Source organism: Acinetobacter sp. S40, assembly GCF_016624705.1.
Classification (GTDB): domain Bacteria; phylum Pseudomonadota; class Gammaproteobacteria; order Pseudomonadales; family Moraxellaceae; genus Acinetobacter.
In genome coordinates this window covers 1-57,671 of record NZ_JACVTU010000001.1, presented here as the reverse complement: position 1 = coordinate 57,671, position 57,671 = coordinate 1, and the positions used below count along the sequence as shown (strand labels likewise).

Annotated in this window: 54 protein-coding genes; 27 read left to right on the top strand and 27 right to left on the bottom strand. The window is 41.5% G+C overall.

All coding sequences use genetic code 11. The features are described from left to right. Positions 1-366 precede the first annotated feature (366 nt). The gene (locus IAE19_RS00270) at positions 367-654 is read left to right on the top strand and encodes a GNAT family N-acetyltransferase (RefSeq protein WP_200458951.1); all 288 of its coding nucleotides are present in this window, start codon (positions 367-369) and stop codon (positions 652-654) included. 93 nt (positions 655-747) lie between these two features. Here IAE19_RS00270 and IAE19_RS00265 read toward each other — a convergent pair whose 3' ends face one another. Further along, positions 748-1,719 carry a bile acid:sodium symporter family protein gene (locus IAE19_RS00265; RefSeq protein WP_200458950.1) on the bottom strand — a complete coding sequence of 324 codons (972 nt, stop codon included), beginning with the start codon at positions 1,717-1,719 and terminating at the stop codon, positions 748-750. 43 nt (positions 1,720-1,762) lie between these two features. Further along, positions 1,763-2,395: a bifunctional nicotinamidase/pyrazinamidase gene (pncA, locus tag IAE19_RS00260; RefSeq protein ID WP_200458949.1), complete on the bottom strand. Its 633-nt coding sequence runs from the start codon at positions 2,393-2,395 to the stop codon at positions 1,763-1,765. A 347-nt stretch (positions 2,396-2,742) separates the two neighbouring features. Between pncA and dapA the strand changes: the two genes are divergently transcribed. The 4 genes from dapA to IAE19_RS00240 all read left to right on the top strand — a co-directional run bounded on the left by dapA (position 2,743) and on the right by IAE19_RS00240 (position 6,108). Next, the gene (gene dapA / locus IAE19_RS00255) at positions 2,743-3,639 is read left to right on the top strand and encodes a 4-hydroxy-tetrahydrodipicolinate synthase (RefSeq protein WP_200458948.1); all 897 of its coding nucleotides are present in this window, start codon (positions 2,743-2,745) and stop codon (positions 3,637-3,639) included. Positions 3,640-3,648: 9 nt separating this feature from the next. Beyond that, positions 3,649-4,254 carry a lipoprotein-34 precursor (NlpB) gene (locus IAE19_RS00250; RefSeq protein WP_200458947.1) on the top strand — a complete coding sequence of 202 codons (606 nt, stop codon included), beginning with the start codon at positions 3,649-3,651 and terminating at the stop codon, positions 4,252-4,254. Between the two features lie 39 nt (positions 4,255-4,293). After that, positions 4,294-5,013: a phosphoribosylaminoimidazolesuccinocarboxamide synthase gene (gene purC / locus IAE19_RS00245; RefSeq protein WP_200458946.1), complete on the top strand. Its 720-nt coding sequence runs from the start codon at positions 4,294-4,296 to the stop codon at positions 5,011-5,013. 267 nt (positions 5,014-5,280) lie between these two features. Then, positions 5,281-6,108 carry a formate/nitrite transporter family protein gene (locus tag IAE19_RS00240; RefSeq protein ID WP_200458945.1) on the top strand — a complete coding sequence of 276 codons (828 nt, stop codon included), beginning with the start codon at positions 5,281-5,283 and terminating at the stop codon, positions 6,106-6,108. A gap of 8 nt (positions 6,109-6,116) precedes the next feature. Here IAE19_RS00240 and IAE19_RS00235 read toward each other — a convergent pair whose 3' ends face one another. From IAE19_RS00235 to IAE19_RS00220, 4 genes are all read right to left on the bottom strand, one after another. Beyond that, positions 6,117-7,391 carry a replication-associated recombination protein A gene (locus IAE19_RS00235; protein WP_200458944.1) on the bottom strand — a complete coding sequence of 425 codons (1,275 nt, stop codon included), beginning with the start codon at positions 7,389-7,391 and terminating at the stop codon, positions 6,117-6,119. 91 nt (positions 7,392-7,482) lie between these two features. Beyond that, a complete protein-coding gene (gene ampC, locus IAE19_RS00230) occupies positions 7,483-8,613 on the bottom strand; it encodes a class C beta-lactamase (protein ID WP_227612166.1) in 1,131 nt (376 codons plus the stop codon). Positions 8,614-8,688: 75 nt separating this feature from the next. Next, entirely contained in the window at positions 8,689-9,861 is a 1,173-nt protein-coding gene (locus tag IAE19_RS00225; protein ID WP_200458943.1) for a PQQ-dependent sugar dehydrogenase, read from the bottom strand. 128 nt (positions 9,862-9,989) lie between these two features. Beyond that, positions 9,990-10,397 carry a Cd(II)/Pb(II)-responsive transcriptional regulator gene (locus IAE19_RS00220; protein WP_200458942.1) on the bottom strand — a complete coding sequence of 136 codons (408 nt, stop codon included), beginning with the start codon at positions 10,395-10,397 and terminating at the stop codon, positions 9,990-9,992. 65 nt (positions 10,398-10,462) lie between these two features. On the opposite strand from IAE19_RS00220, the gene IAE19_RS00215 reads away from it, so the two are divergent. Continuing rightward, the gene (locus IAE19_RS00215) at positions 10,463-11,104 is read left to right on the top strand and encodes a cation transporter (RefSeq protein WP_200458941.1); all 642 of its coding nucleotides are present in this window, start codon (positions 10,463-10,465) and stop codon (positions 11,102-11,104) included. Positions 11,105-11,116: 12 nt separating this feature from the next. Here IAE19_RS00215 and IAE19_RS00210 read toward each other — a convergent pair whose 3' ends face one another. Continuing rightward, the gene (locus tag IAE19_RS00210) at positions 11,117-11,569 is read right to left on the bottom strand and encodes a YcgN family cysteine cluster protein (RefSeq protein ID WP_200458940.1); all 453 of its coding nucleotides are present in this window, start codon (positions 11,567-11,569) and stop codon (positions 11,117-11,119) included. A 187-nt stretch (positions 11,570-11,756) separates the two neighbouring features. Between IAE19_RS00210 and IAE19_RS00205 the strand changes: the two genes are divergently transcribed. The 8 genes from IAE19_RS00205 (at position 11,757) to ahr (ending at position 16,970) form a co-directional block, all read left to right on the top strand. Further along, positions 11,757-11,915 carry a DUF1328 domain-containing protein gene (locus IAE19_RS00205; RefSeq protein ID WP_004986102.1) on the top strand — a complete coding sequence of 53 codons (159 nt, stop codon included), beginning with the start codon at positions 11,757-11,759 and terminating at the stop codon, positions 11,913-11,915. Between the two features lie 261 nt (positions 11,916-12,176). Continuing rightward, entirely contained in the window at positions 12,177-12,911 is a 735-nt protein-coding gene (locus tag IAE19_RS00200; RefSeq protein ID WP_200458939.1) for a dienelactone hydrolase family protein, read from the top strand. A gap of 64 nt (positions 12,912-12,975) precedes the next feature. Next, complete coding sequence (locus tag IAE19_RS00195; RefSeq protein WP_200458938.1) at positions 12,976-13,338, top strand: HIT family protein; 363 nt, start codon at positions 12,976-12,978, stop codon at positions 13,336-13,338. Positions 13,339-13,460: 122 nt separating this feature from the next. Continuing rightward, positions 13,461-14,495, top strand: coding sequence for an A/G-specific adenine glycosylase (gene mutY, locus IAE19_RS00190; RefSeq protein ID WP_200458937.1), 1,035 nt, complete (start codon positions 13,461-13,463; stop codon positions 14,493-14,495). A gap of 39 nt (positions 14,496-14,534) precedes the next feature. Beyond that, positions 14,535-15,071: a M23 family metallopeptidase gene (locus IAE19_RS00185; RefSeq protein WP_200458936.1), complete on the top strand. Its 537-nt coding sequence runs from the start codon at positions 14,535-14,537 to the stop codon at positions 15,069-15,071. Positions 15,072-15,081: 10 nt separating this feature from the next. Then, on the top strand, positions 15,082-15,327 hold the full coding sequence (locus IAE19_RS00180) for a hypothetical protein (RefSeq protein WP_200458935.1): 246 nt from the start codon (positions 15,082-15,084) through the stop codon (positions 15,325-15,327). A 38-nt stretch (positions 15,328-15,365) separates the two neighbouring features. Next, positions 15,366-15,923: a DNA-3-methyladenine glycosylase I gene (locus tag IAE19_RS00175; RefSeq protein WP_200458934.1), complete on the top strand. Its 558-nt coding sequence runs from the start codon at positions 15,366-15,368 to the stop codon at positions 15,921-15,923. Between the two features lie 24 nt (positions 15,924-15,947). Further along, positions 15,948-16,970 carry an NADPH-dependent aldehyde reductase Ahr gene (ahr, locus tag IAE19_RS00170; RefSeq protein WP_200458933.1) on the top strand — a complete coding sequence of 341 codons (1,023 nt, stop codon included), beginning with the start codon at positions 15,948-15,950 and terminating at the stop codon, positions 16,968-16,970. 182 nt (positions 16,971-17,152) lie between these two features. Here ahr and IAE19_RS00165 read toward each other — a convergent pair whose 3' ends face one another. The 4 genes from IAE19_RS00165 to IAE19_RS00150 all read right to left on the bottom strand — a co-directional run bounded on the left by IAE19_RS00165 (position 17,153) and on the right by IAE19_RS00150 (position 22,670). Continuing rightward, on the bottom strand, positions 17,153-19,666 hold the full coding sequence (locus IAE19_RS00165) for a TonB-dependent siderophore receptor (RefSeq protein WP_200458932.1): 2,514 nt from the start codon (positions 19,664-19,666) through the stop codon (positions 17,153-17,155). 77 nt (positions 19,667-19,743) lie between these two features. Then, positions 19,744-20,637 (bottom strand): FecR family protein, encoded by an 894-nt coding sequence (locus tag IAE19_RS00160; protein ID WP_200458931.1) that lies wholly within the window; start codon positions 20,635-20,637, stop codon positions 19,744-19,746. Further along, positions 20,630-21,154, bottom strand: coding sequence for an RNA polymerase sigma factor (locus IAE19_RS00155; protein ID WP_200458930.1), 525 nt, complete (start codon positions 21,152-21,154; stop codon positions 20,630-20,632). The genes IAE19_RS00160 and IAE19_RS00155 overlap by 8 nt, the downstream gene beginning before the upstream one ends. A gap of 85 nt (positions 21,155-21,239) precedes the next feature. After that, positions 21,240-22,670 (bottom strand): PLP-dependent aminotransferase family protein, encoded by a 1,431-nt coding sequence (locus tag IAE19_RS00150; protein WP_200458929.1) that lies wholly within the window; start codon positions 22,668-22,670, stop codon positions 21,240-21,242. Positions 22,671-22,760: 90 nt separating this feature from the next. Between IAE19_RS00150 and IAE19_RS00145 the strand changes: the two genes are divergently transcribed. Then, positions 22,761-23,102 (top strand): hypothetical protein, encoded by a 342-nt coding sequence (locus IAE19_RS00145; RefSeq protein WP_200458928.1) that lies wholly within the window; start codon positions 22,761-22,763, stop codon positions 23,100-23,102. Here the strand turns inward: IAE19_RS00145 and IAE19_RS00140 are convergent. Further along, entirely contained in the window at positions 23,097-24,005 is a 909-nt protein-coding gene (locus tag IAE19_RS00140) for a LysR family transcriptional regulator (RefSeq protein WP_200458927.1), read from the bottom strand. The genes IAE19_RS00145 and IAE19_RS00140 overlap by 6 nt on opposite strands. A 142-nt stretch (positions 24,006-24,147) precedes the next feature. Between IAE19_RS00140 and dkgB the strand changes: the two genes are divergently transcribed. Next, entirely contained in the window at positions 24,148-24,951 is an 804-nt protein-coding gene (gene dkgB, locus IAE19_RS00135; RefSeq protein WP_200458926.1) for a 2,5-didehydrogluconate reductase DkgB, read from the top strand. A gap of 10 nt (positions 24,952-24,961) precedes the next feature. Further along, entirely contained in the window at positions 24,962-26,137 is a 1,176-nt protein-coding gene (locus IAE19_RS00130; protein WP_200458925.1) for an MFS transporter, read from the top strand. Positions 26,138-26,192: 55 nt separating this feature from the next. On the opposite strand, the gene IAE19_RS00125 is transcribed toward IAE19_RS00130, so the two are convergent. From IAE19_RS00125 to IAE19_RS00100, 6 genes are all read right to left on the bottom strand, one after another. Beyond that, positions 26,193-26,846 carry an START domain-containing protein gene (locus tag IAE19_RS00125; RefSeq protein ID WP_200458924.1) on the bottom strand — a complete coding sequence of 218 codons (654 nt, stop codon included), beginning with the start codon at positions 26,844-26,846 and terminating at the stop codon, positions 26,193-26,195. A gap of 46 nt (positions 26,847-26,892) precedes the next feature. Continuing rightward, positions 26,893-27,714 (bottom strand): 4-hydroxy-tetrahydrodipicolinate reductase, encoded by an 822-nt coding sequence (gene dapB, locus IAE19_RS00120; protein ID WP_200458923.1) that lies wholly within the window; start codon positions 27,712-27,714, stop codon positions 26,893-26,895. A 125-nt stretch (positions 27,715-27,839) separates the two neighbouring features. Next, on the bottom strand, positions 27,840-28,955 hold the full coding sequence (gene dnaJ, locus IAE19_RS00115) for a molecular chaperone DnaJ (protein WP_200458922.1): 1,116 nt from the start codon (positions 28,953-28,955) through the stop codon (positions 27,840-27,842). A 105-nt stretch (positions 28,956-29,060) separates the two neighbouring features. After that, on the bottom strand, positions 29,061-29,438 hold the full coding sequence (locus IAE19_RS00110; protein WP_200458921.1) for a hypothetical protein: 378 nt from the start codon (positions 29,436-29,438) through the stop codon (positions 29,061-29,063). Positions 29,439-29,568: 130 nt separating this feature from the next. Then, the gene (locus IAE19_RS00105; RefSeq protein WP_200458920.1) at positions 29,569-32,703 is read right to left on the bottom strand and encodes an efflux RND transporter permease subunit; all 3,135 of its coding nucleotides are present in this window, start codon (positions 32,701-32,703) and stop codon (positions 29,569-29,571) included. Beyond that, positions 32,700-33,806 carry an efflux RND transporter periplasmic adaptor subunit gene (locus IAE19_RS00100; RefSeq protein ID WP_200458919.1) on the bottom strand — a complete coding sequence of 369 codons (1,107 nt, stop codon included), beginning with the start codon at positions 33,804-33,806 and terminating at the stop codon, positions 32,700-32,702. Before IAE19_RS00100 ends, IAE19_RS00105 begins: the two co-directional genes overlap by 4 nt. A gap of 150 nt (positions 33,807-33,956) precedes the next feature. Between IAE19_RS00100 and IAE19_RS00095 the strand changes: the two genes are divergently transcribed. The 4 genes from IAE19_RS00095 to IAE19_RS00080 all read left to right on the top strand — a co-directional run bounded on the left by IAE19_RS00095 (position 33,957) and on the right by IAE19_RS00080 (position 40,081). Beyond that, the gene (locus tag IAE19_RS00095; RefSeq protein WP_200458918.1) at positions 33,957-34,574 is read left to right on the top strand and encodes a TetR/AcrR family transcriptional regulator; all 618 of its coding nucleotides are present in this window, start codon (positions 33,957-33,959) and stop codon (positions 34,572-34,574) included. A gap of 160 nt (positions 34,575-34,734) precedes the next feature. Next, complete coding sequence (gene ppc, locus IAE19_RS00090; protein ID WP_200458917.1) at positions 34,735-37,419, top strand: phosphoenolpyruvate carboxylase; 2,685 nt, start codon at positions 34,735-34,737, stop codon at positions 37,417-37,419. Between the two features lie 319 nt (positions 37,420-37,738). Then, the gene (locus IAE19_RS00085; RefSeq protein ID WP_200458916.1) at positions 37,739-39,034 is read left to right on the top strand and encodes a solute carrier family 23 protein; all 1,296 of its coding nucleotides are present in this window, start codon (positions 37,739-37,741) and stop codon (positions 39,032-39,034) included. Between the two features lie 138 nt (positions 39,035-39,172). Continuing rightward, entirely contained in the window at positions 39,173-40,081 is a 909-nt protein-coding gene (locus tag IAE19_RS00080; RefSeq protein WP_200458915.1) for a LysR family transcriptional regulator, read from the top strand. Here the strand turns inward: IAE19_RS00080 and IAE19_RS00075 are convergent. From IAE19_RS00075 to ilvD, 4 genes are all read right to left on the bottom strand, one after another. After that, positions 40,078-40,809: a sulfite exporter TauE/SafE family protein gene (locus IAE19_RS00075; RefSeq protein ID WP_200459356.1), complete on the bottom strand. Its 732-nt coding sequence runs from the start codon at positions 40,807-40,809 to the stop codon at positions 40,078-40,080. The genes IAE19_RS00080 and IAE19_RS00075 overlap by 4 nt on opposite strands. Before the next feature lie 125 nt (positions 40,810-40,934). Beyond that, positions 40,935-42,254: an NAD(P)/FAD-dependent oxidoreductase gene (locus IAE19_RS00070; protein ID WP_200458914.1), complete on the bottom strand. Its 1,320-nt coding sequence runs from the start codon at positions 42,252-42,254 to the stop codon at positions 40,935-40,937. 243 nt (positions 42,255-42,497) lie between these two features. After that, positions 42,498-43,787 (bottom strand): hypothetical protein, encoded by a 1,290-nt coding sequence (locus tag IAE19_RS00065; RefSeq protein WP_200458913.1) that lies wholly within the window; start codon positions 43,785-43,787, stop codon positions 42,498-42,500. 145 nt (positions 43,788-43,932) lie between these two features. Continuing rightward, complete coding sequence (ilvD, locus tag IAE19_RS00060) at positions 43,933-45,762, bottom strand: dihydroxy-acid dehydratase (RefSeq protein WP_200458912.1); 1,830 nt, start codon at positions 45,760-45,762, stop codon at positions 43,933-43,935. Positions 45,763-46,163: 401 nt separating this feature from the next. Between ilvD and fmt the strand changes: the two genes are divergently transcribed. Next, positions 46,164-47,123 (top strand): methionyl-tRNA formyltransferase, encoded by a 960-nt coding sequence (gene fmt, locus IAE19_RS00055; RefSeq protein WP_200458911.1) that lies wholly within the window; start codon positions 46,164-46,166, stop codon positions 47,121-47,123. After that, positions 47,120-48,424 (top strand): 16S rRNA (cytosine(967)-C(5))-methyltransferase RsmB, encoded by a 1,305-nt coding sequence (gene rsmB / locus IAE19_RS00050; protein WP_200458910.1) that lies wholly within the window; start codon positions 47,120-47,122, stop codon positions 48,422-48,424. The genes fmt and rsmB overlap by 4 nt, the downstream gene beginning before the upstream one ends. Positions 48,425-48,460: 36 nt before the next feature. Here the strand turns inward: rsmB and zupT are convergent, their stop codons facing one another. From zupT to IAE19_RS00030, 4 genes are all read right to left on the bottom strand, one after another. Further along, entirely contained in the window at positions 48,461-49,267 is an 807-nt protein-coding gene (gene zupT / locus IAE19_RS00045; protein WP_200458909.1) for a zinc transporter ZupT, read from the bottom strand. Between the two features lie 86 nt (positions 49,268-49,353). Further along, positions 49,354-49,497, bottom strand: a complete 144-nt coding sequence (locus tag IAE19_RS00040) for a methionine/alanine import family NSS transporter small subunit (protein WP_200458908.1) — start codon at positions 49,495-49,497, stop codon at positions 49,354-49,356. A gap of 10 nt (positions 49,498-49,507) precedes the next feature. Then, on the bottom strand, positions 49,508-50,986 hold the full coding sequence (locus IAE19_RS00035) for a sodium-dependent transporter (RefSeq protein WP_200458907.1): 1,479 nt from the start codon (positions 50,984-50,986) through the stop codon (positions 49,508-49,510). A gap of 416 nt (positions 50,987-51,402) precedes the next feature. Then, a complete protein-coding gene (locus tag IAE19_RS00030) occupies positions 51,403-52,323 on the bottom strand; it encodes an ATP-binding protein (protein WP_200458906.1) in 921 nt (306 codons plus the stop codon). Between the two features lie 93 nt (positions 52,324-52,416). Between IAE19_RS00030 and IAE19_RS00025 the strand changes: the two genes are divergently transcribed. Continuing rightward, complete coding sequence (locus IAE19_RS00025; RefSeq protein ID WP_200458905.1) at positions 52,417-53,202, top strand: helix-turn-helix domain-containing protein; 786 nt, start codon at positions 52,417-52,419, stop codon at positions 53,200-53,202. A 13-nt stretch (positions 53,203-53,215) separates the two neighbouring features. Here IAE19_RS00025 and IAE19_RS00020 read toward each other — a convergent pair whose 3' ends face one another. Next, complete coding sequence (locus IAE19_RS00020) at positions 53,216-54,664, bottom strand: aldehyde dehydrogenase family protein (RefSeq protein WP_200458904.1); 1,449 nt, start codon at positions 54,662-54,664, stop codon at positions 53,216-53,218. A gap of 150 nt (positions 54,665-54,814) precedes the next feature. Here IAE19_RS00020 and IAE19_RS00015 point away from each other — a divergent pair, with 150 nt between their 5' ends. From IAE19_RS00015 to IAE19_RS00005, 3 genes are all read left to right on the top strand, one after another. Further along, positions 54,815-55,570: a TIGR04219 family outer membrane beta-barrel protein gene (locus IAE19_RS00015; RefSeq protein WP_200458903.1), complete on the top strand. Its 756-nt coding sequence runs from the start codon at positions 54,815-54,817 to the stop codon at positions 55,568-55,570. Positions 55,571-55,630: 60 nt separating this feature from the next. Further along, the gene (locus IAE19_RS00010; RefSeq protein ID WP_200458902.1) at positions 55,631-56,740 is read left to right on the top strand and encodes a putative zinc-binding metallopeptidase; all 1,110 of its coding nucleotides are present in this window, start codon (positions 55,631-55,633) and stop codon (positions 56,738-56,740) included. A gap of 337 nt (positions 56,741-57,077) precedes the next feature. Beyond that, complete coding sequence (locus tag IAE19_RS00005) at positions 57,078-57,623, top strand: type 1 glutamine amidotransferase domain-containing protein (protein WP_200458901.1); 546 nt, start codon at positions 57,078-57,080, stop codon at positions 57,621-57,623. The last annotated feature ends 48 nt before the right edge of the window (positions 57,624-57,671 follow it).

The window sequence follows — 57,671 nt, the reverse complement described above, 5'->3', positions numbered from 1 at the left end:
TACCTTTATTTTTTATTTTACGTGAAATGACAAAAAATTATGTGTTTAATGGCAAGCTTTAATGTTTCCTATTTCCTATAATGATTTCCGAAATGTGAGATCTTTATCGAGCGTTTCATAACCGCCAGTAGCATTTGCCCCAAACCCTTAGCAAATGCTACCTTTTATACCTATATACCACTTCTACTATGGTATATAGGTCTTTTTATTGTCTTTTTAAAAACTACAAAGCATTTCTTGTTGACCGCATATAGAGATAAATGAATAACAAATTCTTTATCTACTTTCCTTAAATTTACTGACACAATCAAGCCTCTAGTTAAAAACTCTATTACTAAAATATTAATTCCCAAGAGGAGTTCTCTTTTGAACATTCAACAAAAAGATGATGGCAAACACGGCGTATTTGAACTACACGATGGCGACAAGCTTGCAGGCGAAATGGTCTATACATGGGCGGGTGAAAAATTATTTATTATTGATCATACCGATGTCGCAGATGAGTATCGTGGACAAGGTGTTGGTCGTAAGCTTTTAGATGCTGTCGTTGATTTTGCCCGAAAAAATCAAGTTAAAATTATTCCGCTTTGCCCTTATGCAAAATCTGTGTTTGATAAAGATGCATCTATTCGTGATGTATTAAGAGACGCTTGATACTAATATTTTAAGGCATCATTCCACTGATGCCTTAATTGATAAAAAATGCGCTTCAAATTGATAAAAAATGCGCTTCAATAAATTCTGCACTTATTTTTCATCTAAACTTTGATGAGATAATTCTACTGTTTTATCGGCTTGACGTGCCCAGTATGTGGCCAGAGCAGCACCTGAAATGTTATGACATAAGCTAAAAATAGCGCTAGGCACAGCCGTAATTGGAGATGCAGCAAAATGCACAGCGGCCAGTGCTACGCCTAAGCCTGAATTTTGCATACCGACCTCAATAGAAATCGCCTTGCTGTCATAATGCGAAAGCTTTAAGCAGCGACTTGCCCAATACCCGATTAAAAAACCCAAGCCGTTATGGAGTATTACGACACCCAGTATCAATAATCCCGATTGTAAGATCGAGGTCTTACTGGCACCAATAATTGCAGCCACAATCAACACAATCGCAATCACGGATACTAAAGGCATCACACGAATATAGGTATTTACCTGCCGAGTAAAATAATGACGAACGATGATTCCTAAAATAATCGGAACAATGACCACCTGTAAAATTGAAATGAACATGGAACTAACATTAATCTGAATCCACTGACTGGCTAAAAGATAAAAAATCGACGGCGTTAAAATCGGTGCCAATAAAGTCGATACCGAAGTACAAGCAACCGAAAGCGCAGTATTACCTTTGGCCATATAAGTAATGACATTGGAAGCAGTTCCACCAGGACAACAACCTACCAGTATCACACCAATGGCAATCGCCGGGGTCAACTGAAAAAGTTGACATAAGATAAAGGCAAGACTTGGCATCACTACAAAGTGAGCCACCACGCCTATTAACACGGCTCTTGGGTATTGAAGCACAGCACGAAAATCAGCGATGCTAATCGTCATGCCCATACCCAACATAATAATGCCTAATATCCACGGAATATAAGCCGTAAGCCAGACGAAATATGTAGGTTGCCATAAGGCAATCGCTGAAAATACGATCACCCATAACGCAAAAGTTTTTTGCATAAATTGTGTCAATCGTAATAAAAATGCCATGGCAACATCCTGATCTTTAATTAAATATGGACTTTGAGATTATTTAATTGCCCAATAGCTGAGATGACGTCATTCTTTTGACGCCTTTACTTATCATTTGCTGCCATGCCTGTTGTAAGGAACCATTTAAATCAATAGCTTTACAGGCATCAACCACTACATAACTTTCAAATCCTGCTTGTTTAGCATCGATTGCGGTCCATGCCACACAGAAATCCGTCGCAATCCCCGTTATATAAACAGTATCAATACCACGCTCTTTTAAATACCCAGTAAGTCCTGTAGAAGTTGTGCGATCCGCTTCCATAAAAGCGGAGTAACTATCAATATCCGAATGAAAGCCCTTGCGAATAATCAACTGTGCTGAAGGAATATCCAGATCAGGATGCAAATCGGCATCATACGTTCCCTGCACACAATGCGATGGCCATAGCACCTGTGTACCATAAGGTAGCTCTATATCATCAAAAGGTCGTTTGCCTGCATGATTTTCAGCAAAGGAAATATGATCGGCAGGATGCCAGTCTTGTGTCAGTATAATATTATCAAAAACACGTGCTAACTGATTAATACAAGGAATAATCTGATCTGCATGCGCAACGGCAAGATGTCCTCCCGGGGTAAAGCCATTTTGAACATCTACCACAATTAAAGCGCTATTTTTTCCCTGTTTCACTGCTCTACTCCTTGATATAAATCATCATCATTTCTGCTGTGGTTTTGAGCATCTTATAAGAACTCACTGGCTAAAATAAAGCCTTCCCACACGTTGCACTCGACTTTCGGCATGATGCAGATCCAAATGGAGAACTCACATATTCCGCTTAAAATGCAAGGCGAGTACATAAAGTTTTGACTGCTTTGACTAAAGCATATTGTTCTTACGCTTCCGATCAGTCATAATTTGCATAATAGTCATTCAACAGAAATCATTTTTGTTGAGGCGCTAAATCAAAAGACTGCAAAACCATCCATATCTCGTTCTTTATCTCACTGGATGGCACAATAGGATATTTTTTTAAAATGACTCAGCAAGCACAGACCATTCAAGGCTCAATTGTCGCACTCGTCACCCCAATGTTTGAAGATGGTAGCGTAGATTGGAAGAGCCTGGAAAAGCTGGTTGAGTGGCATGTAAATCAGGGAACCAATGGTATTGTTGCCGTAGGTACAACCGGCGAACCATCGACATTAAGCATGGAAGAACACACGCAAGTGATCAAAGAAATCATTCGTGTGGCCAATAAACGCATTCCCATTATTGCGGGAACAGGTGCAAACTCAACCCGTGAAGCGATTGAACTGACTCAAGCTGCCAAAGAGCTTGGTGCAGATGCCGCTTTACTTGTGACTCCTTACTATAACAAACCGACTCAGGAAGGTTTATTCCAGCATTTTAAAGCAATTGCAGAAGCAGTTGAGCTACCTCAAATTTTGTATAATGTCCCAGGTCGTACTGGTGTCGATATGCTCAACGAAACTGTCGTTCGTCTAGCGGACATTACCAACATCGTTGGCGTTAAAGATGCGACAGGTGATATTCCTCGTGGTAGCGAATTAATTAAAGCTCTAAATGGTAAAATCGCAGTCTATTCAGGTGATGATGAAACTGCATGGCAACTCATGTTGGCAGGTGCAAAAGGCAATATTTCTGTCACCGCAAATGTTGCGCCAAACATTATGAGTGAACTTTGTGCCACCGCAGTGAGTGGTGATGCTGCCAAGGCTGAAGCAATTAACAATAAAGTTGCAAATGTACACAATAATCTATTTTGCGAATCGAACCCAATTCCTGTGAAATGGGCGGTACATGAAATGGGACTCATTGGCACTGGTATTCGTTTGCCATTGACACCTCTTGCACAGCAATATCGCGAACCACTCCGTAATGCCCTGAAAGCAGCGGGAATTATTCAATAAGAGCAGATTATGATGCAGTTACGACTTGGACTAACTTTTGCTATTGCCGCTATGGGTTTAGTAGGCTGTAGTAGTTTTAATAATCATTCTTTAGATTATAAGAATACCACTACGCTTGCTCCACTCCAGTTCCCGACAGATGCAACCGTGCGACCATTTACGCCACTGTATCCTGCGCCGACTGTCGATGAGCTTGCGATCGAACATGCACCCAAGCTTGAAAATAAGCAGGGAACACGTTTTGCACTACCTCGTCCTGATTCTGCCAAGTTAGATACCGATACTGCAACTCGTGCGGATAGCACTGTAGCGATGGGCCGTCCTCAGCTTGTTGTCGACGGTAATAAAAACCCATTGTTACAAATTAATGGGCCAACCTCAGACATCTGGCAATACACCGTTGCGACCCTTAGTAGTCTGAACTACAAAGTGTTAAATGAAAATAAAGCGGGTTATGAAGCGACCATCAAAGTCGGTGAACAAAGCTATGTATTGAAACTGACAGGTGTCGGCAATACCCACAATCTGGCTTTATTTAATCCAGATAACAGTTTTGCTGATCCAGCAAAAGCAACTGAATTGCTCAATCAGATTTATCAAAATTGGCCAGCCTAGGCTTTCTCTAGGCAAATTTTTCTTGGAAAAGGTTCCCCCATGTTAAAACAAACCTTGCTCTACACTGGTAAAGCCAAATCTGTTTATGAAACAGATGATGCAGACCATTTGGTTTTAGTCTTTCGTGATGATGCTTCTGCATTCAATGGCGAAAAAATCGAACAACTGGATCGTAAAGGCAAGGTCAACAACCGTTTTAACGCCTTTATTATGGAAAAACTGGCTGAAGCTGGGATCGAAACTCACTTTGAGAAGCTTCTGACACCCAATGAAGTGTTAGTTAAAAAACTTAAAATGATTCCTGTGGAATGTGTGATTCGTAACTATGCCGCAGGTTCACTTTGTCGCCGTCTAGGTGTTGAAGAAGGTAAGGAACTTACTCCGCCAACATTCGAGTTGTTCTATAAAGATGATGGTTTAGGCGATCCAATGGTTAACGAATCTCAGGCAATTGCACTGGGTTGGGCAACCGCTGAACAGCTTGAAAAAATGAAAGAGTTGACTTACAAAGTCAATGACGTGCTAAAAGCCCTGTTTGATGCAGGTAACATGATTCTGGTCGATTTCAAACTTGAATTTGGCGTGTTCCATGACCGTATTGTATTGGGTGATGAATTCTCTCCAGATGGCTGTCGCCTTTGGGACAAAGACACCAAGAAAAAACTGGATAAAGACCGTTTCCGTCAAGGTTTAGGCGGTGTGGTTGAAGCGTATGAAGAAGTTGCTGCACGTTTAGGTATTGATCTAGACAACATATAAGCCCATTTGCTTTTCTTAAAAAACGAGTCAGATCACTGACTCGTTTTTTTTATTTCAGAAATATTTAAGTCTTGTCTTATAAGAAAAATATGTTTTTTACTCAAAATTGAGTCGCTATGCCTCATAAAATGGCTCTTAAGTCGTTATAAAAAAATACATAAATGCTCAAGGAATCATCTGGATTCATATGCATTTATTTTTTAAAAAGACAATACAACGAATGATTAAAACAAAGACTGACGGCTTTAAAAAATAAGGAATTTAGTAATGAGTGAAGAACAACAAGATACAGATAGTACGCTCACTTGGCGTGAAAAAATGGCGATTGAAGAACATGAAAAGCTTTCGCCACGACTGGTTTATGAAATTATTCGTAAAGATGGTATAGAAGAACTGGAACGTCCTACCAAAGCCCTCATTTTCTCGGGGATTACTGCGGGTATTGTGATTAGTTTTTCCTTCGTCTTTAAAGCGCTTTTAAATGCATATCTCCCTGAAACAAAGGGCTCTTTCCTCATTGAAAATATGGGTTATACCGTCGGTTTTGTTCTCGTCATTTTAGGACATATGCAACTTTTTACTGAAAATACCATTGCCACAGTAGTTCCTTTATTTAAACCCTTTAGTGTTGATAAATTAAAAGGCGTATTGCGTTTATGGGGAATTGTGTTTATTTCCAATCTCGTTGGAACCGCGTTAGCTGCACTTTTTTTGCTTAATCCTCATTTGTTTGATGAAAATCTTATGCAATCATTTGACAAGTTGGCCCATCATGTAGCTACTTTTACGGTATCTGAAAATATTATTAAAGGCATTCCAGCGGGTATTTTGATTGCCTCGCTGGTCTGGATTCTGCCTTCAGCAAATAATAAGTTTTTACTGATTTTCTTCATTACTTATTTGATGGCGTTAGGTGGTTTTACTCATGTCATTGTCGGTTCTGCGGAAATGGCATATTGGGTGTTTAAAGGCCAAGCAACTTTTACAGAATATTTATTCCAGTTTTTACTACCCACAGCACTGGGCAATATTATTGGAGGTACGGGTGTATTTACTTTATTAATTTATGGGCAGGTCAATGAAGAGCTGGAATAAACCACAGTTTATTGCTGTTGTTGTTCCTGCTGCCAGCGACGTTGTTGCAATCGCTCACCTTCAACCTCACGTTTATTACGTGCCGATTCGTAGAGTTTTACCCCTTTCAACTCTGGCGGTAAATACTCCTGCAATACAAAATGCTCTGGATAATGATGCGGATAAAGATAATTTACACCATAACCTTGCTGTTTCATAAGTTTGGTTGGAGCATTTCTAAGATGTAATGGCACTGGTAAATTTGCAGTTTTTTCTGCTAAAGCTAACGCTCGATCCATTGCCAAATAAGTACTGTTACTTTTTGGACTAGTGGCTAAATATACCGCTGTTTGCCCTAAAATAATTCGCGCTTCAGGCATACCCACGGCCTGTACCGAACGAAAACATTCGCCAGCCAATAACAGGGCGTTCGGATTCGAGTTTCCAATATCTTCTGATGCTGCAATGAGCATACGTCGTGCAATAAAGACAGGATCCTCGCCTCCTTTAAGCATTCGTGCCATCCAGTATAAAGTCGCATCAGGGTCACTACCACGAATCGATTTTATAAACGCCGAGATAATATCGTAGTGCTGCTCGCCCGATTTGTCATAACGCGCAATATTCTGTTGTGCAACTTTGACTGTTACGGCATTCGTTATACTATTTTCTTGATCAGCTTCAAAGGTACTGGCAATCAGATCAATTAAATTCAATGCTTTGCGAGCATCTCCCGCAGCGAACTGAATCAGTGCATCATATTCCTCAATCTGAATATGTCGTTCTTTTAAAAAAGGATCGGTTTGAATAGCCTTTTGTAGCAAAGTTTGAATTGCATCTTGATCCAATGAATTGAGGGTATAGACCTGACAGCGTGACAATAAAGCACTATTTACCTCAAACGAAGGATTTTCTGTGGTCGCCCCAATTAAGGTAATTTTGCCTTTTTCAACGGCATTCAATAATGCGTCCTGCTGCGACTTATTAAAACGGTGAATTTCGTCGATAAAGACAACAGGCGTCAGTAAATCACCGCTTTCCGCGATGATTTCTCGCAGTTCTTTTACCCCAGTATTCAGTGCAGATAAACTCACAAAAGGACGATCTACTGCCTGTGCCAGTAACAGCGCAATGGTGGTTTTACCCACTCCAGGCGGCCCCCAGAAAATAATCGAAGGCAAATGCCCCTGATCAATCATTTGACGCAGCGGTGCGTGTTGGCCTAGCAAATGATCCTGCCCAATAATTTCGGATAAATCACGTGGACGTAAACGTTCAGGAAGTGGAATATGCGTATCTGACATCATCAATGGCTGTGTAATCTTTTACTGTAGTCTATTGTGTCTGGATCAAATCTACAATTTGAATCTGCACTGAGTGACCATTAGATACAACTTAATGCCGTTTCAAAAGCTCCTCAACCACCTGATAACTTGCACGAATGCGGGCCTCATTTGGAAAATTTGTATTGGCCAACATTACAATGCCTATTTTGTGCTGTGGAATAAACGCCGCATACGCCCCAAAACCATTGGTAGAACCTGTTTTATTAAATAAAGTTGAGGCTAACGCAATTTTGGGGGATCTAATGGCCGTAACTGGATGACTTTCGAGTGCCATTTGAGTGGAGTTTCCATCTAGCAAAGTTTCCAATTTTACTGGATAAGGGTATTGCTCCCACCCTAATCCTTGCGTCATTGTCCCCACTTTGAAATAGCCGACATGGGTATTCTCGATCGCTCTGCGTAATGGTTGTTTCAATTGTTGTGGATTAATTTGTGCATCCAGAAATTTCAACATATCTTCACTGCTGCTTTTCACTCCATAGGCTTGTGCATCAAACATACCTGCGGAAACACGCAAAGCCTGATTCTCTTTATATCCCCATGCATATTGGGACATCTGCCGTTCAGGTACATGAATAAAACTCTCGGATAAACCCAATGCTGGAAAAAGTGTTTTCTCAAGCAGTTCACTATAAGATATTTTCATCGCCAAAGCCGTCAGATACCCCATCAGCCCAATACTAGGATTGGAATATTGACGCTGAGTACCTATTTGATTTTTCGGCTGCCATGTTTGGAAGTAGTTCAACATATCCTGGTGTTGTACGATTTGATCTGGAAACTGAAGCGGGAAACCACCAGCAGTATACGTCCCCAGATTAAGTATCGTTGCACGATTAACCGCTGTATTTTTTAACTCTGGAAAATATTGGGCTGGATGATCTGCAAAAGAAAGTACTCCTTCTGCCTGTGCGTAGCCCGCTAAAGTTGCATTAAATGTCTTACTAACTGAACCCAATTCAAATAGTGTATGGGAACTCACTGCTTGCCGAGTTTGTTTAGATGACACACCATAGTTAACAAAATAATGTTGTCCATTCAGCGTTACACCAACAGCCAGCCCAGGGATATTATACTGGGTCAATAGTGGCTTAAACTGCTGATCAACAATCGTTTTGACCTCCTGTGGGGTTAGGTCTTTTGCATAAAGCGATGAACTACAAACAGAAAACCCAACCATCCATAATATTTTTCTTAAACCGAAAGATTTCTCTAGTAATGACAACATCATTATTTCTCTATATCACTTAAAATTTTATTCGGCACTGAGCTTAAGTAAATGCGCGTTCGTACCATCTTCAATCACCCAGATTGAGCCATCTTTTGCTTGTATCAGCCCACGAATACGCTGTTTCATGTTCAAACGCTGAACTTCCTGTACAGGTTGAGATTTCAAATCCACCACCGTTATAGACTCTGAGGATAAACCACCAATCAGGGCTTTGTCTTTCCATGCAGGAAATTGATCTCCCTGATAGATGATCATACTTGATGGCGAAATAACGGGAGTCCAACTGATTTCTGGCGCTTTAAATTCAGGTCGGGTCGCATGGTCAGGTATTGGCAAGCCTGAATAATGATCGCCATTGGAAACAACGGGATAGCCATAGTTCGCACCTTTCACGATACGATTAAGTTCATCGCCTCCTTTTGGCCCCATTTCCACGACCCAAAGCTGCCCATTTCCATCAAAGGCCATTCCTAAAGGGTTCCGATGACCTAAAGTCCAAATTTGCGCGGCAACGCCCCCTTGATCTGCAAATGGATTTCCTTCAGTAGGATGCCCATCCTCATTTAATCGCACGATTTTACCTAGATTAGATTGCATATTCTGCGCAGGATCAAATTTTTGCCGTTCGCCTGAGCTAATCCAGAGTTTACCCTCTCGATCAAAGGCCAAACGATGGCCATAATGTCCCTGACCTGAAACTTTAGGTATCTGCTGCCAAATTTTTTGTAGATCAATCAGTTTAGGTTGGTCAGGAGTGCTTAAATCTAGTCGAGCACGAGCGACCACAGCTCCTTGTCCACCTTGACCAGATTCTGCATAGCTCAAATAGATCCATTGATTTTGCGCAAATTGAGGATGCAGAATGACATCACCCAATCCACCTTGGCCTCCATAACGAACTTTTGGAATGCCAGATACATTGAGACTTTGTTTCGTTACTGGATTAAAAATTTTGAGTACGCCCTGACGTTCACTCACCAGTAAACGCCCATCAGGCAGTTCGGCTAATGCCCAAGGTTCCTTAAACTGCGCGACTTCCTGAGTTTTAAAGGTCTGATTAATCTGAATCGGCTGAGTTGCGGTTTGGGTATGATTCGATGTCTGTTGTAATTCCTGTGAATGACTATTATTGGAACCGCAAGCGGTCAATAAAATTAAACTGCTACAAAGTAGCGACGTGGCAAATGGCATCGTCATCTTGATGAACCTCACTTTATTGTATTTTCTATTTTTATCTTAAAGACCGATCAAGAAATAAATATTTGAAAAATGTATTTTTGTTTTAGTCTATATTTCAAATAATTACTTTATATTTCAAAAACACATTATGCATCATGTTGTTTGAGCGTTTGAATAATTTTGCAATTATCGATATTGCTGGTGGATTGGCAACGAGCGCGCAGTTGTTCGAGTTGTACTTTAAATTTTTCAAATTGCTGAATTTTATGATTAATATGCCCCAAATGTTGCTCAATAGCCTGATCCACCACTTTACATTGCTGCTGGGGTTGTTTGCGCAATTCATTTAACTCTTCAATTTCGTGTAAAGACATACCCAGTTCGCGACAATGCCGAATAAAAATCAATTGGTCTAACGCTTCATCATCATAGTAACGATAGTTGTTCTCCGCCCGTTTTGCTGCAAGGAGTAAACCTCGCTTTTCATAAAAACGAATAGTATCTACAGAAACCTGAGATTTTTTTGCAAGTTTACCAATCAAATATTTCATCATAAGACTTGACCCTAGAGTGACTCCAGACTTTCTAATGAGCTTATCCAAAGTGAAGGAAATTGCAAATGGCGTGCTGTAACTGTGATCATGAAGATATCCCTAAAGTCAAAAGCAATACGTTTAAAATTGCACTGTGGATTGCACTGATTTTAAATCTAGGTATGTTCCTCATTGAAATATTTGGAGGAATGCAGGCGGGCTCTGCTTCACTCTGGGCAGATGCACTGGATTTTTTTGGGGACTCGATTAATTATCTTATTTCATTGCTGGCATTGGGTTTGAGCCTCTATTGGCGTGCAACTGTAGCTCTATTTAAAGGGTTCACTATGAGTTTATTCGCGCTGATTATTTTAGGGAAAGTAATCTGGTCATATCTGCACAGTGTTCCACCTGAAGCAATCACTATGGGCGTTATTGGCGTTATGGCTTTACTCGCCAATATCATCAGTGCGGTGGTGCTATTTGCTTTTCGTGACGGCGATGCCAATATGCAATCAGTCTGGTTATGCAGCCGAAATGATGCGATCGGTAATATTGCGGTGATGATAGCTGCGCTCGGGGTCTTTGGAACCCAAAGTGTATTACCTGACTTGATTGTGGCTTTATTGATGGCAGGTTTAGGCTTGAGTGCAGGCTGGAGCATTATTAAACAGTCACAGCGGGAACGACGTGCTCAACAACAAAATCAATTGTCTCATTCGCATTAAATTTGCTTTTTTTTATCGAATCCAACGGACGATATAATCTTCAATATCGTCCTCTGAAACGTCCACTTCTGAAATACAGCGCCCTGCTGCCGATTTACGTGCTTTGATAGCACTTTGACGTGACCCAGTATTTAAATAATGCCATGACGGTAAATTTTTTCCTTCATTTAAACGTCGATAGGCACAACTTGAAGGTAACCAGCGAATCGTTTGTAATTTTTCGGGCGTAAGTTGAATACAGTCTGGAACGAACTGATGCCGATTGGAGTAATCTGAACAACGTGCCGTTTGACAGTCTAATAATTTACACGCCACTTTAGTATAGGCAATTTCTGCACTGTCTTCGTCTTCAAGTTTAATCAGACAACATAATCCACAACCATCACACAACGCTTCCCACTCTGCCTGATTGAGCTGTTCAAGCGAATAATGTTTCCAGAAAAATGGACGAGTTTCAGTGTTCATAAAGCAGGTGCCCCAACAGCGAATACACATTATAACACTGTTTCTAATGTGCATTCTTTACATAGTTTTTGTAACACAATTAATTGAATATTAAAGACAATATACAGATTGCACACATAAACAACACATAGCTTTTTAGTCTTAGGTTCTATATTTAAAGAACGATAAATATAAGGAGATTAGAACTATGTTTCGCTGGGCGATTATCTTTGCTGTGATTGCATTGATTGCAAGCTTGTTAGGTTTTGGTGGAGTTGCAGGCTTATCCAAAGACTTTGCAGTGATTTTATTGGTGGTTGCCGTGATTTTAGCCATTATTGGCTTTATTTCACGAGGTCGAGCTTAGGCTCCATCGACATCAATCATTTAGTTTAAGCTCTATTTAAAGAAGGATCAAAAATCCTTGTAAAATGATTAACAAACCCCGTTTAGATTCAGATTTAAACGGGGTTTTGTTTCGAGTATTTTAGGGTTACTGCATAGAGATTATGCATCCCTACATAAATTCTCACATTTATGACTAAATTGATTACATTGAATATGCATATCACCACGGTTTTTATGATTTAATCATTTTCAATTTCAGTTTGATATCAGGATTTAAGGTATGACATCTACCATCAAAACACGTGAAATTCACTATACCGCAAAAGATGGTTCAAGCCTGATTGGCTATTTTGCCGCACCTGCAAGTGAAACACCTGTGGCGGGGGTAATTGTTGCACCGGAATGGTGGGGAAGAACCGAATACACTGAACAGCGCGCACGTGAATTGGCTGAACATGGTTACGCAGCGTTAGCCATCGATATGTATGGTGACAAAAAAGTGACCAACACTGCTTCACAGGCCAATGAATGGATGACTCAAACTTTTCAAGATCCAGATACTATCATTACCCGTGCCTCTGCAGGTCTACAAACTTTAGCTGCGCAGCCAGAAGTCAATGCCGAACAACTGGCTGCTATTGGTTTCTGCTATGGCGGCAAAGTGGTGTTAGATCTGGCGCGTTCTGGCGAAAATTTAAAAGCCGTTGCTTCATTTCATGGAACATTAACACCTAAAGCCCCCGCCGAAGAAGGCAAAATTCAAGCTGAAATTTTAGTCTTGCATGGTGAACAGGACAGCATGGTTACCCTGAATGATGTCGCTAAATTTAAAGCTGAGATGGATCATGCGAATGTTAATTATGAAGTGATTATTTTAGAAAATGCCAAACATGGCTTTAGTAATCCTTTAGCTGATGAACGTGCTCAAACTAATGGCATCGATTTAGGTTACAATCCACAAGCAGAACAGCAAAGTCTAAATGCCATGTATGGCCTGCTTGAAAGAACCTTATAAAGTCTGCTGCACATAAGTGCCATATTCGTGTACATATATCAAGATGAGAAAAAGAGGATGAATCATGACTGAAAAACATTGCCCTTATTGCGAATTTGATGAATATGATGTCATCCATCAAAATGAATTTGGCGCCATCCTGCCCGAATCTCATCCTCTTTCTAAAGGACATTCGGTGATTATTCCTTTGCGTCATGTTAGCTCTTTTTTTGATGTGACAGATAAAGAAAGAAAAAGCCTGATTTCTTTAATCGAATTGGCGCGTAATGAACTTGATCTACGTCATCAACCCGATGGTTTTCATATCGCTTTTAATGATGGTGAAGTGTTTGGTAAAAGTGCTGAACATCTGCATATTCATATTATTCCCCGCTATAAGGGACAGGAACTTAAATTGGACAATCGCTGGGGCATTGTTCAGGGTTAGTACCTGATTTAATCGAAAAGATGATCTATGAATCATCTTTTTTTTATCCTAAAAATAAGCCGATATGACTTACTCAGGTCAATTTGGTTATACTGCTGTTCCGGTCTTTGCTCTTTGTTTTCATGTCTGATTTTTCTTTTGCCGATGCCCTACTAAACTGGTTCGATCATCACGGTCGTCATGACTTACCTTGGCAAATTGCCGATGATCCCTACAAAGTTTGGGTTTCTGAAATTATGCTACAGCAGACGCAAGTGAAAACCGTACTGCAATATTTTGATCGTTTTATTGCACGCTTTCCCACAGTGGATGAATTAGGTACGGCGACATGGGAAGACGTTGCTCCTTATTGGGCTGGGCTTGGCTATTACGCACGCGCACGTAATTTGCATAAAGCTGCGATACAAGTCCATCAAAATGGCGAATTTCCCCAGAACCTTGAACAATGGATGGCTTTATCTGGTATTGGCCGCTCAACTGGTGGAGCATTGATGTCACTGGGGTTGCGTCAATACGGCGTGATTCTGGATGGAAATGTTAAACGTGTATTAGCACGTTTTTTTGCAATAGAAGATGATTTGTCCAAACCCGTACATGAACGCGCATTATGGCAAATAGCCGAGCAACTTTGTCCCGTTGAACGCAATCATGATTACACGCAGGCAATTATGGATCTGGGTGCGACTATCTGCACACCAAAAAAACCGTTGTGTCTTTATTGCCCTATGCAGCAACGCTGTAAAGCACATCAACAAGGTCTGGAAAATGAATTGCCTTTTAAAAAGCCTAAAAAAACGGTTCCTGTTAAAACTGCGGATGTTATTTTGATCCAGTCAAATAAACAATGGTTTTGGCAACAGCGTGATTCACATGGCTTATGGGGTGGATTATGGTGTTTACCGATTATTGAAGATAAAAACCAATTATCACAATGGCGCTCACAATTTGACCTTACTCCTCTTTCTTGCCAGACGCAGATTTCGCATAGTTTTTCCCATTTTACATGGTTACTGAACATACAAATGTTTCACGTGGAACCAGAACAGCAAGAACATCTCCTTACCGAGTTAAAAGGCTGTTGGTTAAGCCCTGAGCAAGCAACTGCCCGAGGAATTCCCACGGCTATGAAAAAATTGATCTCAGCTATCAATTCATGACATAGTGCAGATCGTGATCATAAAAATAACGGAGAGCCTGTGCCTCGCCATCTCCCCTATTTCATTCTCGGTTTTGTTTTAAGCTTACTGGCAGCCTGTACCACAGCGCCCAAAAAATCTCAGCCGTTATCCGCCAATCGCGTGAGCCAATTACAGATACAAAGACTGGATACACGCTTACCTATTCCAGTCAAAGGAATAAAACGTACTGAACTGACGGATACATGGGGCGCAGCGCGTAGTCAGGGTCGACGTCATGAAGGGATCGACATTATGGCTCCACGTGGAACAAAAGTGTACAGTGCAACAGATGGATTAATTGCCGATTTACGCAATAATAATTTGGGTGGCAAAGTTATCTGGATTTTGGGACCATCGGGTTCATGGCATTATTATGCTCATCTGGATGGACATAAACGCGGTCTTGCCGTTGGAGACTATGTCAAAAAAGGTGATCTCATTGGCTATGTTGGCAATACGGGAAATGCACGATCTACTGCACCACATTTACATTATGGTATTTATCTGTCTGGAAAAGGGCGCGGTGCAATCAACCCTTATCCATATTTACGTTAGGAAATAAATTATGTCTGAAGCTCTGATCAATCGAATAGTTGAATTTGCCGAATCTGGTAATCAACAAAAAATCTATTTGAATCAGAAAAGCTATCAAGGCTGGATCATGGAAGTCTCTGAGGACGCCCTGCTCATTAGCACCGGTTACGCAGATAAATCTGGTCAAGATTTTTGGCTTAAATTTGAAGATTTAGCTCAGGCAGAGTTATATTATTGGGATACATCTTCAGATCAATGGATGCCTTTTACTTTATAACAATAACTTAAATTATCGCTAAAAATAAGGAACCGCGCATGACTGTGCAACGTTGTGGTTGGTGTTCAAGTGATCCACTTTACATGTCTTATCATGATGAAGAATGGGGAAAACCAGAATTTGAAGAAAGTAGATTATTTGAAATGCTCTGCCTTGAAGGACAACAAGCTGGACTTTCATGGATTACGGTACTCAAAAAACGCGAAGCTTACCGACAGCATTTTTTTCAATATTCTATTGAAGACATAGCCCAACTCACAGATGAGCAACTTGAGCATAAACTAAGTGATACAGGTTTAATTCGTCATCTTGGTAAACTTAAGGCCATTCGTGACAATGCCACTGCATGGCAGGCACTCAAAAGTCAGGGATACAATATGACCGAATGGCTTTGGGAAACGGTAAAACAACATCCCATAATCAATGATGTTACAGATTATCGTCAGGCACCCGCCCAAACTGAACAAAGTTTACAACTGTCTAAACGTTTAAAGAAACAAGGTTTTAAATTTGTGGGGCCAACCACCTGTTACGCATTTATGCAGGCAGTAGGCATGGTCAATGACCACGAAAATCACTGTTCCTTTCGCTCATAAAATTTAATATACAAGGACATAATGATGAACAGCAATACGATTCATGCCTACGCGGCAATGCAGGCAGGCGAAGCCTTAGTCCCCTTTTCTTTTGATGCTGGTGAATTACAACCTCATCAGGTAGAAGTCAAAGTTGAGTATTGTGGCCTGTGCCACTCTGATATTTCAGTCATCAATAACGATTGGCATTCTTCAGTTTATCCAGTAGTAGCTGGACATGAAGTTATTGGTACGATCACTCAACTCGGTGGTGAGGCCAAAGGCTTAAAAGTCGGACAACGTGTTGGTATTGGCTGGACGGCAGAAAGTTGTCAGTCGTGTGACCAATGTATAAGCGGACATCAAGTCTTATGTACGGGGGAACATACCGCAACGATCGTCGGTCACGCAGGTGGATTCGCTGATAAAGTTCGTGCTGGCTGGCAATGGGTCATTCCTTTGCCCGACGATCTGGACCCCACCAGTGCAGGCCCATTACTTTGCGGTGGGATTACGGTATTTGATCCCATTCTAAAACATCAGATTCAAGCGATTCACCATGTAGCAGTGATTGGGATTGGTGGCTTAGGTCATATGGCGATTAAACTGCTTAAAGCATGGGGCTGTGAAATTACCGCATTTACTTCAAATCCAGATAAGACCGAAGAGCTCAAAGCGATGGGTGCAGATCATGTGGTGAATAGCCGTGATGATGCCGCCCTTAAAGCTCAACGCGGAAAGTTTGATTTATTACTAAGTACCGTGAATGTGACACTCAACTGGAATGCTTATTTAAATACATTAGCTCCAAATGGCACATTCCATTTTCTGGGTTTGGTGTTAGAGCCAGTTCCTGTGCCTGTCGGTGCGTTAATTGGTGGTGCAAAATCAATTACAGGCTCACCAACGGGTTCACCAGCAGCTTTGCGTCAGTTACTACAATTCGCTGCACGTAAAAATATTGCACCACAAATTGAGCTTTATCCAATGTCAAAACTCAATGATGCGATAGAGCGTTTACATTCAGGTCAGGCTCGTTATCGGATTGTATTACAGGCCGATTTTTAAGCCTTTGTTATGAAATAAAGAAGGCTGCATCATGCAGCCTTCTTCTTTATAAAGAAACTAAAATCCATACCACACTGTTAAGCCAATATCATGGTGTGTCAGCATTATCGTAAAACTGATCCCGCTGCCTAATTTATGTTATGGCATCTGACTGGAAACTGTTATTAACGCCGGTGTTAAAGTCAGAAATTATATTTTGCTGACAGCGTTACATTGCGTGGTTCGCCATAGACATTACTAGGGAAACCCACAGTGCCAGACAAAGCATTATAGTACTTTTTGTCGAAAACATTATTGATATTGAGGCGTAGATCTAGCTTCGGTGTGGCTTGCCACCCTAAAATCAGATCGGCCACAGTGTAAGCACTTTGGCTGATATAGAATGGTACGCCGCTCGCCGTGCCCTTGTTGTAGATTGATCCCTGACGATAAACCGAGCCACCCACGCGCCAGTGCTGAAGTTCGCCGGGTAACCGATACATCGTCGACAGCTTGAACAGGTGCCGTGGAGTGTCAGTGTCAAAAACTGCTCCCACGTTAGCGGCCGTCGCATCCTTTCGGTAACGAGCAATCGCAACCGTGTAGCCTGCACCCACCTGCCAGTTAGGGCTAAGGGCGCCCTGCACCTCAAATTCTGCACCCTCGCTCCGCACCTCACCAGCAGCTGAATAACAGGTAACCGTTGGATATCCAGCACATTGAGTCTGGTCAGTGCTACGGAAGGCACGATTTTCCTGATCCATTCGGAACACGGCTGCCGATGCATTCAGTGCACCATCAAAATATTCACCCTTGATACCCATTTCATAGTTGTTGCCCGTCACCGGATCTAATAGCTTGCTGCTCGCATCCAGATAGTTTTGAGGCTTAAAGATATCGGTATAGCTCACATAGATCGAATGCTGATCATTCAGATCATAGACTAGTCCCGCATACTTCGTTAACTGGTGGCTAATGCTATAGTTGTTATGAGCACTGACAGATGGCGTGTTTGAGGCAAAGTTCGGATAGGTATTAACCGTATCGTTATAGTCGAACCAATCCAGACGTCCCCCTAATATGAGCTTTAGTCGATCAGCCAAATTGAGGCGTGTTGTAGCATATACACTTTGCTGGCTGATCTTTGCATCCATCCAGTCTCGTAAAGGAATATTAGGATTTGCAACGGCGCTCGAGTCAAAGTTGTATAGATTGAGGTTGCTGTTGAGAACCACACCTTGGCGGCTATTGCCATCAAAATCAATGTTACGGTAACTGGCACCTAGCACTAACTCGTGAGTACGGCCTAGCAGCTCAAAGGGGCCATTGGCATACAGATCTACGCTGCTTTGCTTTTCCTGATGAGAATTGCGTGCACCTAGCTGAGTATAATTACCCGTGGTAAAGCTATAACTGAGATAGTGACCCAGCATGTCAACATCGGCCTGCGCGTAATACGCTGAGAGGTGCATCCGCCAGTTGTTGTCAAATAGGTGGTTTAGACCCACAAAAGCCGAGCTGGTAGTCTTGTTCCAATGTTCCCAGTCATTGGCATAGGACGTAGACTGAGGCAGTCCCAGATCGCTACCGTCTCGCGCTACTGGAAGGCCCGTAAAGCCATTGCCATGCAAACGGCTCTCCTGATGTAGCGCGCTGAGCGTGAGTGTGGTGGATGCATTTAAATCTTTCTCTAAAATTCCGTAGAATGTCTGGCCATTACTGCTTTCACCACGCTTATAACTCTCATAATCCTGAGCAGCGATCACTGTACGACCTCGCAGACTGCCATCCTTCGATAAAGGACCAGAGGCATCTAATTCTGCTCGATAGCGATCCCAACTACCAGCGCTCAGGTCGACCGATATCTGTGGCACATCAGTCGGTCGCTTGCGTACCAGATTGATGGCAGCCGATGGGTTACCTGCGCCCTGCACTAGTCCAGTGGCACCGCGCACGATCTCCACGCGGTCGTAAATCGCCATGTCAGTGGCCAGCAAGTCTTGTGATAAATTAGAGCTATCTAGACTGACTGGCAGACCGTCGAACATCAGGTTGTCTACATACATCCCCCGCGCATAAAAGGAAGCTCGCTCTGGTCCGAAACGCCTGAAAGTCAGTCCGGGAGCAGCTTGCACTACATCGTTAACTGTCGCCAAGTTCTGATCCTGAATGCGTTGGTTAGTAATGACAGTGACTGCCTGTGGTGTTTCCCGCATGGACAGGTTCATTTTAGTGGCCGTACTCATACTTCGCGTAGTATAGGATTGTGTGCCATCGGTCGTACCGGCTTGCTGTGCCTGTAAACTAATCAGAGGCAAACTGGTCGCAGATTCGCCTTTTGCACCCGAAACCAGCTTTGGCATGGTGGTGACTGGTCGTGAATCATCCGATGATATTTTAACAATCGAATATCGTCCTTCTCCCAAAGGCTTTAACTGCAAATGTGTCTGTTGCAAAAGCCGTTCTGATGCTTGTTCAAGCGTTAACTGATCCTGTAATTTCGAGCTTTGCAGACCTTTGACCAAATCGCTAACAAATAAAATCTGTACGCCATTTTGCTGTGCCAGTTGTTGCAAAGCAGTATCCAGTGATTGGGCGGGTATATTAATTGAGGTAGCTGCTGTATCTGCCCATAATGAACCTGCGTAGAATGCCAGCGATACCAGCAGGGCGAGCTGGCGCTGTTTAAAATGATATATTGGCACTAGAGTCGCCATATTGTCCCCGGAAAATTTCTCTTTGTCCTTGCTATGTCGTTTGGGACGACGATTTTGTACACCTTGCGAGAAAATTTTTATTGACGTGACGCGATCACAAACCAGCCCTGATCCCGTACTGTCACATTTACAGGGGCAAATTTTTCTAAATCCTGCATAAATTGTTCGCGGTATTTTAATTTAACTTCACCTGTAATTCGCAGTTGTTCAACATGGCGATCATGAAACTCTACCGATAAATTGCCATAGCGATTTAATTCCTCAATCACCTCTACTAGAGGCTGATCCGTAAACTGGTAGGAACCCGTTTGCCAGCTGGTTAATTGCGCAATATTTGTATGTGTTGGCTTGAACCATTGATCATGCTGACGATACAGGCTTTGACCCTGATACAGGTCTATGTTTTGTTGCGCGCTCGATATCCGGATCTGTCCCTCACTGACACTAATCTGTAAATCAGTTCCATTCGGTTCACAGCGCACATTAAATACTGTCCCAATATCTTCAATCTTAACGTCCTTTGCCCAAACCACAAATGATCGTTTCAGCCACGGGGCCACACTGTGCCATGCCGTATGTTTGACCGTAAAACTTGCTTCTCCCTGTAGCAATTTAAGCTCACGTGAACGCAGATGAGTGGTGACGATGAGTTGTGTCTGAGTATTCAATTGAATACGGCTACCATCCGTCAACTCAAACTGTTTTTGCTCACCAATACCAGTCGAGAAAACTTTCTGATCATAGGAAGGATTCAGCCATAGCACTCCCAGCACACTGCCCAAACCTGCCAGCAACAACAAATGCTTATGCTGTCGTTTTTGTTTTTGTCGTGCTAATGCGCGATGAATAATTTGTTCTGCCGTGGGCAACTGTTCAATCAGGCTATCTTCAAACGGCGCCAGAGCGCGTTGCACACGTTGCTGATTCTGCTCGGTTGAATTCGTTTTTTTGGACTTATAGGAATCAACCATGTGATTCAGCCAATAAAACCGGTAGTAAATCTCGGTAAGCACGCGCTAAATGACGAGCCACCATCCCTCTTGAGATGTTCAATTGATTGGAAATCTGTTGTTGTGAGAAATGATAAAGCTGCGCCAGAATAAAAATATCCTGACAACAAGGTGGCAATTGATAAATTGCCTTGAGAATGATCTGCTCCCGCTGAGTTTTAGCCACTGCCAGCTCAGGCGAAGTCAACTCAGGTGCTAAAGGCTGCTCTATTTCTGTCAGAGTGACATCCGTATCTATAATTTTTTTTCTGATTTGCTCTTTGCGGTAAAAATCAATCGCAACATGCATACTCATCTTTTTTAAAAAAGCCAGCGGTAGATGAACTTCTTCTAGCGTATGCGCCTGTTGCAACACACGCAGGCTGGTTTCCTGTACCACCTCCTGAGCAAACTGACGGTCACCAAATCGATAGCTAATGTAATCGACTAATCGATCATTTTCGGCAACCAATACTTCAATAAGATGATGAACACGCATTGCACATTTTTCAGCAATAAATTAAATGAGAATTATATTCAATTGCATCTCAATACTCAATCTGCACATGGGGTTCGGTCGTTATTTAAGCAAATTCAGTGGTAGCCAAATATTGTTTCACCCAATTTGCCAGAAATTGAATGGCTTCTTGTAATTGCGGCGTTAAGCCATGTCCTGCATTGAGACGTACAAAATGTTGATAACGCCCATCTTCCCCAAATACCGCACCCGGTACAATATTAATCTGATTTTTTTGGGCGGCCAGATACAAAGCTAAACTATCGACCACTTGCGGAAGTTCTAGCCATAAGGCATACCCTCCCTGAGGTTGACTCAAACCGATATTCAACGGTGCAAATGCCTTTAAAATAAATCGACGATATTGCTCAACTTGTTGCATTAATTGAGGGTGTAAGCGGTTTAAATGATTACGATATTCACGACTATAAATAAAGTCTGCCAAACCCAATTGTAGTGGCGTATTCACACTGACGTTGGCAGAAAACAATTCAGGATAAATCGACTTTAACTGCGCCCCGATACAAAACCAGCCTAAACGATAAGCAGTAGATAATGATTTCGACACAGACCCGACCCAAACCACATAACCCTTTTCATCCCAATATTTGATGGGTAATGGTCGTTGGCCACGATAACTACATTCGGCGTAAATATCGTCCTCTAAAATAATACAGTGATACTGTGCTGCCAATTGAGCAATTTTTTGTTTATCTGCATCACTCAGACAATATCCCAAAGGATTTTGAAAGTTAGCCGTGAGTAAGCATAATTTTGGACGATGCTCTATCATAGCTTGTTCTAATCGAATTAGATCAATTCCCCTAGCATCCGCAGGTGTTTCAATAATACGGCGTTTTAAACCTGCAATTAGTTGTAATTGTCCATTAAACGTTGGAGTGGGAATTAAAATACTTTCACCTTGTAGGCTTAATTGCTGAATTAAAAGCGCTAGTGCAGGCATACAACCATTCGTAACAAAAATATCTTCAGGGGCAATATACATCCCATCTTCACGCCAATGTGCGGCCAGTGCCTCACGTAAATGCAAATGTCCTTGCCGATTACAATATAAAAAATCTTCGGGCTTACAGTGCTTTAACGCTCGTTGAATGGAACGACGTAAGGGTTCGACGGGAATGAGTTCAGGACTAAGTTGAATCGCTCCAAACGGAATCAAATGAGGCTGGATAGAAGCTTCCTGAATCTGATTTTGTAGCAATAGATTTGTGACTACCCGCGGTCTAGATTCAAAATCTGGACTGGTGGGTAAACGACTACTTAGTGGGACTGCTTTTACAAAGTAACCTGATTTAGCTTTAACTTCGATTAAACCTTGCGCTTCCAGCAATTCATAACATCGTTGGGCTGTGCTGATACTGATCTGATGCTGAAAAGCAAAATCACGTAATGAATTTAACTTTTGCTGGGGCAATAACTGTTGCTGATAAATTTTATGAGCAATCTGCTGGGCTAACCGCTGGTAGTGAAATTGCATATCTGTACTGCTTTTTTATAAAAATCTGTATCTGTAATGGTCTATACAATCGAATTATTCTCTAAAAAGCAATCACAATGAGATAAGCCCATGAAAAATTTATGCTTTATCGCAAGTATAGGTTTGCTGATCAGCGCCTGTCAGCCCTTACATCCAGAAAAACAGCAACAGGATTTTATCTGTCGTAGCATGATTCAGGGCTATCTGAAAATACAGCAGCATACTGAATATAAATTATGGTCAGTTGATATGCAGCGTCCGCAACAGATTCGATATACCTATCGTCCTATTAGCGAAAATGGAATGATGATCAGTACATTGAAAAATCAGGCATTCAATTTTGAGTGTCTGCAAAATAAGACGACTTTTCAGCTGCGTTTAAAATCACAGCAGCCTTTAATGGAATTTCAGTTACCTGAACAAAACTTATGAGGCCATTGCCGTTGAAAATTGCTGGCTCAGTTCATCTGCTAAAAATTCGATGAACAAACGTACCCGCTTAGGTAAGTGTTTTTGTTGATAATACACTGCATGAACATGCTGCAACTGGATTTCAATCTGATCTTCAAATAAAGCCACCAAACGCCCTGCCAATAAATCCTGCCAGATTTCATATTCGGATAACCGTGCAATACCATGACCACGGATGGTCAATTGCCTCACCGTTTCACCACTAGATGCCTTGATTTGGGGATGAACTGTAATATATTTATCCCCAATTTTTAACGGCCAGGTATTTAAATAGACGGGCTTACTGAACCCAACCAATTGATGTTGAAAAAGTTCTTCTGGATGAATAGGTGTGCCAACTCGTTTCAGATAGTCTGGACTTGCCACGATATATAAACGGCTCTTACAGACAAGTTTGGCATGCAAACTCGAATCATGTAATGCGCCAAAACGAATGGCAACATCAGTTTTATGCTGTAATAAATCAATCACCTGATCATGACTATTGAGTTCGATCTCAATTTTGGGATAAAGCTGCATAAATTTCTGCATCAAAGGGGCAAGCACATGCAGGACAAAAGGTGTTGCCGAATCGATCCGAATCAGTCCAGAAATGTCACTGTCAGATTTCAATAACGCATCTTCTGCCTCTGCAAGTTCCGCCAAAATAGAACGCGCTTTATCTAAAAATAAACGGCCTTCCTGAGTTAATTTTAACTTACGAGTGGTACGTTCTAGCAGAGTGACTTCAAGTTTTTTTTCTAGTCGATTTAAAGATCGACTTAAACCCGAGGGAGTTTGCTGGAGTTGCTCTGCCGCAGCCACAATCGAGCCTGTGTCGACAATGCTAATAAACGCAATCAGTTCTTCAATGGTAGATTTCATTAGTCGTGCCATTCATGACAAATAATCAAAGATATTTTGCTGATTCCTCTATTTTTCCACAACAATAATCGGATCACAATGATCAGCAATTGATAAATAAATATGTCCTTCTATAGAGCCAAATCAATATTAAGGTGATGCTATGATGATTCCAAAATTCGGCTTAGGCACATTCCGTTTAAAAGACCAAGTGGTCATCGATGCTGTTAAAACCGCACTGGATGTCGGTTATCGGGCGATTGATACTGCACAAATTTATGAAAATGAAGCTGAAGTTGGTCAGGCAATTCATGAAAGTGGTATAGCACGCGATCAACTTTTTCTTACCACCAAAATCTGGGTCGATCATCTTAATCCAGAACAACTGATTCCAAGCTTGAAGCAAAGTCTACAAAAATTGCGCACCGATGCAGTCAATTTAACGCTGGTACATTGGCCTGCACCGCAAAAAGGCATCGATATTGCTGAGGTCATGGGCTTACTTTTACACGCCCAACAGCAAGGTCTAACCCAACATATCGGGATCTCAAACTTTAATATCGCTCTCACACAAACTGCTATCGACAGCATTGGGCAATCTCATATTGCGACCAACCAGATTGAACTCAGTCCGTATTTACAGAATAGAAAGCTGGTTGATTTTTTAAAAGGACAGCACATTGATATCACATCCTATATGACACTTGCGTATGGCAAAGTGCTACAAGATCCAGTCCTTCAGGACATTGCTTCGCGGCATCAGGCTTCGACAGCTCAAATTGCACTGGCATGGGCATTACAAAATGGTTATGCCGTGATTCCCTCCTCAACCAAACGTGAACACCTAATCAGTAATTTAAAAGCCCAAGAGATTCAACTGAAAGAGGATGAAATGCAACTAATTGCAACATTGAATCGTAATGGGCGGGAAATCAATCCTATCGAACTGGCACCTGAATGGGATTAAAAGTAAGTCTATGAAAATTAATTTCCCATTACTGGCTTTAGCAATTGGTGCCTTTGCGATAGGTACTACAGAATTTTCGCCGATGGGATTACTGCCCAATATTGCACATGATCTCAATATCAGTATCCCTACCGCAGGTATGCTGATTACAGGTTATGCTTTAGGCGTGATGCTAGGCGCCCCTATCATGACGCTATGGTTCGGCCATTTTTCACGACGCAAGGCCCTGATCCTGCTTATGACTCTCTTTACAATAGGCAATATTTTGGCTGCCATCGCACCAAATTATTGGAGTCTAATGGCTGCACGACTGATCACCAGTCTGAATCATGGTGCATTTTTTGGAATTGGCTCTGTCGTAGCCGCCAGTCTAGTGCCTGTACATAAGCAAGCCAGTGCCGTTGCCAGCATGTTTATGGGACTCACGATTGCGAATATTGGCGGTGTACCTTTGGCTACTTGGCTGGGTCAAACAATTGGCTGGCGCATGTCTTTCTTTGCGATTTCAGCCTTGGGCTTGCTAACCATGTGGTCACTCTATCAAGCGTTACCCCCTAGTTCGCCCGGACAAAGCACAGACATTAAAGCGGAAGTCAAAGTATTATCTCGTATACCTGTAATCATGGCACTCTTGACCACAGTATTGGGTGCCAGTGCTATGTTTACATTGTATACCTACATTGCACCGAGCTTAAATGCTTTTACTCAAGCCTCACCGATGTTTATCACGCTTATGCTGGTGCTGATCGGCATCGGATTTTCAATTGGAAATCATTTTGGTGGAAAATTTGCTGATCTTTCCCTCAATAAAACTCTTATCGGATTTCTATCTTTATTAATTTTTATTATGTTGGCGTTTCCTTGGCTAGCACAAAGTCATCTAGGTGCTGCTATTGCGCTGGTAATCTGGGGTATTGCCACCTTTGGACTGGTTCCTCCTGTTCAAATGCGCGTCATGAAAATTGCACACCAAGCACCAGGTCTTGCTTCTTCCATTAATGTCGGTGCTTTTAATCTGGGTAATGCGGTTGGCGCTGCGGTGGGGGGACTGGTACTTAGTCTTCATCTCGGCTATGCGGCGGTATCTTTTGCTGGCGCAGGCTTGGCGGGATTAGGTCTTTTACTGGTATTGCTGCAAATACGTTTCAGCCGTTCAGTACCTAGCAAGCAGCAATATTGTAGTTAATCAACAAGCGCCTTCGGGCGCTTATTAAGCAATACTTTTCAAGAACATTTCAGAGTTATTTTAAAATTTCCGGTAATTTCATTGATGAATTTACCGGTTTTTGTAGTTCCATTTTCATTTTCATCAACATCTGATAAGGCTGCTGTTGTACAAACATATTAACGAAACTCAAGGGAATTGAACCCGCTGGATCAGCATAACCGGAGGTTGTAACTTTAACCTTATTGGTTCCAAGTTTTTGGAACGTCCAGTCCCCTTCATATTTATTTAAACGAAGCCGCTCTTTTTGTGCAGGGTAATAACCCGTAATAGCATTATTTTTAATACTAATGATTCCGTTATTGGCTTTGGACATTTTCCCTTTAATGACTACATCACGATCTTTAAGGGGAAAAGGAAAATCCAATACCATGTACAGAATAAACTCTCCCTTTTTATCATCGCGTGACAATACTTTAGTTTCGCTCACATAGGGCACCCACTTTGGTGCATGCTCTACATTCAAAATCAACCCGACAGCTTGATCAAGAGGAGCATCAAAAGTCGTTTCCGCCTTGTATTGGATGATCGGGTTATTTTCAGTCTGATAAGTCCAGACCTTAATGTTATTTTTCTCTAAACTCAGTTTAGCATCTGTTGCTGGTGCAGCATGCACCATCAGGCTATTAAAGCCCAAGGTACATACTAATATCCATGATTTATTATTCATTTTATTCTCAAATCAATTTTATTTTTTGGTGTGATTACTATTGCAATTACACCTGAATGTCATTAAATCCCAATACATCTTTCATATCGTATTTACGCGCTTCACGCCCGACCACCCATGCTGCAGCACGTACCGCACCTGTAGCAAAGTTCATACGGCTAGTGGCTTTATGGGTAATTTCAACCCGCTCACCTTCGCCAATAAACATGGCTGTATGTTCACCCACGATATCTCCACCGCGGATGGTTTGAAAACCAATGCTTTGACGCTCACGCGGCCCTGTATGACCCTCACGACAATACACGGCATCTTGCTTCAAATCACGGCCCAATGTATCTGCAATGGCTTCACCCATCATCAATGCAGTTCCTGATGGTGCATCTACTTTGTGACGATGATGCGCTTCAATAATTTCAATGTCGACACTATCACCAAATACTTTGGCTGCAAGCTCTAATAATTTAATTGAAACGTTTACACCCACTGAATAGTTGGCTGCATACACGACAGGCGTATGGGTTGCGCTATCATTTAAAAGCTGTTTTTGCTCGTCAGAAAAACCTGTAGTGCCAATGACCATAGCGACCCCAGCTTCAGCACATAGTTTCAAATGCTGTTCGGTGGCAACGGGTGCAGTAAAATCAATGACTACATCACAATCTTTTAAAATATCTGACAAATGACCCGCTACCTTGACGCCAATGCTACCAATCCCCGCCAATTCGCCCGCATCACTACCCACCAAACTACTTTCTGGGCGTTCGACTGCCGCAGCTAATTGGTAGCCTGCTTGTTGTACAGCTTGAATCAGGGTGCGTCCCATACGACCGCCTGCGCCCAATACACCAATGCGTGGAGATGCTGACATAATCTGTTCCTAAATCATTTAAAGCGTTGACAATGCGATCTACTATATCAAACTCTGACAGTTCACTAAAATTTAAGCATAAAAAAATCTGCCAAAGTGACAGATTTTTTTGCAATCGAATTGAATTAATCAAACAAACGATCAAAGAATGATTTTTTCTTGGATGACGCACTATGTTCATCACCTTCCAAGGTCGCCTGTAATTCCTTAAGCAATTCACGCTGACGGCTGGTAAGATTGACTGGTGTTTCTACCACGAGACGGCAGAGCAAATCACCCACCATACTACTACGCACTGGACGCACACCCTTGCCACGTAAACGGAACAGTTTACCTGTTTGCGTACCTTCTGGAATTTTTAGGCTAACACGACCTTCAAGCGTTGGAATTTCAATCTCTTTACCTAAAGCAGCATCGGCAATGCTAACAGGTACATCCATATAGAGATCTGCACCATCACGCTGGAAGATTTCATGCTCGCGCACGACCACTTCCACGTATAGATCACCCGCCTGTCCATCACGTACCGCTTCACCCTTACCACTCAAGCGAACGCGATCACCATTGTCCACACCTGCTGGAATGGTCACTTCCAGAGTTTGCTGACGATCTTTTACACCCGATCCATGACAGCTGTTACAAGGATTTTTGATAATTTTACCTTGGCCACGGCAGGTACTACAGGTCTGCTGAACTGAGAAAAAGCCCTGCTGCATACGTACTTGACCTGTACCATGACACGTCTTACAGGTTTCTACATCGTTCGGATTTTTAGAACCTTTACCATCACAGACATCACACGGTGCTGGTGCGGTAAAGGTAATCGTTTTTTTAACACCACGAACCGCTTCTTCCAGCGTTAATTCCATGACATAGCGTAGGTCGGAACCACGGCGCTGACGTTGTTGCTGACGACCGCCACCACCAAATGCACCCCCGAAAATATCGCCAAACTGGCTAAAAATATCTTCGGCACTAAAACCGCCAAAGCCACCACTACCGCCGCCATAGCCACCTTCAAAGGCATTATGACCCATACGGTCATACATACTGCGCTTTTCACTGTCAGACAGCACTTCATAAGCTTCAGAGGCTTCTTTAAACTTTTCTTCAGCTTCAGCGTTATCAGGGTTACGATCCGGATGATACTTCATCGCCAACTTACGATAGGCTTTTTTGATCTCATCATCACTCGCGGTTTTCGAAACGCCTAAAACCTCATAATAATCTCGTTTAGCCATATTTGGCGATGCTCCTCACGGAATTTAAAATATAGTTAACCTGCGACTAAGTTGGGGGTTTTAGTCGGATTTACAAGGGGGAAAACTGAAAAAATTTAGAAATTTCTAGAAAACAGCTTTATTCTTGCTGTATTTTGAAAGACCTTTAATCCAGGCATTCAATAAATATAACCAAGCGATTGCTGAAAAAATCACACCTGCTACAGTACAAGCTGTCACCCAAATTGCGCTATTCCAAACGAAGAAAAACAAAGGGATAAACCATAAAGCAGCAAAAATAGCTAACATCAAAAACATTACTATACTTCGCATCACCCAGAGAGCCTGCGCATGAATCCAGACCTCAGCACCTTCCACCATAGCAACCTTACGGGCAAGGAAATAAGCAATGACGGCAAAAAGAATCGTAAACAACCCCAGAAACATGCACACATAAGATGCTGCAATGTAACGACGATGTTGTACTAGATTGTCCTGCCCCATGTACTTTCAACCTCAACTTACAGTCTTCACGTTATATTATGCGGTGAAATGCTGCTGTTATTTTTGTCTTAACAATAAGATGCTACTATATTGAACTTTTCAATATTTCGCATCTTTTATTCGCAAAAAATTATGAAAAATTTGTTGCTCTTTTCACTTTAAACCAAGCTGCATAGAGTGCTGGTAAGAAAAACAGGGTGAGAAAAGTCGCTACAATCAAGCCACCCATAATCGCTACAGCCATTGGCCCAAAGAAAATACTGCGTGATAAAGGAATCATGGCTAGAACTGCTGCCAGTGCTGTCAACAAAATCGGACGAAAACGGCGCACTGTAGCGTCAATAATTGATGTCCATGGATCATGCCCTGCTGCAATATCCTGCTCAATCTGATCAATCAGAATCAGGGAGTTACGCATGATCATCCCCGACAGCGCAATCGTACCTAGCATTGCAACAAAACCAAAAGGTTTATTGAGTAACAATAAAAACAAGGTAACCCCGATCAGTCCAAGTGGCGCGGTTAAAAATACAATGATTGAACGAGAGATACTTTTCAATTGAATCATCAACAAAGTCATCACCACTGCTAAAAATAATGGCATTCCCGCATTGACTGAACTTTGTCCTTTGGCAGACTCTTCGACCGTCCCCCCCACTTCCACCAAATAACCATTCGGTAGTTGCGCGCGAAGTTGTTCCATCTTTCCTGAAAGTTGATCAACCACTGTAGCGGGCTGTAAATTGCTGCGAATATCGGCTCTAACGGTAATCGTAGGCAAACGATTACGATGCCAGATCAAACCATCTTCAAATTTGTATTCAATTTTGGCAATTTGAGCCAAAGGTACACTGTTGCCCTGACTCGTTGGAACAGCAAGACTGGATAAGGAAGCGACATCGACCCGCTCCTTTTGATCGCCACGCAAACGAATTTCAATCAATTCACGTTTTTCACGATATTGGTTAATCACTGCTCCTGTAATCGAGCTATTTAAGAAATTCGCCAAATCCTGACTGCTTATCTCCATTTGACGGGCACGATCCTGATCAATATTGAGCTGAATAATCTTACTTGGTTCTCCCCAGTCCAGATGTACATTGGTTGTATTTGGATTTTCCCCAATGATCTTTGCTACCTTTTGTGCCCACTCACGGACTAAAGTAATGTCTTCTCCAGAAACCCGATATTGTAGTGGATAACCCACTGGAGGGCCATTTTCTAACAATGACACCCGCGTTCTAACGTCTGGTAATAGTTTTTTAATTTGCGTATCGAGAGATTTACGAATTTCATCACGATCATCCAATGATGAGGCCAACACTACGAACTGGGCAAAACTGGCTTGCGGTAGTTGCTGGTCTAGCGGCAAATAAAAACGTGGTGAACCTGTACCAACATAAGCCACATAGTTATCAATACCTTTTTGCTTGGCAAGAAACTGTTCCACTTTCTTAACAGCTTGTTCAGTGGCGGTGAGAGAAGCACCCTCTTCCAATTTTAAGTCCACTAAAATTTCAGCACGGTTCGATGGCGGAAAAAACTGCTGTGGCACCAGTTTAAATAACAAGACTGAACCGACAAAAATTAAAACCGTCGTAATAATCACAGTTTTGCGATAATTAACACAAGTTTCTACCATTTTGCGAAAGCGCAGATAAAAAGCGCTTTGATAAGGATCATGGCTTCCACCCGTATGCTGCAACACAGGCCGAGGTGCAGGTTGGTGGCGTAATCTAGCCCAAAGACGCTGATACCACGGTGCATTTTGTTGTATCTTGCTAAAATCAGGGAGTAATTTTTCACCGAGATAAGGTACAAATAATACCGCTGCAAACCACGAGACAATCAGAGCAATAGTAACCACCTGAAAAATCGAACGGGTATATTCACCTGTACTTGAGTTAGCAGTAGCAATCGGTAAAAAGCCTGCTGCAGTAATCAATGTTCCAGTCAGCATGGGAAAAGCGGTTGTTTTCCATGTAAAGCCTGCGGCCTTGATACGGCTATAACCCTGTTCCATTTTAATCGCCATCATTTCAACTGCAATAATAGCGTCATCGACCAAAAGTCCTAAGGCAAGAATCAATGCACCCAGCGAGATTTTATGCAGCCCGACATCAAAAAGATTCATTCCAGCAAAGGTCATCGCCAACACCAATGGAATGGAAAAAGCCACCACCAACCCAGTACGAAAACCCAGCGAGAAAAAACTGACCAGTAGTACAATAATCACAGCTTCGGTTAAAACTTTGATAAATTCGTGAATACTGCGCTGCACGGCAACAGGTTGATCGGATACTTTTTTAAGCTGCATTCCTAGCGGTAAAGTTTTTTGTAAATGATTAAATTCACTTTCCAAATTTTTGCCGAGTGCAATGATATCGCCACCCTTGCGCATTGATACTGCAATGCCGATACCATTTTCCCCCATAAACCGCATTCGTGGCTGGGCAGGTTCGCTAAAGCCACGATAAATCTCAGCAACATCCCCCAGTTGAATGGTTCTATTGCCCACCAACAAAGGCATATGTTTAAGTTCATCCACACTTTGGAGTTGACCCGTGACCCGAATCTGAATACGGTCTGTCCCTGTTTCAAAAAAACCTGCGCTGTTGATACTGTTTTGTTTTTGCAATGCATCCTGAATAGCTGTGACAGGTATCCCAAGCTGAGCTGCCTTAGTGTTGGATAGTTCGATCCAGATTTTTTGATCTTGTAATCCCACCAATTCTACTTTGCCGACATCTTTGACCCGTTGCAGTTGTAATTGCAAACGATCTGCATATTCTTTTAGTACTGCATAATCGTAGTCTTTACCCGTCAGTACATAGATATTGCCAAAGGTATCGCCAAATTCATCATTAAAAAATGGCCCTTGTACACCTGCGGGCAATTGCTGTTTGATATCCCCCACTTTTTTGCGCACGTTATACCAGACATCCGGAATCTGATCAGATTTAAGCGAATCCTTAGCAACAAATGTCACCATTGACTCACCAGGTCGCGAATAGGCCATGATTTTTTCATACTGACCCGTGGTCATCAGCTCTTTTTCAATCCGATCTGTCACCTGCAACGATACTTCCTGTGCAGTGGCACCCGGCCAATAGGTCTGAACTACCATGACTTTAAACGTAAATGGAGGATCTTCGCTCTGAGAAAGTTTTGAGTAAGAAAAACCTCCTACGATCGCCAAAAGCAACATCAGATAGAGAATGATACCTTTATTGTTCAGTGCCCATTCTGATAAGTTAAACTTCATGGCTTAACTCCTGATGCAATTTGCACGGGACGATTATCCCGATCGATCGGATGAATTTTTTGTTGCTCATGCAATAGATGGACACCACCAACAACGATGTAATCATTTGCTTTTAGACCTGATAGGATGGGAACACTTTCACGTCCGTAGGCCCCTAAGGTCACAGCAACTTTACGAAGGGTTTGATTCGGGTTAACCACCCAGACATAAGCTTGTTGATCATGGGCAGAAACACTGGATAAAGGCACACTCAGAACATCATGTTGAGTGGTATTAAAAAACACACGGGCACTTTGCCCTAGCTGAATCGAAGGTTGTGCTTCACGCAATGCAACCTTGACGCTAAAAGTGCGGGACTGATCTGCCGCAGGCGAGATTTCGCGCACATAAGCTGCATATTTTTGTTCAGGTTGAGACCAGAGTGTGATCCATGCGGGCTGCCCCACCTTTATTTCAGAAATAGCCTGTTCAGGTGCACCAATGACCACTTCACGATCTCCATCAATCGCTAGTTGATAGGCGGCTTGTCCCGCAGCCACGACCTGTCCGATTTCAATATCACGCTGGGTAATTACCCCGTTTTTGTTGGCAATCAATTGATTATAGCCTGTCTGATTAGCGGCAACTTCATAGTTAGAACGCGCCTGCTGTAAACTGGCCTGCGCCGCATCATTTTGATTTTTAATGCTATCGAATTGGGAACGACTGACCGCATTTAAAGGTAAAAGCTGTTGAAAACGTTTTAATTCTTCATGAGCAATTTTTGCCGAAGATTGTGCACTTTCCAGTTGTGCTTTAGCGGCATTCATTTGTAACTGGGCGTCTTTTACATCCAGTCGGGCCAATACCTGTCCGACCTTAACCCGATCACCTACATCTGCATAGCGCTGAGTAATCTGTCCTCCGACCCGAAAAGCCAGTGCAGTTTGTTGACGTGCCTGCACCTCGCCTGCATAGCTTTTTTGTTCATTCATGCGAGTCGAAGACTGTATCACCATGACATAAGGAATTTGTTCTACTTCAGGAGCCTGTTTACTACATCCACCCAATGTGACCAGACACATCACCCATAAACCCAAGCTTGTCAGTTTTATCGCTGTCATAACCCTTCGCTCTTATTCAAATTTGTTTTTTAAGGCACAATATCAGCAGTATCTTAGTTTGTTTATTTTTTAATTAATATACCCTGTGGTATATTAATTAAGTGAATTGATATAAGTTTTTGTTTTTTAAATTTATTTAAGAGAGTCTCTGTGCAAAATAACATTGGTCGACCAAAAGATCTTGAAAAAAGAGCGCGCATACTAAAGGCAGCCAAAGCAATTTTTTTAAAATGGGGCTATCATGGTTCCAGTATGAATCAGATTGCCACAGATGCTGGGGTGACCAAGCTCACGGTCTATAATCATTTTCAAGACAAGCAAAGCCTGTTTACCTGCGCCATTCAGGAAACCTGTGCCGAATGCATTTCTCAGCAACAGTTTTGCTTAAGCCCACAGAGCCAATTTTTAGACGTTTTTTTTGATGCCTGTGAATGTGCTTTAAACATGATTTATTTGCCCGAAGCACTAAAACTTGAACATGTGTTACTCGAACTGGCAACTGAAAAAAGTCCATTGGCACAACATTTTTTTGAGGCGTCTCATCAACCACTTTGTGATGCGCTGTGCGAATTTTTTACTCAGGCAGCAAGTTTGGGTTTTATTCGTAATGGATTACCTTTACAGCAAACAGAACTCATCTTATCGCTCTTATTAGGGATCAGACATCATCAAGTCTTACTTGGTATTAGCGACATTCCTTCGGCACAAGAAATCCGAGAGACCGTTCACTTTGCTCTGGACATCTTTATGCTGAAATATGGTGTATAGACCTTTGGCGTATTGTGAAAGATAGACTTTTTTGCATATGCATACTCCTACGCATAAGTGTTAATTTTTTAAACAATAATTCATATATTTTTACGCTCTAGACTTGGAATGTCATTGAATCGGGGTATAGTCAAAAGAACAAAAACAGGAGAGCCACACCATGATTCAACAAATTGATGCTCCTTTACGCGAGGACGTGCGTCTACTGGGTAATTTACTGGGAGAAACCCTTAAACAGCACGCTGGACAAGATTTGTTTAATCAGGTAGAGCAAATTCGCGCCTTAGCCAAAGGTGCACGTGACGGACATGCTGAAGCAGAAAAAAAGCTGGAACAACTTTTTTTGGGTTTAAAGGATGAAGAAATCCTCCCCCTAACTCGGGCATTTTCTCAATTTCTCAATTTTGCCAATATTGCTGAACAATATAATGTAGTGCGTAGTCGTCGCCGCAGTGAATTTGATGAACAGGCGCCCTCTCCAAATCCATTGGTGCATTTATTTGCAAAATTTAAAGAACGCCAGATTTCATCTCAGCAACTCTTTGAACAGATTTGTCAGCTTAAAATTGAACTCGTATTAACCGCGCATCCGACCGAAGTCAGCCGTCGTACCCTGATTCAAAAATATGATGATATTAATGAAGATCTGGTACGGTTAGATCAGCAAAAATTGACACCACGTGAACATCAGTCCGTCCTAAACAATCTTAAAGAATTAATCTGTTCCGTTTGGCAAACTGATGAAATTCGTCACAATCGACCAACACCGGTGGATGAAGCGAAATGGGGCTTTACCACAATCGAACAAACCTTATGGAATGCTGTCCCCAAATTTGTACGTGAATTGAATGATTTAGTTGAAGAACATTGTGATACGTCACTACCGCTAGAAATTTCACCGATCCGTTTTGCCTCGTGGATGGGTGGTGATCGTGATGGTAACCCGAATGTAACCCATAACATCACTCAGGAAGTTTTATGGTTATCACGTTGGCAAGCCGCAGATTTATATCTACGTGATATCGAAGATTTACGTTGGGAGTTGTCGATTCAAGCTTGTTCGGATGAACTCAAACAAGCGTTGGGCTATGAGCATCCCGAACCCTACCGTGAATATTTGCGTGAGACTCGCCAACGTCTAAAAGCCACTCGTCACTGGTTGGCACAGCGATTACAAGGTTTTGAAGCAGATGATAGCCAGATTATCCATACCAAGAGTGAGTTGCTTGAGCCATTATTACTCTGCTATCGCTCCCTCATGGATTCCAACTTAGCTGAAATTGCCAATGGTAAATTGCTGGACTTTATCTATCGAGTCAATTGCTTTGGGATTGAATTACTAAAACTAGATATTCGTCAGGAATCGGGTCGGCACCGTCAGGCCATTTCAGCCATTACCGAATATTTAGGATTAGGTAATTTTGAGTCATGGACAGAGCAGGCGCGTCAGAACTTTTTGATTCAGGAGTTACAAAGTAAACGGCCACTTTTGCCTCGTCATCTGGATGAACCATTGGATAGCTTGATTCAACATCCAGATGTCAAGGAAGTGTTTGCTACCATGCGAACTCTGGCATCACAACCACCCGAGAGTTTGGGTGCCTATATTATTTCGATGGCGGAATATGCCAGCGATGTGTTAGCGGTATTATTACTACAAAAAGAAGCAGGTATTTTACATCCGCTACGCGTTGTGCCGTTATTTGAAACTTTAAAAGATTTGGATGGTGCGGCCACGACGATGAATACCCTGTTCAGTATGCCGTGGTATAAACAGCATATTCGGGGCAAACATGAAGTAATGATCGGTTATTCAGACTCGGCAAAAGATGCCGGTTTTATGTCTGCAAACTGGGCACAATATCGCGCACAAGAGGAACTCACTGCCGTTGCGCAACAGTATGGCATCCAACTCACGCTATTTCATGGCCGCGGTGGGTCTATTAGTCGTGGTGGCGCGCCCACTCAGCAAGCTTTATTTTCACAGCCACCAGGCTCGATCTCAGGCGCAATTCGGGTTACTGAACAAGGTGAAATGATTCGTTTTAAATTTGGTTTAGAAGAAGTCGCCTTACAAAATCTGGAAATTTATACTGCAGCCACACTTGAGGCAACTTTATTGCCACCTCCTGTCCCAAAACAGGAATGGCGTGAGTTGATGCATCAAATGACCGATATCTCGGTACAGGTGTATCGTGAAACTGTGCGTGAAAATCCATATTTTGTACAATATCTGCGTACCGTCACGCCAGAGCTTGAGTTACAAATGTTGCCTCTAGGTTCACGTCCAGCTAAACGCAAAGTTAGTGGTGGTATTGAATCTCTACGTGCAATTCCGTGGGTATTTGCATGGACACAAATTCGTCTGATGCTCCCTGCATGGTTAGGTACAGGAGCCGCGATTAACCAAATTATTGATGCAGGTCAAAAAGAAACACTGGATGAAATGCTACAACAATGGCCTTATTTCCAGACTTTGATTGATATGCTGGAAATGGTTCTCTCTAAATCGGATGGCAGTATAGCTCTGTATTATGAATCGCATCTGACTCAGGATGAAAATTTGAAGGCACTCGGTACAGAGTTACGTCAGCGCTTAAAAGATGCTGTTCAAACTTTACTCGCCATGAAAGGTGAATCCAAATTGCTGAGTAATAACGAAGTACTGGATCAGGCCATGCGGGTTCGTAAAACTTATTTATTGCCTCTGCATTTGTTACAAGCGGAATTAATGAAACGACGTAGACGCTATTTAAAAGTTGAACAAGCTGAACATACCCCTGTTGATCATGCACTGATGGTCAGTATCGCAGGCATTGCAGCGGGTCTACGCAATACGGGCTAAATCTTATTTTAAACTTATTCAGACCCTCATTTTCAAAATAAAATGGGGGTCTGAAAATGGCTATTATCCAGACTGGCTTTACAATTTTTTTGACCTACCATTGGGACGTTTTATTTAGCTCTTTTCATTCTCTATCCTATAATCTTATCCGCTCAACTTGCTGATATCTCTTTTATTTAATTTTTCCTAAAATTTACCATTTGGTAAAAATAAATCAAAAAATCAATTCTTTTGTTTTACCGCTTGCCGACAAAGCAATTAAATCCTCATTCAAGAAAGAGTATGATGTGCGCCAGCTAAAAAGATTAGAGTTTATTTTATGTCCAGCTGGTTTCCAAAATGGCGCCCCTATCAGGGTCAGGCTGATCATCGTCCTGTCGCAACTGATGAATATCTCCCACCTGCACAAAGCGCCGTCTTAGGCATTCAACACGCATTTGCCATGTTCGGTTCGACCGTATTGGCTCCATTACTTATGGGCTTTGATCCCAATCTTGCCATTCTAATGTCAGGAATTTGTACCATTCTGTTTTTTCTTATGACAGGAGGGCGTGTTCCAAGTTATCTAGGTTCAAGCTTTGCGTTTATTGGCGTTGTGGCGGCTGCAACTGGACATATCACAGGGTCAGGCGCAAATCCTAACATTAGCGTTGCACTTGGCGGTATTGTTGCGTGTGGTCTAATTTATGCCTTTATTGGTTTTATGGTCATGCTAACAGGGACTCGCTGGATTGAAAAATTAATGCCCCCTGTGGTCACAGGTGCCGTGGTGATGATTATCGGTTTAAATCTCGCGCCAGTGACTGTCAAATCAGTTGCTGGGCATCCGTTTGATATGTGGATGGCACTGCTTACTGTATTGTGTATGGGGGTGATTGCTGTATTTACCCGCGGTTTGTTACAACGCTTATTGCTTTTAATCGGGCTGCTCATCGCTTATCTGATTTATGCAATAGCCACCAATGGACTTGGACTGGGTACACCCATTGACTTTTCACAGATTTCAGCCGCACCGTGGTTTGGCTTGCCGAGTTTAACTGCACCAACGTTCCAGACGAATGCGATGCTAATTATTGCGCCTGTTGCCTTGATTTTAGTTGCTGAAAATTTGGGACATATTAAAGCTGTAGGTGCCATGACAGGAGAAGACTTGACTCCTTATCTAGGTAAGGCTTTCGTTGCGGATGGTGTTGCCACTACATTGTCAGGTAGTGTTGGTGCGCCAGGTATGACCACGTATGGTGAAAATATCGGGGTTATGGCAGTCACCCGTGTGTACTCCACGATTGTATTTGTGATTGCAGGTGTGTTTGCTATTTTTCTAGGGCTGTCTCCAAAATTTGGTGCAGTAATTAGTACCATTCCTACAGCTGTGCTCACAGGGGCTTCAATTGTAGTATTTGGTTTAATTACTATTGCAGGGGCAAAAATTTGGCTTGAAAACAAAGTCGATTTTTCTAACAACAAAAATCTGGTGGTTGCTGCCGTTACTATTATTTTGGGGGCAGGTAACTTTGAGCTGATGTTTGGCAACTTTAATTTAGGTGGAATCGGGACGGCAACCTTTGCCGCAATTTTACTGAATTGGCTATTTGGACTAAAAGATAAAGCCTAACTCAGGACATTCTACCTTGATATTGAATAGCATTTTTTTAAGCAGCCTTCAGGCTGCTTTTTTTATGCATTTAAACGTTTAGTGGATCATTTTTTGGTTATCATAACTTTGTTTGTTTAACAGTTCATTGAATGGCTTATGCGCTTTGATTTTTTTGATCTCCAGCTTTTTTTACATGTGGTGGATACAGGCAGTCTTACCAAAGGAGCTGAACGTTCCGCTGTTTCTTTACAAGCAGCCAGCGAGCGTATTAAAAAGCTGGAGCGGCATTTCCAAAGTGCTTTATTTATCCGTCATGCTACAGGAGTCGAACTCACCATCGCGGGGCAAACCCTATTACAACACGCACAACATCTGATGGACGGATTATATGCACTGGAGCAGGAAATGCAGACTTTCCAACGTCAGACCTCTCAACATCTGACTTTATGGTGTAACTCTTCGGCTCAGAGTGAGTATTTACCCATGTTGTTACCCAAATATCTAATCGAACACCCACAGCTTCAGATCGAATTGCATGAGGCGGAAAGTAATGACATTATCGTTGCATTACAAAAAGGTCAGGCTGAACTGGGTCTGATTTCCAGTTTTTTTGCTCCTAATGATACATTGGAAACACAGATCTTCGCCGAAGATCCATTAGTATTTATTTGTGCGCCAGACCATCCTTTCGCCAAACAGCAGCAACTCGATTTTGCGGATATTTTACGGCAAGATTTTATTGGTCTTTTGGCGCATCACTCTTTACAGCAATCGATTGAAACACAGGCCAAAAGCTTACATCATCAACTTCATTATCGTTTACGCTTACCTAGCTTTAGTGCCATTGCCCAAGTCGTCGCCAACGGCGTAGGTGTCGCGATCATGCCTTTACGCGCGGCATCGTATCTACAAAAAATTTATACTTTTTCTACCATTGCTTTGACGGGAGCATGGGCTAATCGCAAATTATTACTGGCTTCGCGTGAATTTGCCAACCTTTCACCAAACTATCAGGATTTTGCCCTATTTTTAATCGCCAACAAACCCCAATCGATTGAACCTTAATGTCCAATCATATAAGCACCCAATAAGATTAAACCTATAAAGAAAAAACGGCGAAAACGCTGTTCAGGTATACGATAACGTAATTTTTGCCCAAACCACATGCCTAAAAGTGCAGGAAGCACAGCGATCCATGCCAATCGATAATCAATGTGCATATTCGCAGTCGTATGCAGCTGTAAATAAATGGCGAGACAAATGGTCGATAAAGTAAAAACTAAACCTAATGATTGGACCAGATCATCTCGTTTTAAACGCAAAGATTGTAAATAAGGAACCGCAGGAATAATAATTACACCAGTAGATACAATTAATGCGCCCCCCAGATAGCCTATAATAGGCGATAACCATTTTTCATAAGGTGCAAGATTAGGAAGTTGTTTAACACATAAGCCATACAGACCATACGCGATCAGCATCCCCCCCAATAGGATTTCACTGGTTTTGCCTGTTGCCTGACTCAAGGTGGGTAAAAAACTAAATGCTGTACCGATGATAATACCGAGTAATAACAACCAGAAGCGTTGAATCAATGCCCAAACTCGACCTTCAGCAAATAACTGCCAAATATTGGTGATCATGGAGGGAATGATAAGTAATGAAGCAGCTTGAAACGGAGCAATCACAATAGTGAGCAGCCCCATTGCTACAGTGGGTAATCCCAAACCCAGTGCGCCTTTTACCATGCCTGCAAACATAAAAACCACAATGACTAAAGCCACCATTTCCATTGTCAACGATTCCATAGCTTGAACATGTTTATGCTAATGGAGACAGAGCAGAGATCCTATTCATGTTTTTGGTAGATAGCCTCAAGCAAAGATTGAGGCTCAGCATAAAGCGATTCAAGATGAAATTAGTGCATTTTGAGTTTCGGAGAGGCCGTCTTAGATAATAAATCCGTCATCATCATTAAGGCCGTTTTAAATACTCCATGTAAGGCCACTTGATGAAAACGATAGAGTGACACATACATCATCCGCGCCATAAACCCTTCCACATTAATATTATTAAAAATGCTTCCCACGCTACTGTGTTCACTTAAGGAAACCAGCGAACCTTTATCTTTGAATTGGAATTGTCCCAAGGATTTTTGATTCAAACGATTTTCCAGCGCCTTTGCCAGAAATATAGCTTCTTGATTAGCCACTTGCGCACGTGGCGGAACAGGTCGCTCCTGCCCCTCTGGGATATAGCAGGCACAGTCACCCATCGCAAAAATATCATCATCCCGTGTGGTTTGTAAGCTTGGACGTACCACTAATTGATGAATGCGATTCGTTTCCAAACCCGCAATGTCTTTGAGAAAATCTGGCGCTTTAATCCCCGCTGACCAAACTTTGAGGGTCGCAGCAATTTGTAAGTCTCCTTCACAAAAAACGGTATCGGCATCGATATGCGTCACTCGACAATGGGTTAGAACTTTTACTCCGATCTGTTCCAACTCTTTTTGAGCACGTTCCGATACACGCTCATTCAATGCTGGAAGAATCCGCGGTGCTGCTTCTATTAAACTAATATTGACGTCTTTAGGGTCGATACTATTGAGTCCATATTTAGAAAACTCATTTGCTGCATGGTGTAATTCGGCAGCCAATTCCACGCCCGTTGCGCCTGCTCCGATAATTGCAATATTTAAATCATTCTGATGACGATGCATCAAATGATTGGCCTGAGCTTCCAAATACATACTTAAAAATTCACGTTGAAACCGGTCTGCCTGTGGCCTTGAATCCAGAAAAATACAATGTTCTTTAGCACCTGATGTACCAAAGTCATTTGAAGTGGAACCAATCGCCATCACCAACGTGTCATAGCCAATGCGTCGTTCAGGCGCAATGTCTTTACCCTCTTCATCACGCAACACGTCCAGCACAATTTCTTTTGTCTGACGCTTAATATCTTTTAAACGACCCAGAAAAAATTCAAAATGATGTTGATTGGCATGTGCAAAATAATTCAACTCATCTTCATAAGAATTTAACGTCCCCGCTGCCACCTCATGGAGCAAAGGTTTCCAGATATGAGTGAGTGCAGCATCAACCAGAATTATCTCTGCTTTTTGATGTTTACCTAGTCTATTGCCTAAACGTGTCGCGAGTTCAAGTCCTCCAGCTCCTCCACCGACGATCACGATACGATGTAATTTTAAATCACGATTTGATGTAGTCATCATAAGACAGCTCCAATTTTCTTATGAATACCAACTATTTCAATTTGTATTTATAAGAAAAATGTTACCTATTATCTACACAAATATTTAGCATAAAGAACATACCTTTTTCCAACGTTTAGTTCTTTTTTTGTTAAACAATTCATCAAGGAAAACAAAAACTGCGTTCCAGCTCCGGCGAAACGCAGTTTTTTTAAAAGTAAATGGACTGAAATAGGAGTGAGGACAAATTAAAAGAAAGCTGAATTAGCTTTCCAGACTTTCGCTTTTATATTTTTCTTCTAGCACATTATTGAAAATACTTTCAATCATCCAGACTCGGTACAAACTATTAAATACATAACGTTGTCCGTCTATACGCAGTTCCAGTACTGGAAAGTCTGGTTGATGTTTATCCTGACATAAACGATCATTTTGCGCCAATAACGTTGTAATTTCTTCTTGATTAATGGACTCGATACCGAGTTGCTGCTGCAATGCCTGAAAATGAGGTTTATAAGATGGATCCTTGCCTTTGGTCCAGACAGCTTGCAAAATGTCATAGATAGCATCGACTCGTTGTTCCTCAGACGCACTATAATACAAACGAGCCATTTCCAGTGTGGCTTCCTGAGTGGGACGACAAAAAGGAGTAAATGCGACATCTGTACGTTTGGATAATCGTGTTGCCAAACTCCAGTCAAATAAATCACGCCGCTGATAACTCAGCGGATAGACATTGAGCTGAATATTATAATAATTGGCCAATTCTTCCCGAATATAAGCCAATAATAACCAGCTAATCGGGTCTTCCAGTGCAATAAATAAATCTAGTTCAGGATGCATGGCCTGAATATCTGCCAACTCTTCAGCATCACTGAGTAAATGTTCACGCCATTCAATGTGATTAATTAAGAAAATCGGATTACCCGTTAATAATTTTTGTTGTTTTAAACGGCGGGTCAAGCGAAGCAAATCATCAACCGCATGATATTTACGTCCACCAAACTCAAAGAAACTGGCAGGAACAGGAACATTATTAAAGATACGTTCTGGAAAATTCTGGGGACTTTGCTGCTGGCTAGCCATCGTATACAAAGTGCGTAATTTGCCATATTGCTGTTGCCACAGCATATGAAAGACATCTTCAAGCAAATACAGGAAATTTTTCCCTTGTAAGGGTGTGTTTTTAAGGATGACTTCGGCTTGATGGAGTGCTTCTGTGATCGGCGATTCAGGGGTTTCATCAAAACTAAAACGATGTTGTCTGGCTAAAATCTGGGCGTCATTTAAACAATAATTTTGCCATTCCAGTTCTGTCATACCATTGGGAGGTTCTGCGGACTGATGTGAAATAATGACTTTGAGCGGTTTTAACTCATCACTGAGGATTTCATCCAATTGTGTCAGTTGCTGTACAGCCAAATAGCTATAAACATCATCCAGTCTCAGATAAATACTTAATCCCTGCTCCGTTGATAACACCGCCTGACGAGAGGGCTTTTGGTAAAACCAACTCGATCGAATAGGATCAAACCAACGGCGTAACAGTGACATGAAGCAAGCCTCTAATAAATTTTTATCGGACAATGGGTTAAACAGAATAAAAAAGCATAACGCATTATACTTTAACATTGAAATGACCATTTTCCATAAAAAAACACCCACAAAAGTGAGTGTTTTATAGACTCAGATCAAACGATTAGAGTTCGCGTACCGCGCCTCGGGCAGCACTCGTGGTATGCATGGCATAAGCTTTTAAAGCTTTTGACACTTTACGCTTGCGCTCTTCCACTGGATGCCAGCCTTTTTCTTCCTGTACCGTACGACGATGTGCCAATGTCGCATCATCAACATTTAAGTGGATAGTACGGTTTGGAATATCAATTTCAATGGTATCGCCATCATGAACCAGTCCAATCGCACCCCCTTCCGCGGCTTCGGGAGATACGTGACCAATTGAAAGACCAGATGAACCGCCTGAGAAACGACCATCGGTAATCAAAGCACAGTCTTTACCCAAACCTTTAGACTTCAGATAACTGGTCGGGTAAAGCATTTCTTGCATACCCGGGCCGCCACGTGGGCCTTCATAACGAATGACCACGACATCGCCCGCTTTAATATCTCCACCCAAAATCGCGTCTACGGCTGAATCCTGACTTTCAAAAACTCGCGCTGTTCCCGTAAATTTTAAAATTGATTCATCTACACCTGCGGTTTTGACAATGCAACCATCCAGCGCAATGTTACCGTAAAGAACAGCCAGACCACCGTCTTGAGAGAATGCATGTTCAGCATTACGAATCACCCCCTTTTCACGATCACCATCCAGAGTTGAATAATAGCGATTTTGTGAAAATGCCACCTGAGTCGGTACGCCACCCGGTGAAGAGCGATAAAACTCATAGACCTCTGGTGCTTCAGTGCGAATAATATCCCATTTATCTAAAGCGTCTTTTAAGGTTTTTTCATGCACTGTAGGAATAGAAGTTTCCAATAATCCCGCACGATCTAACTCACCTAAAATTGCCATGATCCCACCAGCACGATGAACATCTTCCATATGCACATCTTGTTTAGCAGGGGCAACTTTAGACAACACAGGCACTTTACGTGACAGATTATCAATGTCATCCATTGTGAAATCTACTTCAGCTTCATGTGCCGCTGCCAATAAATGCAATACAGTATTGGTTGAACCACCCATTGCAATATCAAGCGTCATGGCATTTTCAAAAGCTTTTTTAGTGGCAATCGAACGGGGCAAAATGCTGTAGTCATCCTGCTCATAATGACGTTTCGCCAATTCAACAATCAACTGTCCTGCACGTTCAAATAATTTTTTACGATTAGCGTGTGTTGCCACAATCGAACCATTACCTGGTAAAGATAACCCCAACGCTTCAGTTAAACAGTTCATCGAGTTTGCTGTGAACATGCCTGAACATGAACCACAAGTGGGACAAGCAGAACGTTCAAAAGCCTGAACTTCTTCATCGGTGTAGCTGTCATCGGCAGCTACTACCATGGCATCGACCAGATCGATGGCCTTTTCATTTCCACGAATTTTTACTTTACCTGCTTCCATCGGCCCACCAGACACGAAGACGACTGGAATATTCAGGCGCATAGATGCCATCAACATACCCGGGGTGATTTTGTCACAGTTTGAGATACAAACCATGGCATCGGCACAGTGTGCATTGACCATATATTCGACAGAATCGGCAATCAAATCACGAGAAGGCAATGAATACAGCATTCCATCATGCCCCATCGCGATACCGTCATCGACTGCAATGGTATTAAATTCTTTTGCTACACCACCTGCTGCCTGAATCTGTTCAGCCACCAGTTGACCCAGATCTTTCAGGTGCACGTGACCTGGAACAAATTGAGTGAACGAGTTGACCACCGCAATAATCGGCTTACCAAAGTCTTCATCTTTCATTCCTGTTGCGCGCCATAAGCCACGCGCACCAGCCATATTTCTTCCGTGCGTAGATGTTTTTGAACGATAATCAGGCATTTGCGTTTCCAACAAGTTGTGCTTGAGACAAATCTAAATGGGTCTCTGGCTAAATTAGGCTATTTCAGCAGATTCTTACATCATACTACAGCTTAGTGTTTAAGCGATGAGCAAAAATGACTTTCATTTTAAGCTGCATTCAAGATGCAAGCTCATCACAAAACCATAAAATTTGGAGAATAGAAGATCCAATATAAACTGATCTGTTTAAAATTGAATACAAAACTTTCATGAATAATTTTTTAATTTTGCATTACCTTTAGTTATCAATAAATATAATCTGCCTCAAATATATTTAATCTGCTCATTAAGCCATTGTAATTATAGAAATAACCATGTGATTTTAGGCTTAAACGCTGTTTTGCCTTATAATAGCGACAAGTTTTTATGGAAGTGAATGTGTGAAAGTTATTTTTGCAGGAACACCTGAATTTGCCTCTACGGCTTTGGCTGCCTTACTTCAAACAGAACATGAGATTGTTGCTGTTTATACCCAGCCAGATCGTAAAGCAGGTCGTGGCCAAAAACTCACACCTTCTCCAGTTAAACAACTGGCGCTTGAACATCATTTACCTGTCTATCAGCCCCTACATTTTAAGGCCTCTACAGAAGAAGGATTGGCTGCTCAGCAACAACTGGCTGAATTAGGTGCAGATGTCATGGTGGTTGCGGCTTATGGCTTGATTTTGCCACAAGCGGTTCTGGATACGCCTAAATACGGTTGTCTAAATATTCACGGTTCGCTATTACCACGTTGGCGTGGTGCTGCTCCTATTCAACGTGCGATTGCTGCAGGAGATCCGCAAACTGGTGTGACTATTATGCAAATGGCAGCAGGTTTAGACACTGGCGATATGCTTTATAAAACCTTTTACGATATTCAAACTACTGACACTTCTGCTAGTGTGTATGAAAAATTGGCAACTCAGGGCGCAGAAGCAATTTGCAAAGTGTTGGAGTCAGAACAAAGCCTACAAAGCTACATACATACACGTCAGGTTCAGGATGAAAGCCAGACGATTTATGCACAAAAGCTAACAAAAAACGAAGCACAAATTGACTGGTCACTAGATGCCATCCAAATTGACCGTAATATTCGTGCCTTCAATCCGTGGCCTGTAGCATTTATTGCTTTGGATGAGAGTAATAATTTACGTGTATGGAACTCTAGCCTTTCCCCGCTAAACAACGATCATGCTCAAATTGGTGAAATTCTTGCCATTGATAAATTTGGTGTTCATGTGGCGTGTCATACAGGCACAGTATGCTTGAGTTCTTTGCAATGGCCGGGTGGCAAAGCTTTAAACCCTATACAAATTTTACAAACTCAAAAACTTAATGTTGGACAAGTATTGGCATGAAACAGTTTCCACGTCCAAGTACCGAACTTAATTTACGGGCCCAAGTCGTTTCGACACTCTTACAGGTACAGCAAGGTCAATCCTTAGCAGGTTTATTGCATCATCAACTTAATGAAATTCCAGAACGTGATCGTGCTTTATTTCATGAGCTGGTGTTGGGAACACTTCGCCAGTGGTATGCCCTTAAAGCGATTACATTGCCCTTATTGGCAAAGCCACTTCATAATGAAACAGTGGAGACCTGTCTATACGTTGGGTTATACCAAGTATTGTGTACTCGTATCCCTGCACATGCCGCTATTTCAGAAACGGTTACTGCCAGTAAACAATTAGGTTTTCATGCTTTAAGTGGGATTGTAAATGCGATTTTACGTCGCGCCACACGTGAAACAGAAGAGTTTCAACATCATTTACAACAAGCGCATGGCCTTCCTAGTTGGCTCTATAAACGTCTAAAAAAAGACTGGCCTTTGCAAGTCGATGATTTATGTCAGCAACTCAAGCAAACTGCGCCGCTAACTTTACGAATTAACCAGCGCTATATCGGCCGGGATGCTTATCTCACTAAACTTCAGGCACAGGATATTCAGGCGCACGCCTGCACCTTGTCAGAAGTTGGTATCGTAATGGAACAATCCGTACAAATCACAGCTTTACCAGGTTTTGAACAAGGTTGGTTTTCGGTACAGGATGAACATGCCCAGCTTTGTGCTACGCTTGTACCCGATCTAAATGAACACCTCGTATTAGATGCTTGTGCTGCACCTGGTGGTAAAACCGCGCATTTATTGGAAAAATTTAAACCCCAGTCCTTGATTGCTTTGGATCAGGATACACAGCGTTTGCTTCGCGTCAGTGAAAATTTACAGCGGTTAAAATTACCACAGAACAATGTTGAAATTATCACTGCGGATGCAACCACGTGGCAAACAAATCAGGCATTGGATTGTATTGTTCTGGACGCTCCTTGTTCAGCCACAGGTGTGATACGCCGTCATCCTGATATTCGCTTGTTGCGTCAATCTAGCGATATTGCCCAAACTGTCGCTTTACAAAAGCAAATTTTGCAAAATTTATGGAAGCAACTTAACGTAGGTGGCACACTGCTCTATGTTACCTGTTCAATTTTAAAAGTTGAGAATGAACAGCAAATGATCGATTTTCTTGCTGAACATTCAAATGCTGAAGAAATTAAAATTGAGGCAACATGGGGAATTGAACAAATTCATGGTCGCCAGTTACTACCAGCATCTGGACAGGGCGATGGTTTTTATTATTGCCGAATTAAAAAAGTCGCTTAATGCGACTTTTTTTATACTTCATGGATCGATATAAACCTATACAAACTTAAATAACACTAGACTCAAGGCCAGCGCTGCCATACCTGAAACTAAACCATAAACTGTTTCATGCCCACGGGCATAACGTTTGGCCGTTGGCAATAATTCGTCCAGAGATAAATACACCATCACCCCTGCAATCAAACCAAATACAATGCCATAAACCATTGGCCCCAAAAAAGGCGCCAACAGGAAGTATCCTAGAGCTGCACCAAAAGGCTCTGCTAAACCCGATAATAAGCTTGCCACAATCGCAATCGACTTTTTCTGAGTAGCAATATAAACGGGTACAGCAATCGCAATGCCCTCAGGAATATTATGAATCGCAATGGCAACTGCCAAAGGCGCACCCAACGTTGGGCTATCTAAAGTCGCAAAAAAGGTTGCCAAACCCTCGGGGAAATTATGTGCTGTAATCGCCAATAAAGTCAGTAAAGCGGTACGACGAATTTGCGCCTGATCCAATTGTAAATTTGCGCTTTTTTCGACCATTGCATGTGGATTGGGTACAAAGCGATCGAGTAATAAAACTAAAATCACGCCTGCTAAAAAAGCAAAAGTGGCATAGGTATATGCAACTTTATCCTGAAAAATTTCAGAAAATGAATGCCATGACTTATTTAAAATCTCAGTCAACGAAACATAGACCATGGCCCCACCAGAAAATGCAAGACCAAAAGATAGAAGACGGAAACTAGGTTGTTTAAAAAACAAGACTATCGCACCACCGACCAATGTCGCCAGACCCGCTAAAAAAGTGACTGCAAAGGCAGTCCAGACTTCTGGGCTAAACAATGACGACATTGAGATTGCTCCTAAAAAGAAAGCCATCATCATAATTGATAATGACTTTCATTTGCAATAAATCAATATAGAGGAATACTTAAAAATCAAAGTGTATGTTGATCTTTAACCTCATCAAGTACTTCGTCCAGTTCTTCAGGATGTTTGCTTAAATGCAGAATGGACAATGCCAGTCCTCCCCATAAAAACACCATCGAGATCACCATCATGACAATAGCTGAAGTATTCATTCTGGCTCTCCTAACGATCTTGCATTTTAGATAAAATCAACGCAATCACTGCACAGAAAATAATGCAGCCCCAACCAAATATCCACTGCATACTGATACTATAATCACCATAGCCTTTTAATAACAAGTGATAAACTGTCATCGATAATGTAACAAGCAAGATCATTGACGTAATCACGGTAAGGGTGAAATTCCAGCCTTTGCCCAATTGAATCGTTGAAATTGCATTAATATGGTTACGCAGTTCGAGTAAAGCCGAACGCTTAAACCATGCAACTGCAATAATCGAAACCAGTGCGCCACCAATAATGCCGATATTATTAATAAAGTGATCGACGATATCGACCAGCTTAATGGAATTCACACTTGAGAATAAAACGATTGAAACAACAGCACTTCCTCCACCTACAATCGTGACAGCTTTTTTACGACTCCATTTTAGCTTATCCTGCATGGCTGCAATGGGCACTTCCAAGATACTGACCATTGAAGAAATTCCTGCCACGAAAAGTGAAGCAAAAAATAAAATACCAAATAAATCGCCCCCAGCACCCAGACTGGAAATAATTTTAGGAAATGCAATAAAGGCCAGCCCAATACCGCCACTCACCACATCCTGTACATTGCTATGAGCAATATGCGCCATAAAACCTAATGCAGCGAAAATCCCAATACCTGCTAAAATTTCAGTCGAAGCATTGGCAAAGCCTACGATTAAACCAGAGCCAGTCAAATTAGTTTTGGGTTTTAAATATGAAGCATAAGTCACCATGATTCCAAAGCCGACAGACAGCGAGAAAAAAGTATGCCCATATGCCGCTAGCCATACTTTATAGTCCATCATCGCTGACCAATTTGGGGTGAAAAAAGCATTCAACCCATTCACCGCACCCGGTAAACGTAATGCTTGAATTACAAGAACCGTAAACAAAACAAATAATAAAGGCATAAAAATTTTATTGGAAAGCTCTACTCCTTTTTTTACCCCTCCATAAAGGATAATCAAAGTTAATGCCCAAATCCCTAAAATAGGCCAAAATAGATGCCCTACAAATCGCAAGTCAAAATTTGCTGCTTCAGTGGTTTGCAAATACGTTTTAAAGAAAAAACCTTCAGGGTCGCTTCCCCACATTTGACCGATAGAAAAATAAATATAACTGCCCGCCCATGTGAGCACACTGGCATAATACAATCCGATGATGATACAAACACAGACCTGCCACCAACCTAATGTTTCGCCCCCACGAAATAATTTACGATAGGCTTTAGGCGGGGAACTTCGGGCTTTATGTCCTACCGCATAATCTAAAAATAACAGCGGTAAACCCGCAGTAATAAGAGCCAGTAAATAAGGAATTAAAAATGCTCCCCCGCCATTTTCATAAGCGACATAGGGAAAACGCCATATATTACCTAAACCAACTGCGGAGCCGACCGCAGCAATAATAAAACCAGATCGTGAAGACCAGTTCTCACGGGTATCAGTCATAAATTATCACCATTTGTCTTGATCTTGCTTGGATTATTTATTGAACATTGCAAGACAAGCGTCATTTCAAAATATTTTTTTTATTTGAACTATATTTTGCCTTTTGAGCCTCATGATTGTCCAAATAGACAAAAAATTGTTCCGTCTTCCTTAAAGATCGTCATTTATTTTTTGTCTTTCTAATCTTTGAACAATACCCGCTTTTTAACTGATTTTCTCGTATTTTGCTGTAAATAAACCATGATTTTGAGGTTTTATCATTCATTTGTTTATTTTTTCTAAAATTTAAGTTCTATTTTCATTTTTTTAAAAATTTTAATCTAACTAAACAATGCTATTTGTAAACAAAAAGGGGAAGTTACTTTTCCCCTGTTGCTTACATTTAAATTGTTATTTGTTCCACGTGGAACTTGGATTTATCGATCCTGTTGTAATGCGCGTTGTCCACTGAGCATTTTGGCAAATTGGTTGGCGATGCGTCCTGAACGATTACCTTTTTGGGTTGCATATTGAATGGCCTGCTGTTTAACGTGCTCAATTTCATGGTGCTGCCAACCATATTCGACTAACCATAGTTTAACTGTATTTAAATACTCAACTTGTGAAAATGAGTAAAAATGGATTTGTAAACCAAAACGATCTGCCAAAGATACTTTCTGCTCGACACTGTCACCCGGATGAATTTCTCCACTTTCCGAAACAAAAAACTCCTGATTATCCCGCTGATATTCGGTCACCATATGTTTACGGTTAGATGTAGCATAAATCAAGACATTATCCGCACTGGCAGACAATGAACCATCCAGTACAGTTTTCAAACCAGAATAAGACGTATCACCTGCTTCAAAAGCCAAATCATCACAAAAAATAATAAATCGCTCTGGCCGATCTGCAATCAAATTAACAATTTTAGGTAAATCATTGAGATCTTTCTTTTCAAGCTCAATAATACGCAATCCTTTTGCATGAAACTCATTTAAGCACGCTTTGACAATGGATGATTTCCCCGTTCCACGTGCACCTGTCAACAATACATTATTGGCAAAATAGCCTTTGACAAAAGCTTCAGTGTTATCTTTAACCTTATTCACTTGCAGATCAATATTACTCAAAGCATTAAATGAACTGAGCTGTGGATGCCGAATTGGAACAAGGTAACCCTTGTAACGTAAATCCTCAGTTTTCTCCCAACGAAATGCAATAGCTTGCTCAAATAGTTGATTATCCACAATAACTTGCGGACCAAACTGACGAAGTGCTTGCGCAATACTTTGCAATTGATCATTGAGTTGTTTTACCGTCTGAATCAACTCGGCAGTTAACTGTTCCAAAGTCATGCTCCTATCATGATAGAACAATAGTGTAAGACTATTTAGTTTGAAAGTATTTCGATAAAATCTCAAAAATTGTCGCTAAAATATCATCTAGATATGCCGTCTGATCCTAATTATTTTGAGTTTTTTGAAGTAGCGCAAAGTTCACTTTATTGCTTATCTGCGCGCTACCCTCAGCATCATTATTTTAATTGGCATCAACATGCACGGGCACAACTTCTGTATGCGGTGCAGGGTAGTATGTTAGTTGAAACGCATAGAGGAAAGTGGATTGTTCCTGCTCAGCATGGTGTTTGGCTTTCACCTCAAATGCCCCATGCTATTAGCATGCTTAATGAGGTACATATGCGTTCAATCTTTATTTCGCCTGAGCTAAATATTCAATTTGAACAAGCAATCTGTGTCATCAAAATTTCAGCGTTATTACGTGAATTAATTTTTGCCAGTAGCGAAATTCATGAACCTTATACAGCGAATACTCGTGAAGATAGAATCAATTTGTTATTGTTAGATGAACTTCAACAAATGCCAAAACTCCCTTTCTTTCTGCCTTGGCCAACACAAAGTCATCTACGGCATTTATGTCAGAAAGTTCTGGACCAACCACATCATTTGCTGCGTATTGAAGATATTAGCCAGCAATTAAATATGAGTAAAATTACCTTTCAACGGCATTTTCAAAAACAAACGGGACTCAGTTTTGGGCGTTGGCGACAACAAGCAAGATTACTACTTGCTTTGGAGCGTCTCACTCAGGGTGAAAAAATCCTGAGTATCGCTCTAGATCTTGGATTTTCTAGTCAAAGTGCCTTTAGTGCGAGCTTTAAGCAATACTTTGGTATTTCACCGAGTGCCTGCTTTGCAACAAACACTCGTATTTAGAATTATAGGTAAATTAAGATTGTTTAATGACCAGTAAACGCTCTTCCTGCATATCACGAATAGCTGAATGAATTCCCTCTCTTCCCAAGCCTGAATCCTTTACACCTCCATAAGGCATATTATCAACACGGAAAGTAGGAATATCATTTATGATCACGCCACCGACATGTAAATGTTGCCATGCATACATCATATTATTGAGATTTTGAGTATAAACACCGGCCTGTAAGCCGAAACGACTGTGATTAATTTTGGCAACACCTTGCTCAAAAGTTTTATATTTCTCCAAAATCGCGATGGGGCCAAAGGCTTCATCTTTATAAATTTCAAGCTTTTCATCAACATTTTCAACTAAAGTTGCTTCAAACAAGACACCTTCCAGAATTCCACCGGCAAGTATTTTTGCTCCTTTTTTTTCAGCCTTATCTAGCCATTTTTTTAATCGAATTGCTTCTTTTTCCTTGATCATTGGACCCACGAGCGTCGTAGCCAAATCGGGATCGCCCGCTTTTAGTTTTTTGACTTTAGCCACCAGTTTTTTCTTTAACTCACTATAAATATCAGTATGTACTAAAATTCGCTGCACACTGATACACACTTGTCCAGCTTGACCATAAGCACCTGCAATCAGTCGCTCGATAAAAGCGTCTGTTAGTTCTGTATCAGGTTCTATCATTACGGCTGCATTGCCCCCCAGTTCTAGTGTAACTTTTTTACGACCGGCTCTGGCTTTCATATCCCATCCGACTTGATCCGAGCCTGTAAAACTCAGCATTTTAAAGCGGTCATCTGTCACCAGAATATCTGCAGCACTACGTTCACAAGGTAAAATAGACCAAGCTCCTTTTGGTAACTCTGTTTCAGCTAAAATCTCAGCAATTTTTATGGCGCTGATAGGCGTTAAACTGGCTGGTTTTAAAACAAATGGACATCCTGCTGCAATGGCAGGTGCAATTTTATGCGCAGTTAAATTGAGTGGGAAATTAAAGGGGCTGATCAGAGAAATAGCACCAATGGGCACATGACGCACCATACCTTGATATGCAGCTGCAACAGGAGTAACAGCTAAAGGCAAAACACGACCACTGTCCATTTGGGTCGTCGCATCGGCAGCTAATTGGAAGGTATTTATCAAACGTTCAACTTCCGCTGCGGCCGCACTGCGTGGTTTCCCTCCCTCAGCAATCAAGATTTCAGTGAATAGTGATTTTTCCTCAGTAAAACGTTTGACGCAATGCAACAATATTTTTTGTTTTTCATACGGCTTAAGTGCCGCCATTTCAGTTTCTGCCTTTATCGCTGCCACAGTGGCTTTTTCGATGGTTTTAGCATCTGCAAGGGCAACTTTTGCATATAATTCATGATGAAACTTATGTTGCACTTCTAACCATTGTCCTGTTTTGACGGGTTTACCTGCAACATATAGTGGATATTCAGCAGGAGTTGGCATTTTAGACGGCATAATTAATTCTTCCTTATTTAAATTTAGTCACTGTATTTCAATACTTATTCTTATATCATGCGCTGATTATGTTGATTAATCGGCTGTTATTCGGTAACAAATACCATTCAAAAAATAGTTTTAGATACTTTTTAAGGATAGTTTTTAGCAATGAAAATGCTTCGAAGTGCAATATGTGTAATGGGATTAACCCTTAGCAGTCTGGCTCAGGCTGATTTTATTGGGGTAACGGGAGATATTAATTACTGGTATGTAGCTGGTGATGTAACGAATCACTCTTCAAGTTCTTTGTCTAATGATTTTAATAGTGGCCAACTGATCTTGGACCCCTACGTCAGCAGTACAACAAAATATAAAATAGATCAAGATGGCGCTTTTCAGGCTTCTCTCGCTTTTGAGCACCCTATACCATTAATCCCTAATATTAAACTGAAATATACAAAATTGGATCTGGATGCACAGGCAAATAGTATTTTCATTGATCAGAGTAACGTAGATTTAGATCAGACAGATCTGATTTTGTATTATGAAATTCTAGATAATATTGTGAGCGCCGATGTGGGGCTGGGTGTGCTTAAGCTGGAGGGCCAAGTGAAACAATATGATGATATCCTCTATAAAACCCATAAAATTGATGGCCATAATCCACTAGTATATGCTCAAGTAGGCGCCAAACTTCCATTCACAGGTTTTCGAGCCAAAGCTGAAGCACTGTATAGTGATTATGATGATGCCAAAATCACTGATTTTCAGGCAGAAGTTCAGTACAACATGATTCAAAATTTACTGGTCGATGTAGGTGCCAAAGTAGGTTATCGTGTCTTAAATATTGATTTTGATCGGGACGATGAGACTTTAAAAATGGAATTTAAAGGCCCTTACGTCGGCTTGGAAGCACATTTTTAAACTTCTTTTTCTTAAAAATGCTCTTAAAATGTGAGAGCATTTTCTACCAAACGCACTGTTATGAAAGTTTTCTACTGCCACAATTGTCATCATCAGGTTTTTTTTAATAATACGCATTGTGAAAACTGCAATGCTCTTTTAGGTTATGAAGTCGAAAATAAAACGATGGGTACTTTTGAGCAAGTAGATGAACTTGTCTGGAAAAGTCTTCATCCTAAAGAGCAAGGCACCTTATACAAGCCTTGCTACAACTATCATCAGCATCAAGTCTGTAACTGGATGATTCCTGCGGACAGCGAACATATTTATTGTGAATCATGTCGCCTAACTCATACTATTCCTGACCTTTCATTTCCTCAAAATACCTTATATTGGCGTCGACTTGAGCAAGCTAAACGTCGTTTTCTATATTTAACCCAGCAGCTCAACATTTTTCCACGCCCTAAAAAGAATGATGATGATCGCTTTGGACTACGTTTTAATTTCTTAATGCCCCTGCCTGATCAACCGATTATGACAGGACATCAATCTGGTACAATTACTCTCAATGCCAGTGAAGCAGATGTAGTTCATCGTGAAAAAACACGTCTTGATATGCAGGAAAATTATCGGACTGTATTAGGTCACTTTCGTCATGAAAGCGGTCATTATTACTTTGATATCATGACTCACCTTTATCCTGAATGGCTAGACGAATTTCGTTTGTATTTTGGTGATGAGCGTATGGATTATGCTCAAGCACTTGAGGAATATTATCAAAACGGTTCTGATGAACAATGGCAAGATTTTTATATCAGTCGATATGCTGGTGCACATCCGTGGGAAGACTGGGCTGAAACTTGGGCACATTACTTACATATGATGGATACTTTGGATACTGCTTATCATACTGGCATGAATATTGAGGCCAATCATCAGATTGATCCCGATATGCATTTTAAAGAATCTCCGATTGGTTCCCTAGATTTTGAACACACATTGACGAACTGGTTTGCATTGAGTTATGCCTTAAATGGTTTAAATCGGAGTATGGGTTTACAAGATGCCTATCCATTTACCTTATCGAATGCCGTTTTGGACAAACTCCGATTCATTCACCGTACTCTCTTGAAAGTCGCTTTAAAACCAGAAATTCGCGCATCAGATGAGATTGATTCAAATATGATGTAAGCGATTACTTACAAACAACGCCGTTTTTTGCGAATTGAGGGATTACTCTAATTTAACTACAGTTAAATCATGCAGAAACAGGATGTTTCTTTTCAAACAATAAAAATCGCAGGATGTGAGTTGGTTGACAGGAATTAACCGCATTATACAAATCTGAAAAGCCCTGACAGGATGTTGGGGCTTTTTCACATAAGTAATTTAGGAATAAAGTTCTTTTCGTGTAAATAAATTCTACACAGTAATGTGATTTCAACAGATCAGGTATCAAACTACAACAGGACAGACTCTTAGAATTGACTAGGCTAATTCTTATATCAAATAAATAGGATTTCAGCTGATGACAAGCAAAGCATTATTTATTACCTCTAATACTGGCGTTGAACATGATGAGCTTATTAAGCCTTTAGAATTTTTACAATCAAAAGGAATCGAAGCCATTCATGCAGCTGTCGAACATGATGATGTACAAACTGTAAAAGGAGATAAAACTCAAGGCCCAAATTATTCTCCTCAAACCACTTTAGATAAAGTAGATCCTGCGGATTATGATATTTTAGTTATTCCAGGTGGCACAGTAAATGCAGACCAATTACGCATTCATGAAGATACCAAACGAATCGTGCAATATTTTACAGACCAAGCAAAGCCAATTGCAGCAATTTGCCACGCTCCTTGGGTATTGATTAATGCAGAACGAATTAAAGATAAGAATTTAACCTCATATAAAAGTATTCGTCTTGACCTTGAAAACGCTGGAGCAAATTGGGTAGATGAAACCGTACATCGTTGTAATACAGGTGGATGGGTCTTGATTACTTCACGCAGTCCAGATGATATTCCTTATTTTAATGAAGCACTGGTTCATGAGTTATCGAGTGTTTAGGCGTTAACTTATTTTTATCTTTATTTCAGCATAATACTTAGTAAAAAA

What these genes read in the sequence shown, in the direction of transcription:
- IAE19_RS00265 (WP_200458950.1), bottom strand. Translation starts at nt 1,719, where the DNA reads ATGGCATTTTTATTACGATTGACACAATTTATGCAAAAAACTTTTGCG.
- dapA (WP_200458948.1), top strand. Translation starts at nt 2,743, where the DNA reads ATGACTCAGCAAGCACAGACCATTCAAGGCTCAATTGTCGCACTCGTC.
- IAE19_RS00250 (WP_200458947.1), top strand. Translation starts at nt 3,649, where the DNA reads ATGATGCAGTTACGACTTGGACTAACTTTTGCTATTGCCGCTATGGGT.
- purC (WP_200458946.1), top strand. Translation starts at nt 4,294, where the DNA reads ATGTTAAAACAAACCTTGCTCTACACTGGTAAAGCCAAATCTGTTTAT.
- IAE19_RS00240 (WP_200458945.1), top strand. Translation starts at nt 5,281, where the DNA reads ATGAGTGAAGAACAACAAGATACAGATAGTACGCTCACTTGGCGTGAA.
- IAE19_RS00235 (WP_200458944.1), bottom strand. Translation starts at nt 7,391, where the DNA reads ATGTCAGATACGCATATTCCACTTCCTGAACGTTTACGTCCACGTGAT.
- ampC (WP_227612166.1), bottom strand. Translation starts at nt 8,613, where the DNA reads ATGGTTGGGTTTTCTGTTTGTAGTTCATCGCTTTATGCAAAAGACCTA.
- IAE19_RS00225 (WP_200458943.1), bottom strand. Translation starts at nt 9,861, where the DNA reads ATGACGATGCCATTTGCCACGTCGCTACTTTGTAGCAGTTTAATTTTA.
- IAE19_RS00220 (WP_200458942.1), bottom strand. Translation starts at nt 10,397, where the DNA reads ATGATGAAATATTTGATTGGTAAACTTGCAAAAAAATCTCAGGTTTCT.
- IAE19_RS00215 (WP_200458941.1), top strand. Translation starts at nt 10,463, where the DNA reads ATGGCGTGCTGTAACTGTGATCATGAAGATATCCCTAAAGTCAAAAGC.
- IAE19_RS00210 (WP_200458940.1), bottom strand. Translation starts at nt 11,569, where the DNA reads ATGAACACTGAAACTCGTCCATTTTTCTGGAAACATTATTCGCTTGAA.
- IAE19_RS00205 (WP_004986102.1), top strand. Translation starts at nt 11,757, where the DNA reads ATGTTTCGCTGGGCGATTATCTTTGCTGTGATTGCATTGATTGCAAGC.
- IAE19_RS00200 (WP_200458939.1), top strand. Translation starts at nt 12,177, where the DNA reads ATGACATCTACCATCAAAACACGTGAAATTCACTATACCGCAAAAGAT.
- IAE19_RS00195 (WP_200458938.1), top strand. Translation starts at nt 12,976, where the DNA reads ATGACTGAAAAACATTGCCCTTATTGCGAATTTGATGAATATGATGTC.
- mutY (WP_200458937.1), top strand. Translation starts at nt 13,461, where the DNA reads ATGTCTGATTTTTCTTTTGCCGATGCCCTACTAAACTGGTTCGATCAT.
- IAE19_RS00180 (WP_200458935.1), top strand. Translation starts at nt 15,082, where the DNA reads ATGTCTGAAGCTCTGATCAATCGAATAGTTGAATTTGCCGAATCTGGT.
- IAE19_RS00175 (WP_200458934.1), top strand. Translation starts at nt 15,366, where the DNA reads ATGACTGTGCAACGTTGTGGTTGGTGTTCAAGTGATCCACTTTACATG.
- ahr (WP_200458933.1), top strand. Translation starts at nt 15,948, where the DNA reads ATGAACAGCAATACGATTCATGCCTACGCGGCAATGCAGGCAGGCGAA.
- IAE19_RS00165 (WP_200458932.1), bottom strand. Translation starts at nt 19,666, where the DNA reads ATGGCGACTCTAGTGCCAATATATCATTTTAAACAGCGCCAGCTCGCC.
- IAE19_RS00160 (WP_200458931.1), bottom strand. Translation starts at nt 20,637, where the DNA reads ATGGTTGATTCCTATAAGTCCAAAAAAACGAATTCAACCGAGCAGAAT.
- IAE19_RS00155 (WP_200458930.1), bottom strand. Translation starts at nt 21,154, where the DNA reads ATGCGTGTTCATCATCTTATTGAAGTATTGGTTGCCGAAAATGATCGA.
- IAE19_RS00150 (WP_200458929.1), bottom strand. Translation starts at nt 22,670, where the DNA reads ATGCAATTTCACTACCAGCGGTTAGCCCAGCAGATTGCTCATAAAATT.
- IAE19_RS00145 (WP_200458928.1), top strand. Translation starts at nt 22,761, where the DNA reads ATGAAAAATTTATGCTTTATCGCAAGTATAGGTTTGCTGATCAGCGCC.
- IAE19_RS00140 (WP_200458927.1), bottom strand. Translation starts at nt 24,005, where the DNA reads ATGAAATCTACCATTGAAGAACTGATTGCGTTTATTAGCATTGTCGAC.
- dkgB (WP_200458926.1), top strand. Translation starts at nt 24,148, where the DNA reads ATGATGATTCCAAAATTCGGCTTAGGCACATTCCGTTTAAAAGACCAA.
- IAE19_RS00130 (WP_200458925.1), top strand. Translation starts at nt 24,962, where the DNA reads ATGAAAATTAATTTCCCATTACTGGCTTTAGCAATTGGTGCCTTTGCG.
- IAE19_RS00125 (WP_200458924.1), bottom strand. Translation starts at nt 26,846, where the DNA reads ATGAATAATAAATCATGGATATTAGTATGTACCTTGGGCTTTAATAGC.
- dapB (WP_200458923.1), bottom strand. Translation starts at nt 27,714, where the DNA reads ATGTCAGCATCTCCACGCATTGGTGTATTGGGCGCAGGCGGTCGTATG.
- dnaJ (WP_200458922.1), bottom strand. Translation starts at nt 28,955, where the DNA reads ATGGCTAAACGAGATTATTATGAGGTTTTAGGCGTTTCGAAAACCGCG.
- IAE19_RS00110 (WP_200458921.1), bottom strand. Translation starts at nt 29,438, where the DNA reads ATGGGGCAGGACAATCTAGTACAACATCGTCGTTACATTGCAGCATCT.
- IAE19_RS00105 (WP_200458920.1), bottom strand. Translation starts at nt 32,703, where the DNA reads ATGAAGTTTAACTTATCAGAATGGGCACTGAACAATAAAGGTATCATT.
- IAE19_RS00100 (WP_200458919.1), bottom strand. Translation starts at nt 33,806, where the DNA reads ATGACAGCGATAAAACTGACAAGCTTGGGTTTATGGGTGATGTGTCTG.
- ppc (WP_200458917.1), top strand. Translation starts at nt 34,735, where the DNA reads ATGATTCAACAAATTGATGCTCCTTTACGCGAGGACGTGCGTCTACTG.
- IAE19_RS00085 (WP_200458916.1), top strand. Translation starts at nt 37,739, where the DNA reads ATGTCCAGCTGGTTTCCAAAATGGCGCCCCTATCAGGGTCAGGCTGAT.
- IAE19_RS00080 (WP_200458915.1), top strand. Translation starts at nt 39,173, where the DNA reads ATGCGCTTTGATTTTTTTGATCTCCAGCTTTTTTTACATGTGGTGGAT.
- IAE19_RS00075 (WP_200459356.1), bottom strand. Translation starts at nt 40,809, where the DNA reads ATGGAAATGGTGGCTTTAGTCATTGTGGTTTTTATGTTTGCAGGCATG.
- IAE19_RS00070 (WP_200458914.1), bottom strand. Translation starts at nt 42,254, where the DNA reads ATGATGACTACATCAAATCGTGATTTAAAATTACATCGTATCGTGATC.
- IAE19_RS00065 (WP_200458913.1), bottom strand. Translation starts at nt 43,787, where the DNA reads ATGTCACTGTTACGCCGTTGGTTTGATCCTATTCGATCGAGTTGGTTT.
- ilvD (WP_200458912.1), bottom strand. Translation starts at nt 45,762, where the DNA reads ATGCCTGATTATCGTTCAAAAACATCTACGCACGGAAGAAATATGGCT.
- rsmB (WP_200458910.1), top strand. Translation starts at nt 47,120, where the DNA reads ATGAAACAGTTTCCACGTCCAAGTACCGAACTTAATTTACGGGCCCAA.
- zupT (WP_200458909.1), bottom strand. Translation starts at nt 49,267, where the DNA reads ATGTCGTCATTGTTTAGCCCAGAAGTCTGGACTGCCTTTGCAGTCACT.
- IAE19_RS00040 (WP_200458908.1), bottom strand. Translation starts at nt 49,497, where the DNA reads ATGAATACTTCAGCTATTGTCATGATGGTGATCTCGATGGTGTTTTTA.
- IAE19_RS00035 (WP_200458907.1), bottom strand. Translation starts at nt 50,986, where the DNA reads ATGACTGATACCCGTGAGAACTGGTCTTCACGATCTGGTTTTATTATT.
- IAE19_RS00030 (WP_200458906.1), bottom strand. Translation starts at nt 52,323, where the DNA reads ATGACTTTGGAACAGTTAACTGCCGAGTTGATTCAGACGGTAAAACAA.
- IAE19_RS00025 (WP_200458905.1), top strand. Translation starts at nt 52,417, where the DNA reads ATGCCGTCTGATCCTAATTATTTTGAGTTTTTTGAAGTAGCGCAAAGT.
- IAE19_RS00020 (WP_200458904.1), bottom strand. Translation starts at nt 54,664, where the DNA reads ATGCCGTCTAAAATGCCAACTCCTGCTGAATATCCACTATATGTTGCA.
- IAE19_RS00015 (WP_200458903.1), top strand. Translation starts at nt 54,815, where the DNA reads ATGAAAATGCTTCGAAGTGCAATATGTGTAATGGGATTAACCCTTAGC.
- IAE19_RS00010 (WP_200458902.1), top strand. Translation starts at nt 55,631, where the DNA reads ATGAAAGTTTTCTACTGCCACAATTGTCATCATCAGGTTTTTTTTAAT.
- IAE19_RS00005 (WP_200458901.1), top strand. Translation starts at nt 57,078, where the DNA reads ATGACAAGCAAAGCATTATTTATTACCTCTAATACTGGCGTTGAACAT.